This is a genomic window from Novosphingobium sp. BL-S-32, assembly GCF_056857055.1.
The window spans coordinates 1,822,840-1,880,510 of the sequence record NZ_CM166477.1 but is presented as its reverse complement, the minus strand read 5'-3'; the positions used below and the strand labels follow the sequence as shown (position 1 = coordinate 1,880,510).

46 protein-coding genes and 3 pseudogenes (2 of these 49 only partly in view) are annotated in these 57,671 nt (G+C 60.4%); 28 read left to right on the top strand and 21 right to left on the bottom strand.

The features are described from left to right. Window positions 1–135, top strand: the 3' portion of a protein-coding gene (locus tag AC1VVK_RS24645) for a hypothetical protein (protein WP_482905785.1). Its footprint begins 129 nt before the window's first position; the window shows 135 of its 264 coding nt (coding positions 130–264); its start codon lies off the left edge, out of view; the stop codon is at window positions 133–135. 147 nt (window positions 136–282) lie between these two features. Here the strand turns inward: AC1VVK_RS24645 and AC1VVK_RS24640 are convergent, their stop codons facing one another. Beyond that, the gene (locus AC1VVK_RS24640) at window positions 283–1,227 is read right to left on the bottom strand and encodes a TIGR03557 family F420-dependent LLM class oxidoreductase (protein WP_482905784.1); all 945 of its coding nucleotides are present in this window, start codon (window positions 1,225–1,227) and stop codon (window positions 283–285) included. A 475-nt stretch (window positions 1,228–1,702) separates the two neighbouring features. On the opposite strand from AC1VVK_RS24640, the gene AC1VVK_RS24635 reads away from it, so the two are divergent. From AC1VVK_RS24635 to AC1VVK_RS24625, 3 genes and pseudogenes are all read left to right on the top strand, one after another. Continuing rightward, the gene (locus AC1VVK_RS24635) at window positions 1,703–2,554 is read left to right on the top strand and encodes an SDR family oxidoreductase (protein WP_482905783.1); all 852 of its coding nucleotides are present in this window, start codon (window positions 1,703–1,705) and stop codon (window positions 2,552–2,554) included. A gap of 47 nt (window positions 2,555–2,601) precedes the next feature. Continuing rightward, a pseudogene (locus AC1VVK_RS24630) lies at window positions 2,602–2,823 on the top strand (zinc-ribbon domain-containing protein); the annotation flags it as partial. 132 nt (window positions 2,824–2,955) lie between these two features. Continuing rightward, window positions 2,956–3,687, top strand: a complete 732-nt coding sequence (locus AC1VVK_RS24625; protein ID WP_482906772.1) for a putative zinc-binding metallopeptidase — start codon at window positions 2,956–2,958, stop codon at window positions 3,685–3,687. A 149-nt stretch (window positions 3,688–3,836) separates the two neighbouring features. Here AC1VVK_RS24625 and AC1VVK_RS24620 read toward each other — a convergent pair whose 3' ends face one another. Genes AC1VVK_RS24620 through AC1VVK_RS24610 form a run of 3 tightly spaced genes read right to left on the bottom strand, consistent with a single transcriptional unit; the run spans window position 3,837 to window position 7,656 of the window. Continuing rightward, window positions 3,837–6,170 carry a xanthine dehydrogenase family protein molybdopterin-binding subunit gene (locus AC1VVK_RS24620; protein ID WP_482905782.1) on the bottom strand — a complete coding sequence of 778 codons (2,334 nt, stop codon included), beginning with the start codon at window positions 6,168–6,170 and terminating at the stop codon, window positions 3,837–3,839. Further along, window positions 6,167–7,153: an FAD binding domain-containing protein gene (locus AC1VVK_RS24615; RefSeq protein WP_482905781.1), complete on the bottom strand. Its 987-nt coding sequence runs from the start codon at window positions 7,151–7,153 to the stop codon at window positions 6,167–6,169. Before AC1VVK_RS24615 ends, AC1VVK_RS24620 begins: the two co-directional genes overlap by 4 nt. Then, the gene (locus AC1VVK_RS24610; protein ID WP_482905780.1) at window positions 7,150–7,656 is read right to left on the bottom strand and encodes a 2Fe-2S iron-sulfur cluster-binding protein; all 507 of its coding nucleotides are present in this window, start codon (window positions 7,654–7,656) and stop codon (window positions 7,150–7,152) included. Before AC1VVK_RS24610 ends, AC1VVK_RS24615 begins: the two co-directional genes overlap by 4 nt. Window positions 7,657–7,980: 324 nt before the next feature. Between AC1VVK_RS24610 and AC1VVK_RS24605 the strand changes: the two genes are divergently transcribed. Further along, window positions 7,981–8,298: a low affinity iron permease family protein gene (locus AC1VVK_RS24605; RefSeq protein WP_207904976.1), complete on the top strand. Its 318-nt coding sequence runs from the start codon at window positions 7,981–7,983 to the stop codon at window positions 8,296–8,298. A 239-nt stretch (window positions 8,299–8,537) separates the two neighbouring features. Here the strand turns inward: AC1VVK_RS24605 and AC1VVK_RS24600 are convergent, their stop codons facing one another. Beyond that, window positions 8,538–9,893, bottom strand: a complete 1,356-nt coding sequence (locus tag AC1VVK_RS24600; protein WP_482905779.1) for a patatin-like phospholipase family protein — start codon at window positions 9,891–9,893, stop codon at window positions 8,538–8,540. Window positions 9,894–10,450: 557 nt separating this feature from the next. Here AC1VVK_RS24600 and AC1VVK_RS24595 point away from each other — a divergent pair. The 4 genes from AC1VVK_RS24595 (at window position 10,451) to AC1VVK_RS24580 (ending at window position 15,058) form a co-directional block, all read left to right on the top strand. Next, a complete protein-coding gene (locus tag AC1VVK_RS24595; RefSeq protein ID WP_482905778.1) occupies window positions 10,451–11,710 on the top strand; it encodes a DUF763 domain-containing protein in 1,260 nt (419 codons plus the stop codon). Between the two features lie 56 nt (window positions 11,711–11,766). Then, window positions 11,767–12,996, top strand: a complete 1,230-nt coding sequence (locus tag AC1VVK_RS24590) for a mechanosensitive ion channel family protein (RefSeq protein ID WP_482905777.1) — start codon at window positions 11,767–11,769, stop codon at window positions 12,994–12,996. Window positions 12,997–13,325: 329 nt separating this feature from the next. Continuing rightward, window positions 13,326–13,757: a DUF2231 domain-containing protein gene (locus tag AC1VVK_RS24585; RefSeq protein WP_482906771.1), complete on the top strand. Its 432-nt coding sequence runs from the start codon at window positions 13,326–13,328 to the stop codon at window positions 13,755–13,757. Beyond that, window positions 13,754–15,058 (top strand): PQQ-dependent sugar dehydrogenase, encoded by a 1,305-nt coding sequence (locus tag AC1VVK_RS24580; protein WP_482905776.1) that lies wholly within the window; start codon window positions 13,754–13,756, stop codon window positions 15,056–15,058. The genes AC1VVK_RS24585 and AC1VVK_RS24580 overlap by 4 nt, the downstream gene beginning before the upstream one ends. Window positions 15,059–15,824: 766 nt before the next feature. Here the strand turns inward: AC1VVK_RS24580 and AC1VVK_RS24575 are convergent. Both AC1VVK_RS24575 and AC1VVK_RS24570 read right to left on the bottom strand, forming a co-directional pair. Then, window positions 15,825–17,585 carry an SLC13 family permease gene (locus AC1VVK_RS24575; RefSeq protein WP_482905775.1) on the bottom strand — a complete coding sequence of 587 codons (1,761 nt, stop codon included), beginning with the start codon at window positions 17,583–17,585 and terminating at the stop codon, window positions 15,825–15,827. A 388-nt stretch (window positions 17,586–17,973) separates the two neighbouring features. Further along, window positions 17,974–19,152, bottom strand: a complete 1,179-nt coding sequence (locus tag AC1VVK_RS24570; protein ID WP_482905774.1) for a GAF domain-containing sensor histidine kinase — start codon at window positions 19,150–19,152, stop codon at window positions 17,974–17,976. Between the two features lie 370 nt (window positions 19,153–19,522). Between AC1VVK_RS24570 and AC1VVK_RS24565 the strand changes: the two genes are divergently transcribed. From AC1VVK_RS24565 to AC1VVK_RS24555, 3 genes and pseudogenes are all read left to right on the top strand, one after another. Continuing rightward, complete coding sequence (locus AC1VVK_RS24565) at window positions 19,523–19,816, top strand: hypothetical protein (protein ID WP_482905773.1); 294 nt, start codon at window positions 19,523–19,525, stop codon at window positions 19,814–19,816. A gap of 22 nt (window positions 19,817–19,838) precedes the next feature. Next, entirely contained in the window at window positions 19,839–20,456 is a 618-nt protein-coding gene (locus AC1VVK_RS24560; protein WP_482905772.1) for a hypothetical protein, read from the top strand. A 387-nt stretch (window positions 20,457–20,843) separates the two neighbouring features. Beyond that, a pseudogene (locus AC1VVK_RS24555) lies at window positions 20,844–21,188 on the top strand (ATP-binding protein); the annotation flags it as partial. Window positions 21,189–21,412: 224 nt separating this feature from the next. On the opposite strand, the gene AC1VVK_RS24550 reads toward AC1VVK_RS24555, so the two are convergent. The 9 genes from AC1VVK_RS24550 to AC1VVK_RS24510 form a co-directional block, all read right to left on the bottom strand. After that, complete coding sequence (locus AC1VVK_RS24550) at window positions 21,413–21,610, bottom strand: TonB-dependent receptor domain-containing protein (protein WP_482905771.1); 198 nt, start codon at window positions 21,608–21,610, stop codon at window positions 21,413–21,415. A 97-nt stretch (window positions 21,611–21,707) separates the two neighbouring features. Beyond that, window positions 21,708–26,654, bottom strand: coding sequence for a hypothetical protein (locus tag AC1VVK_RS24545; protein WP_482905770.1), 4,947 nt, complete (start codon window positions 26,652–26,654; stop codon window positions 21,708–21,710). Between the two features lie 682 nt (window positions 26,655–27,336). After that, window positions 27,337–28,158: an IS5 family transposase gene (locus AC1VVK_RS24540; protein WP_482905769.1), complete on the bottom strand. Its 822-nt coding sequence runs from the start codon at window positions 28,156–28,158 to the stop codon at window positions 27,337–27,339. 370 nt (window positions 28,159–28,528) lie between these two features. Continuing rightward, on the bottom strand, window positions 28,529–29,788 hold the full coding sequence (locus AC1VVK_RS24535) for a BamA/TamA family outer membrane protein (RefSeq protein WP_482905768.1): 1,260 nt from the start codon (window positions 29,786–29,788) through the stop codon (window positions 28,529–28,531). A gap of 400 nt (window positions 29,789–30,188) precedes the next feature. Continuing rightward, window positions 30,189–30,755 carry a Ros/MucR family transcriptional regulator gene (locus AC1VVK_RS24530; RefSeq protein ID WP_482905767.1) on the bottom strand — a complete coding sequence of 189 codons (567 nt, stop codon included), beginning with the start codon at window positions 30,753–30,755 and terminating at the stop codon, window positions 30,189–30,191. 996 nt (window positions 30,756–31,751) lie between these two features. After that, the gene (locus AC1VVK_RS24525; RefSeq protein ID WP_482905766.1) at window positions 31,752–32,027 is read right to left on the bottom strand and encodes a hypothetical protein; all 276 of its coding nucleotides are present in this window, start codon (window positions 32,025–32,027) and stop codon (window positions 31,752–31,754) included. An 80-nt stretch (window positions 32,028–32,107) separates the two neighbouring features. Then, a complete protein-coding gene (locus AC1VVK_RS24520; RefSeq protein WP_482905765.1) occupies window positions 32,108–32,686 on the bottom strand; it encodes a hypothetical protein in 579 nt (192 codons plus the stop codon). A 42-nt stretch (window positions 32,687–32,728) separates the two neighbouring features. Continuing rightward, complete coding sequence (locus AC1VVK_RS24515) at window positions 32,729–33,301, bottom strand: hypothetical protein (RefSeq protein WP_482905764.1); 573 nt, start codon at window positions 33,299–33,301, stop codon at window positions 32,729–32,731. 287 nt (window positions 33,302–33,588) lie between these two features. After that, a complete protein-coding gene (locus AC1VVK_RS24510) occupies window positions 33,589–34,443 on the bottom strand; it encodes a hypothetical protein (protein ID WP_482905763.1) in 855 nt (284 codons plus the stop codon). 209 nt (window positions 34,444–34,652) lie between these two features. Here AC1VVK_RS24510 and AC1VVK_RS24505 point away from each other — a divergent pair, with 209 nt between their 5' ends. Both AC1VVK_RS24505 and AC1VVK_RS24500 read left to right on the top strand, forming a co-directional pair. Then, window positions 34,653–35,093, top strand: a complete 441-nt coding sequence (locus AC1VVK_RS24505) for a GFA family protein (protein ID WP_482905762.1) — start codon at window positions 34,653–34,655, stop codon at window positions 35,091–35,093. After that, on the top strand, window positions 35,093–35,548 hold the full coding sequence (locus AC1VVK_RS24500; protein ID WP_482905761.1) for a hypothetical protein: 456 nt from the start codon (window positions 35,093–35,095) through the stop codon (window positions 35,546–35,548). The genes AC1VVK_RS24505 and AC1VVK_RS24500 overlap by 1 nt, the downstream gene beginning before the upstream one ends. On the opposite strand, the gene AC1VVK_RS24495 is transcribed toward AC1VVK_RS24500, so the two are convergent. The 3 genes and pseudogenes from AC1VVK_RS24495 to AC1VVK_RS24485 all read right to left on the bottom strand — a co-directional run. Further along, on the bottom strand, window positions 35,545–35,901 hold the full coding sequence (locus AC1VVK_RS24495; protein ID WP_482905760.1) for a transposase: 357 nt from the start codon (window positions 35,899–35,901) through the stop codon (window positions 35,545–35,547). The genes AC1VVK_RS24500 and AC1VVK_RS24495 overlap by 4 nt on opposite strands. 214 nt (window positions 35,902–36,115) lie before the next feature. After that, complete coding sequence (locus AC1VVK_RS24490; RefSeq protein WP_482905759.1) at window positions 36,116–36,838, bottom strand: hypothetical protein; 723 nt, start codon at window positions 36,836–36,838, stop codon at window positions 36,116–36,118. A 550-nt stretch (window positions 36,839–37,388) separates the two neighbouring features. Further along, window positions 37,389–37,745: pseudogene (locus AC1VVK_RS24485) on the bottom strand (transposase); the annotation flags it as partial. A gap of 248 nt (window positions 37,746–37,993) precedes the next feature. Between AC1VVK_RS24485 and AC1VVK_RS24480 the strand changes: the two are divergent. The 3 genes from AC1VVK_RS24480 to AC1VVK_RS24470 are packed head-to-tail and all read left to right on the top strand — an operon-like array spanning window position 37,994 to window position 42,544. Continuing rightward, window positions 37,994–39,193: an efflux RND transporter periplasmic adaptor subunit gene (locus AC1VVK_RS24480; RefSeq protein WP_482905758.1), complete on the top strand. Its 1,200-nt coding sequence runs from the start codon at window positions 37,994–37,996 to the stop codon at window positions 39,191–39,193. Between the two features lie 4 nt (window positions 39,194–39,197). After that, entirely contained in the window at window positions 39,198–41,147 is a 1,950-nt protein-coding gene (locus AC1VVK_RS24475; RefSeq protein WP_482905757.1) for a MacB family efflux pump subunit, read from the top strand. A gap of 5 nt (window positions 41,148–41,152) precedes the next feature. Then, on the top strand, window positions 41,153–42,544 hold the full coding sequence (locus AC1VVK_RS24470; protein ID WP_482905756.1) for an efflux transporter outer membrane subunit: 1,392 nt from the start codon (window positions 41,153–41,155) through the stop codon (window positions 42,542–42,544). A gap of 42 nt (window positions 42,545–42,586) precedes the next feature. Here AC1VVK_RS24470 and AC1VVK_RS24465 read toward each other — a convergent pair whose 3' ends face one another. Both AC1VVK_RS24465 and bglX read right to left on the bottom strand, forming a co-directional pair. Further along, window positions 42,587–43,396, bottom strand: a complete 810-nt coding sequence (locus AC1VVK_RS24465; RefSeq protein ID WP_482905755.1) for a sugar phosphate isomerase/epimerase family protein — start codon at window positions 43,394–43,396, stop codon at window positions 42,587–42,589. A 58-nt stretch (window positions 43,397–43,454) separates the two neighbouring features. Then, complete coding sequence (gene bglX / locus AC1VVK_RS24460; RefSeq protein ID WP_482905754.1) at window positions 43,455–45,749, bottom strand: beta-glucosidase BglX; 2,295 nt, start codon at window positions 45,747–45,749, stop codon at window positions 43,455–43,457. A 229-nt stretch (window positions 45,750–45,978) separates the two neighbouring features. On the opposite strand from bglX, the gene AC1VVK_RS24455 reads away from it, so the two are divergent. The 11 genes from AC1VVK_RS24455 to AC1VVK_RS24405 all read left to right on the top strand — a co-directional run. Next, window positions 45,979–46,491, top strand: a complete 513-nt coding sequence (locus AC1VVK_RS24455) for a c-type cytochrome (protein ID WP_482905753.1) — start codon at window positions 45,979–45,981, stop codon at window positions 46,489–46,491. Window positions 46,492–46,545: 54 nt separating this feature from the next. Then, window positions 46,546–47,004: a c-type cytochrome gene (locus tag AC1VVK_RS24450; RefSeq protein WP_482905752.1), complete on the top strand. Its 459-nt coding sequence runs from the start codon at window positions 46,546–46,548 to the stop codon at window positions 47,002–47,004. A 45-nt stretch (window positions 47,005–47,049) separates the two neighbouring features. Further along, the gene (locus AC1VVK_RS24445; RefSeq protein ID WP_482905751.1) at window positions 47,050–47,343 is read left to right on the top strand and encodes a high-potential iron-sulfur protein; all 294 of its coding nucleotides are present in this window, start codon (window positions 47,050–47,052) and stop codon (window positions 47,341–47,343) included. A 3-nt stretch (window positions 47,344–47,346) separates the two neighbouring features. Next, complete coding sequence (locus tag AC1VVK_RS24440; protein WP_482905750.1) at window positions 47,347–48,009, top strand: cytochrome b/b6 domain-containing protein; 663 nt, start codon at window positions 47,347–47,349, stop codon at window positions 48,007–48,009. A 273-nt stretch (window positions 48,010–48,282) separates the two neighbouring features. Further along, complete coding sequence (locus tag AC1VVK_RS24435) at window positions 48,283–50,031, top strand: hypothetical protein (RefSeq protein ID WP_482905749.1); 1,749 nt, start codon at window positions 48,283–48,285, stop codon at window positions 50,029–50,031. Beyond that, entirely contained in the window at window positions 50,028–51,719 is a 1,692-nt protein-coding gene (locus tag AC1VVK_RS24430; protein ID WP_482905748.1) for a DUF1592 domain-containing protein, read from the top strand. The genes AC1VVK_RS24435 and AC1VVK_RS24430 overlap by 4 nt, the downstream gene beginning before the upstream one ends. Before the next feature lie 77 nt (window positions 51,720–51,796). Then, complete coding sequence (locus AC1VVK_RS24425; RefSeq protein WP_482905747.1) at window positions 51,797–53,083, top strand: DUF1552 domain-containing protein; 1,287 nt, start codon at window positions 51,797–51,799, stop codon at window positions 53,081–53,083. Window positions 53,084–53,273: 190 nt separating this feature from the next. Beyond that, entirely contained in the window at window positions 53,274–55,877 is a 2,604-nt protein-coding gene (locus tag AC1VVK_RS24420; RefSeq protein ID WP_482905746.1) for a TonB-dependent receptor, read from the top strand. Between the two features lie 53 nt (window positions 55,878–55,930). Then, entirely contained in the window at window positions 55,931–56,290 is a 360-nt protein-coding gene (locus tag AC1VVK_RS24415; RefSeq protein WP_482905745.1) for a hypothetical protein, read from the top strand. 75 nt (window positions 56,291–56,365) lie between these two features. After that, complete coding sequence (locus tag AC1VVK_RS24410) at window positions 56,366–57,247, top strand: GntR family transcriptional regulator (RefSeq protein ID WP_482905744.1); 882 nt, start codon at window positions 56,366–56,368, stop codon at window positions 57,245–57,247. Window positions 57,248–57,387: 140 nt separating this feature from the next. Further along, window positions 57,388–57,671: the 5' end (the start) of an IS5 family transposase gene (locus AC1VVK_RS24405; protein WP_482906738.1), read on the top strand. Its footprint extends 799 nt past the window's final position; only the first 284 of its 1,083 coding nucleotides appear in the window; it begins with the start codon at window positions 57,388–57,390; its stop codon lies beyond the right edge, outside the window.

Sequence of the window (57,671 nt, the reverse complement as noted above, 5' to 3'; positions counted from 1 at the left end):
GTGTCTTGGCCCAAGGCAAAGGAGGACCCGCTGCTTATGGGCTGCCTGTTTGCCGGCGTAGCCACATCGATCATTGGGATGTTCTGCCGCTGGCTGACGTACCAGATCGAGAATCGCGCCAAACGCGGAGCCTGAGATCATCACGTTCTCCCGGTTCAGAATTCAGCATTCTTCAAACGGAAGTCGGGATCCGTACCCAGCAGCAGTGTATCTGTCTCATAGCCTCACAAGCGGATGAATCTGCGGTCGCCGATCTAACGAAGCGGAGTCCAGAGTGGCTGACTATCCTTCCAGTTTCGGGCGCAGTCTTTCCTCGAAAAAGCGGATGAACCCGGATTGATCCGGGCCAATGCCCGTCAACACGATGTGATCGAAACCGGCATCGAGCGCTTTCTCGATCGCCTCCAGATGTTTGCCCGCATCGGGGCCGGCCGGGATCCTATCGGCGAGGTCGTCCGGCCGGACGAACTTCGTCGCGGTCTCGAAACCCTCGACGGTCGGTATCTCGCTGTTGACGGACCAGTCGAATGCCGAAAAGCGAAAGCGCTCATGCGCGATCTTTCGTCCCTCGTCCTCGCTGGACGCGTAGGCGAGGGCGACTTCGACGTATTTCGGACCATGCGGAAAGCTGCTCGCAATTGCCCGATCGGGATCCGTCGTCATGATCCCATCGGCCTTGGCCCGGGCAAGTTCGATCGATGCCGGGCCGCTGACGCCCAGAACGATGGGAAGGGGTTTGTTCGGCAGGTCGAAAACCTGCGCGTGATCCACGGTGAAGTAGGCGCCCTGAAAATTGTGCGCGCCCTCCGACCACAGGAGGCGGAAGATATCGATGGCTTCCTCCAGCATGGCGTGCCTCTCCGGGATCGACGGCCAGAGTTCTCCCGTGACATGCTCGTTGAGCCGTTCGCCTGCGCCAATGGCGAGCGAAAAGCGATTGTCGCTCATGACCGCGATGGTTGCGGCCGCCTGAGCTATGATCGCGGGGTGATAGCGGATGATAGGGCAGGTCAATCCGGTTGTGATCCCGACCTTGGACGTCGCGTGCGCGATCGCCCCAAGCACGCTCCACGCGAATGGCGCGTGCCCCTGGTCGAACAGCCACGGGTGGTAGTGGTCGGAAATCGAGACGAAATCGAACCCCGCCTGTTCGGCGGCGAGAGCGTTGGCAACGAGTGCCTTGGGCCCGTGCTCCTCGCTCATCAGCTTATATCCGAAACGCGCCATCGATCGTCTCCAGTAACGTCTGGTTCCAACGCCCCAAGGGACGATAGGTTCGCCAGACCGGTGCTCGATCCTGAACGGCAGGAAGGTCGGCGGCGTCCTGGGGCAAGTTGGCGAACCTTTGACCTGTCAGAGGTCTAATTTACGACTGGTCTCACAGGAGCTAACGCCATTGCTTCAGTTCTCAGCCTTCGTGGGCGTGACAATAACGGCACCATCATCGACCTTGAAGATGGTTCAGAAGTATCCGTTCTGGCGACGCGGCAGGGGAGGTCGTCGCCCGTCTCGACCTCGATCCTCTCGAATTCGTGAGCGGCAAATATGCGGGAGACGATCTCCCGAGGAATCCGACGAGGGCGAATACGGCGACGAGTGAGATCGGTCAGATCGCCGCCAGCTGCTCCGATAGCGGGGCGGAATGACGGAGAGTCCTCAACCAAAGCTGCCCCGCTTCGTTTTCTCGAGGAAGGAGCCGATCATGACCGAGACCGCACCGATGATCCATGAAGATGCCCTGCCGGGGCACGAAAGCAAGCTGGAGCCGCAACCTCAATGGCAGCCGCGTTATCCGGGGTCCTCCCGCCTTGCCGGCAAAGTGGCAATCGTGACCGGAGCGGACAGCGGCATCGGGCGGGCGGTGGCGGCTCTCTTTGCGCGCGAAGGTGCGGATGTCGCAATCGTGTACCTGTTGGAGGACGACGATGCCGAGGAAACCCGGCGCATCGTGGAAGGCGAAGGTCGCCGCGCCATCACGATCCGGGCGGATGTGGGCTCTACCGAAATGTGCGATCATGTTGCCCGGGAGACGATGAAGGCGTTCGGCCGGATCGATGTGCTCGTCAATAATGCCGGCGAACAGCACCCCGACAAGGACGTTACAGACATTTCCGAAGAACAGCTTCGCCGCACATTCCAGACCAATATCTTTGGCATGTTCTTCATGGTGCAGGCGGTTCGGCCACACCTCAAGGCGGGCGCTGCCATTGTCAATTGCACTAGCGTCACGATGTACAAGGGAAGCAAGGAATTGCTCGACTACAGCGCGACCAAAGGGGCGATCACGGCGTTCACGCGTTCGCTTTCGGAAAATCTGGTAGGCGAGGGCATCCGCGTGAATGCCGTTGCGCCTGGTCCGATCTGGACACCGCTCAATCCTTGCGGCGGGGCCAGCGAGAAAAAGCTGGAGCATTTTGGCGAAAGCACACCGATGGGACGGCCCGGACAGCCCAACGAGGTGGCGCCTTCATTCCTGTTCCTGGCTTGCGAGGATGCCAGCTACATGAGCGGGCAGGTGCTCCATCCCAACGGCGGGACTGTGGTCAACGGCTGATTTGTCTGGCCGACCGGCCTGCGAGTACACAAGACTGGGATGATCAGATGCGTGCATTTCCTTGCCCGAATTGCCACCGACTGCTCCATTTCGAGGCGCGGCTCTGTCCTGGGTGCTCTGTCACGCTGGGGTATGATCCCGCCGCGGACACTTTCCGGTTTCTTGCAGACAATGCGACCCAGTGGCGTGATGACGGCGGCGCCTCGGCCGAGGTTGTCGTTTGCGCCAACAACGACGATTTTCAGATCTGCAACTGGCTTGTCGAGAAGGACGAACCGACCGCCCTATGCCGTGCGTGCCGGCATAACCGCACAATTCCCGATCTCGCCGAACCCTCCGTACCCGCGCGATGGGCTAGGATAGAGGAAGCCAAGCGCAGATTGTTCCATACGCTTCTGAAATTGCACCTGCCGCTGGAGACCAAAGTAGCCGGGCAGGCAGGCGGGCGGGGACTGGCCTTCGATTTTCTTTACGATCGCGCAGCCGAAGCTGCGGGAACGCCGCAAATCCTTACCGGCCACGATGGCGGCGTTATCACGCTCAATCTCGTCGAGGCCGACGATGCCGAGCGCGAGCGCATCCGGCACGCGGTGGGCGAACCCTATCGCACGCTTCTGGGCCATTTCCGGCACGAGGTGGGGCATCATTTCTGGTCGCGCTTGATCGGCAATGATCCGGACGAGCTGCAGGCATTCAGGCAGGTATTCGGCGACGAGACAGCCGACTATCAGGCAAGCCTCCAGGCGCACTATGGCAGCGGTAACGGCAAAGTGTGGACCGACGATTTCGTCAGCTATTATGCTACTTCGCACCCTTGGGAGGACTTCGCCGAAACGTTTGCCCATTATCTGCATATCGTCGACGTGCTGGCCACTGCGGGCGGTTTTGGCCTTTCCTTGTCCTCGATCGAGGAATGGGCGGGTTCTTCTCCCTCGTCCCCTGTGCTAGATCCTTACACGGCCGACGCGGCACAGCTCGCCGAAAGAATGGCGCCGCTGTCGTTCAGCATGAATGCCATGAACCGTGCGATGGGACAGCCTGATCTCTATCCGTTCCACCTTTCGCCGTCGATCGTGCGCAAACTGGATTACGCCGCGCGGTTGGTAGCGAAAGCGGCTGTATCGGAAAGGTGAGAATCCATCGACGCCGTGCCGCAGGAGAACAACGCCTCAACCCGCCGGAGGGCAACACATTCCCGGAATGCATTCCGACGGGTTCTTCGCCTCCGAGCCTGAGGCTTTGAAGGCGCGAACGGGTTTCCGGGATTGGCGCAGGCGAAACGTCAAAGCAATTTATCGAGCGTGATCGGCAGATCGCGCACCCGTTTGCCCGTGGCGTTGAAGACCGCATTGGCAATGGCAGCGGCGGTGCCCGTTATCCCGATCTCGCCTATGCCACGGGCGCCCATCGGGGTGTGAGGATCGGCTATGTCATTCCAGATCACGTCGATTTCCGGCACGTCCATGTGCACGGGTACGTGATATTCCGAGAGGCTGGGGTTCATTACCCGTCCGCTGCGCTCGTCGAACTGGGTCTCCTCCATCAGCGCAAGGCCCATGCCCATGATGATGCCGCCGCGAAATTGGCTGGCGGCAGTCTTCGGATTGAGGATGCGCCCGCAGTCGAACGATCCGAGGAAGCGGCTGATGCGCGGCTCGCCCGTCACCGCATTCACGCGCACTTCGCAGAACATCGCGGCATGACTGTGCATCGACCAGTGCATGGTTTCGAGCGGATCGGGCGGGCTCGCCTCGACGGTAAGGCTTTTCTGCCCGGCGCGCCGGAGGATCGAGGCATAGCTTTCCTGGCGATCGGGCGTGTCGTGCTTGCAGAGGCCCCCGTCGCGCCCGGCCACCTCGTCCGGACCGAGCCCTGCGAGAGGGGAATCGTTCCCGGCGATCCGCAGCAGTTCTTTCACCAGCGCGCGGTGCGCTGCGATAACCGAGGCACCGATGGACGCGGTCTGCTGGGATCCTCCCGCCAGTACCACGCCGGGAAGAGTGGAATCGCCATAGTTGAACGCAACCGCATCGAGGGGGAGGCCCAGACGTTCGGCCGCGACTTGCGTTTGGGCGGTCGCAGTGCCCATGCCCATTTCGTGTGCAGCGATATCCACCGTGGCGTGGCCCTCGTCGGTCAGCGTGATCCGCGCGGCGCCGCCGGGCATGCGGTAATACGGATAAGTGCCGGTGGCGCAGCCCATGCCGATCAGCCATTCCCCGTCGCGGTGAGCTGCGGGGCGCGGACTGCGCAAGTGCCAGCCGAAGCGCTCGGCGCCGGCGCGCCAGCTCTCGGACAAGTGGCGCGAGGAGAAGGGCAGGCCGGAGAGGGGATCCTTCTCCGGCTCGTTGCGCAGGCGCAGTTCAATGGGATCCATGCCGAGCGCTTCGGCAAGTTCATCCATGGCGCTCTCCAGCGCAAAGGTGCCGACGGATTCTCCCGGCGCGCGCATGAAGGTGTTGGCCAGCATGTCCAGTTCCACGGTCTGCACATCGAGCAGCATGGTCTCGGCGGCGTAGGCGCTTCGCGTGGGCATGATAAAGGGTTCGGGAAGGACGTTGTGCCTGGTCTTGGCGGTGGTTCCCGTATGGATCAACGCCTCGAGTTGGCCTTCGCGGCTGGCGCCAAGGGCGACACGTTGCTCCGTCAGCGATCGCCCGCCGACCAGCCGGTAGACACCCTCTCGCGAGAGCACGAGGCGGACCGGGCGTCCCGCCAATTTTGCCGCAGCAGCGGCGAGGATCTGATGCTGCCACAGACACTTGCCCCCGAAGCCGCCGCCAACGAAGGGTGACGTGACGACGACCTGGTCCTCCTCTATCCCGAACATGCGCGCAATCGACCAGGCGGTGTGGGCGACGAGTTGGGAAGCGTCGTGAATGCGCAGTGTGTCGCCGTCCCAGGCGACGGTTGCAGCGTGAAGCTCGATGGCGTTGTGATTGTGGCGCGGCGTTCGATAGGTGGAGTCGATCCGCACTTCCGCTGCGGCGAGGGCGGTCTCGGCATCGCCGCTGGCATTGTGGAGCGGCTGCCCCATGAACAGGCCGGGCGCAGTGCCCTGCGCCATGGCCTGCGCGAAGCTGGTGGTGGGGGGCTCTTGCGCATACGTCGCGCGGACAAGCGAAGCGGCATGATCGGCCTGCTCCTGCGTCTCGGCCAGAACGACGGCGATGGGCTGGCCGTTCCAGTGCACCCGGTCATCCTGCATCACCGGCAGATCGTCCCCGCCGGCCGCCTTGGCAGCCGACATGAACACCGGCGGCGGGGTCAGGCGCGGGGCATTGAGATGCGTCATCACTGCGACCACGCCGGGCGCCGCTTCTGCCTCGGCAGTATCCAAAGCAGTGACGCGACCGCGCGCGATCGTGGCGTAGGAAAGCGCGCCGTAGACCATGCCTTCGAATGAGAATTCGGCCGCGAACCGTGCATTGCCCGTTACCTTGAGCGGGCCGTCGATACGTGAGACGGGCTGGCCGACGTGGCCATGGCGATGCTGGATCAGCGGGTCGGGCTTGCCGCCGGGAACCCAGCTGTCGGGCGCCAGCGCAACGGCCTTGGCCATCATTCCCTGCATTGCGCCCTGGGCCGCTTGCTTGGCGTCTTTTGCGATGCTCATGCCTGCTCTCCCGCCAGTTCGCTCAACACGGCTGCGATCGTGCGACGCGCCAGTTCGATCTTGAAACGGTTGCCCGGCAGCGGCTGGGCTGCGGACAGTTCCGCATCTGCTGCGGCGAGAAAGACGGCCGGTTCCGGCGGTTTGCCGCGTATCAGTGCTTCAGCCTCGTGGGCGCGCCACGGTTTGTGCGCTACCCCGCCCAGTGCGAGACGGACATCGGTGACGATGCCGTCCTGCACGTCCAGCGCCGCAGCGACCGAGATCAGTGCAAAGGCATAGCTCGAGCGGTCGCGCACCTTACGGTAAGTGGAGTGCCGGGCAATGGAGAGCGGGGGCAGGACCAGGGCGGTGATGAGTTCGCCGGGCTCCAGGCATGTGTCTATTTGCGGAAGATCGCCTGGCAGGCGGTGGAGCTCGTCGAAGGGGAGACTGCGAGCGCCGTGCACGCTTTCCACATTCACGGCCGCGTCGAGCGCCGCAAGCGCCACGCACATATCGGACGGATGGACAGCCACGCAGCAGGGGGATGCGCCGAGAATTGCGTGGTAGCGGTTGAAGCCGTCGATGGCATCGCAGCCCTCGCCGGGCTGGCGCTTGTTACAGCGGGACCCGCCGTTGTCGTAGAAATAGGCACAGCGCGTGCGCTGGAGCAGGTTGCCGCCGACCGTTGCCATATTGCGGATCTGCGCGCTGGCGCCCCCGACGATGGCGCGCGAGAGCATGGGATAGCGGGTGCGGATCAGTGGATGCTCGGCAACCGCGGTATTGCGCGCAGCGGCACCGATCACGAGCCCGCCATTGGCGCTTTCACCGATATCGGCGGGCATGCCGGTGACGTCGACGAGAGCAGTGGGGCGCTCGACTGTTTCGCGCATGAGGTCGACCAGATTGGTCCCGCCGCCGAGGAAGCGGGACCCGGCAGTCTGCGCTCGCTGCACGGCCTCGCTGACATCGGCGGCGCGGGCATAGCGAAACGGGCTCATGGCTCCAGTTCCGCGAACGTCTCGACAATGGCCTCGACGATGCCGTTGTGCGCGCCGCAGCGGCAGAGATTGCCGCTCATCCGCTCACGCAGTTCATCGTGGGTGAGCGCGATGACGGGGGCGGCAAGGTCCCGCGTGACATGACTGGGTACGCCGCGCCGCAGTTCCTCGGCCATGCCGATGGCAGAGCAGATCTGCCCTGGTGTGCAATAGCCGCATTGGAAGCCGTCATGTTCGATGAAGGCCGCTTGCAGGGGATGGAGCCCCTCATCCGTAGCAAGGCCCTCAACCGTAGTTATCGCCCGCCCTTCGTACTGCACCGCCAGGGCGAGGCAGGACAGAATGCGTTCGCCGTCGGCGAGGACTGTGCACGCCCCGCATGCGCCCTGGTTGCAGCCCTTCTTGGTGCCCGGCAGGTGAAGATGCTCGCGCAGCAAGTCGAGCAGTGACACGCGTGGGTCGTCGGGCAGGGAAACTATCGTACCGTTGACGGCGATGGTCATCGCAGTGCCTCCGTAATATCGGCAACCGGTTATTGTCTGCGCCTGGCGCAGTGCCATCCACCCAACGTCACGGATGACGCTTGGTGCCTGAGCAGTGGAGCTTCTTCGACATTGGGCCGCTCGAGGCCAATTCCGAACGCGGCATTCGTCTGAGCTAATCTTCCAATGATTCTCGTTATTTGACAGTCGCCTTTTCACGCCGGCGCCATCTGCATCGCAGCAAAAAATAGGCTTGCTGGATTTCGCCGATCAAAATCACACGAAAGCGGCATCTATTGTCTAATGAATGTCTTTTCTTTGGGATCTACAAGCAGGGAGGTCCGCGTGAATTATGTCCGATCGACGCTCACGCGCTGCGGCGTTCTCATGGCGCGCCCCGCGGCGTTTCTCATTCTAGCCGTCTACTGCGCTGCATGGGCCATTTTTGAGCCGAAGACATTGGACTGGCATGGCTATGCGACGCTCGCCACATGGCTGATGACACTGTTTATCCAACGCGCCGAGCACCGCGACACACAGGCCATCCATGCCAAACTCGATGAGTTGTTGAGGCATGATCCCAATGCACGGACATCACTGGAACACGAGGATGAAGCTGAGCCGGAAGTCATTGAACGCCACAGACAGGAAGATCAAACCTGATCCCTGACCGGCAGGGCCATGCCCTTTGCTCGCCATGCAGTTTTGCAAGGAATTTCAACGAGAAGCGGGCTCAAATTCATGCCGGAACGAAATACTTCGGCCTTACCCGTTTTCCCGGTTTCTCGTGCGTCGCAAACTCGCCGCAACGTTTACACAAAAGGCCCACCGGATCGCCTCGGAAAGCCCGGGCGGCGACCGCCCCGCGCCGCCTGATAGACATGTCGCCGCTCAGTCTGACATCATGGGGCCAATCCCGCGTCCGGCTGCGCCGGCCGCTTCAGGCAGCCGCTGGCCTGGCCCGCACGAGCCTCGCCGATGGCATAAAGTGCGCGCATATTGTCGCGATCGAACAGCGGGGCCTTGGTATCGATTTCGGTAGGCACCAGTGCACAGAGATGAAACGGTATGCCGCGTTCCCGTGCAAAGGCCTTTAGCTCGTCGGCATTGTTTCGATCGAGCTGGCCGAGAACCGTCCCCAAGGCATGCGACATGATGGTCAAGGTTCTGGGCTTCACCATCTCGAAATCGGGCTCGAGGACGCCGTTGTATATGAGGAAGATCGCGGCATTGGATCGCGGGGCGGCCGGGTTGGCCGCGATCAAGCCTGTCGGCAGCGTGAAGAAACCGCCGATGGCGCCGCCGTCGACGTGCATCTCGCTGATCCGGCGACCGCGGATGGTCGTGCTGATCAGTACTGGCGGGAAAGCGCCGGGAATGCTTGCCGAAGCGAGCAGGACACGCCGAAACAGCGCGGCACGTTCGGGTTCATTACTCGCAGCGATAGCGCCCATGTCCCAGATCGTGCCCTGCTGAGCGTCGAGCTGCGTGGTCATGACCAGCAGACGCCGCCCCCGCCGATGCTCGGCAGCTATCCGGTCGAGCAGGGCGGGGGTGACATAGCGGGCGATCAACGCGGCGAGCGGCCGGCTGTCGAGCAGGCTCGGACCGCCGAGAAGGCCGCCCAGAACTCGCTTGCGGTAAATGTCCTTGCTGCTGATATTGGTGTAGATCGCCGTGAGCGTGGAATCTTCCGCAGATCCCAGAAACGCGAAAGGCGCGATCAACGCCCCGGTGCTGACCCCGGTGACGATATCGAATTCGGGGCGGGATCCCGTCCGGGACCAACCGGTCAGGAGGCCGGCACCGAACGCCCCCTTATCCGAGCCGCCCGAAAGCGCCAGCAGCGTTGCAGGCGCCGCGAGCCCGCTCGCCGCGCGATCCTGACGCAAGGTCTCGCCCCACCGGCTATAAGCGGCGTCATCGCCTTTGGCCCAAAAGCGGACGGGCTGTGCCTGCACGGCCGAGGTCTGCGCCAGATCGCCCAGACTGTAAGGCGTTCTGGGCGGCATGGTCGCACAAGCAGCCAATATCGAGCTCATCAGTATTGCCGCGAGCAGACTTGAAAAGCTCATACGTCGATTGGCCAGCGTGAGACCGGCAGCCATGCGCTTTGGCTGAGATCCTGCACTGCGATGAGAAAGTGAAAGCCGATCAGGAGAAGGAGCCACGAAGCCAGTCTCTCCGAGCACGCGTCGAAGACAGTTTACCGTCCATAGGAATGCGACCCCACGAGAGATTTCCAGATCTGCCTCCATTCAATCAGCGCGATATTCCAGAACGCTCTCCTCGCGCATCGGTGGCGGATCGATAATCAGGCACGTGCTTTTTTGCGGCTGCGATTACTGAAGCTGTGCCGGCACATCCCTCTGGAACGCGAAAACGATGGCGGCGTTAGCTTTCAAAGGAGGGGTGAGGAAGTTGGCAGGACCGTGGAACGAGCATCATTCCCAAAGCGCCTCGCGCGGCGTCAGGCCAAAATCCCGGCGGTGCTGCCGGGCGCTTTGTCGGCAACGGCCCGCCCATGAAGCGTCTAGGCTCGGCCGGGCTCGGCGATTCTGGAGACTGGGCGCTGAACTCAATTGCGAAGTCGAACAACAGACGAGCGCTGACACCTCGGAACCACCCAAGCAGGTGGGTTGAAAGTGACTGGAGTCCGGTCTGACCAAAACCTGGTCCACCGGAGCGGTGCATCTGTTCACATTATGTTCGCACCGTGCTAAACCGGTTCCATGGAAGCTGCCACTGATCACCCAGCCACTGGGAAGGAGAACCCGGGCCCGCGGGATCCCTCGGCGCGCGCCGGGATTCGCCGATGAGCAGGAGAGCTGGCAGTGCAGATCTCCCCCTCCATGGCGGACGGGTGCCGGCGTGGCTCAGTGAGCGCATGGCCAAGCTCGGTGCGGTGATTACGCAGGCCATTGTCGTCGAATATGGCCGCGATGAGTTCCTGCGGCGGTTGTCCCATCCCTTCTGGTTTCAATCGCTGGGTGCGGTCATGGGAATGGACTGGCACTCGTCGGGCGTCACCACGAGCGTGCTCGGCGCGCTGAAGCGAGGATTGGCTCCCCTATCGGGAGATCTTGGGCTGCATGTCTGCGGCGGACGGGGCAGGCACAGCCGCAAAACGCCGGCCGAGCTTCTGCAGGTGGGAGAGCGCACCGGCCTTGACGGCGCTGCCCTGTCCCGCACCAGCCGCCTTGTTGCCAAAGTCGACAGCGCGGCAGTTCAGGACGGCTTCGATCTCTATCTGCACGGCTTTATCGTTGCGAACGACGGGCGCTGGGTCGTGATCCAGCAGGGCATGAACGATAGCCGGCGGCACGCCCGGCGCTATCACTGGCTCAGCGAGGGTATCGAGGACTTTGTCGATGCGCCGCACACTGCGATCGAAGGGCGGAGCCAGGGGGAAATCGTCAACCTGACCGACCGGCGCGCGGCAGGCTCGCGCAGCGGTCAGCTTGATTTGCTGGGAACCGCAGGCCCCGATGGTATCTTGAGGGAACTGCGCCGTATCACGCCGCAAGCCCCACCTGAGCAAGGCATGCTGCCTCATCTGGTCATGCCGGATCACCACGAGGTCCGTCCGGAAAACATCATCGAGAAGCGCCTGCACGGTGCCCTGGCTGCGGCCGCGGAAATGGGACCCAAGGATTTCTCGCAGCTCCTCCTCGTCCCGGGCGTGGGCGCGCGTACCGTTCGCGCGCTGGCCATGGTTGCAGAAGTCGTGCACGGCGCGCCGTGCCGGTTTAGCGATCCGGCTCGCTTCTCGATGGCACTCGGAGGCAAGGACCGGCATCCATTTCCCGTGCCGACCAAAGTCTACGATCATACGATCGCAGTCATGAAGTCCGCTGTGCGCAAGGCCAAATTGGGCCAGAGCGAGGAACTGGCAGCGATCAGGCGGCTCGACGAACAGGCTCGCGCGCTCGAAGCGGTGGCGAGAGGCCCCTCGTTCGATACCTTCATCGCAGAGGAAATGGCCCGTTCGCACGAATATGGCGGACGGAGCGTCTTTGGTTGGGAACCGGCTTCCGGCCAAAGCACGCAAGCCAGATTACGCGCCAAGCGCTAGCGCGGGCCACGAATGCCTGGCTGGATCATTGCAAAGTCTAACGAGCTTCACCGTCCTTGCTCGAGTTTGTCGCAAATCAGGGCGGTAGGGAACAATCCGGCGTGTTTCCGTTTGGTTGGAGGATGAACGAAAACTCATCGACCGTTTCGCACACGGCTCTCGCAGCGCCCGGTGCAATTCATCAGAGCCTCGATCAGCAAGCAAGAACACTCTTCGCCGAGGCATCTGGGTGGGTTCAGGCCCATTCATTCCATATTGCTCTGGCAATCGGACTTGGCGTGGCCGCCTATGCGCTGCTCAGTCTCGTGCGGCGATGGGGCGTGAAACTCTGCCGGCGAGAGGCGGGAAGCGCGAGTTGGTACGGAATTGTCGCCAGCGCTCTTGCCCAGACCAGCCAGGCCTTCATGATCCTTCTCTCGGCCCGGCTTGTCGTGGCCTATTCCGATGCGCCGCCCCTCCTGGCCGCCACGATACGGACGCTTTTTACAATCGTCGTCGTTTTTCAAAGCGCCCTGTGGCTACGAGAGATCGTATTTGGCGCGATCGAGCATCGCACCCGTGACCAATCCCACGGCGGCAAGGCTCTGGTCAGTGCGCTCGGCATCATCCGATTGCTGGTCACGATCGCACTTTTCGCTGTCGCGGTTGTTCTCGTGCTCGGAAATCTGGGCGTCAACGTAACCGGCTTGATAGCGGGCCTGGGCGTCGGCGGCATCGCCATCGGTCTTGCCGCGCAGGGCATTTTCGCAGACCTGTTTGCGGCGCTTGCGATTCTCTTCGATCGCCCGTTCCGAATTGGCGACAGTATCGCCTATGACGACGGCGCCGGGACCGTTGAGGAAATCGGGCTCAAGTCCACCCGCGTGCGGGGAGCTGCCGGTGAAGAGCGGATTATCGCCAACAAGAAGCTGCTGGATTTTGAGATCCTCAACACAACCCGCCGTCTTCACAACCGCTTCAAGTTCGATTTCTGCCTTGGCTATGCGACTCCGCCGGAACTCATCCTGCAACTTCCGGCAATACTGAAGGAGGTCGTGGAAAGCGAAGGTCACACTCTCATCCACGGCGGTCTCAATGGATTTGCCGCCAAGGGGCTCAGCTACGATGTGGAGTTCGAATCGAAGGGAACCGACTTTGAGGCAGATGCCCGCGACCGCCTCGCGGCCGCGATCCTGGCGTGCTTTCGCCACCATGAAATCAGTTTGGCCTATCCACCCGAGGTCAATCTGCGAGCGGCGGACAAGAGTGCCCCGCCTGCCAGCCTGAGGGCGCAAGCCCGACACTAGGCTCACCTCGGGCCGCCCTCTGGCCGCATCTGCTCGAGTATTTCAAACGGGAAGACAGCGAAGGTGGATGATTTGGAAGCGCTCGAGCCCGAATTGATCGGGCTTGGACGACCTGAAAGTTTTCCAGGGCAAAATGGATGGTCCGACAAGGGCGGACATTCATTAACAATCTTGCGTCATGCGGTGACGTAAGCCTCTGGGACATCCCATTCTTTGCTGTAATACGACAAGGCAAGAAACAAAAAGGCGCGCCGGGCATTGGGAATAGCAAGACTTCATCTCCGAACGGGAGAGCCAATTTGCCCAATCCCCAGTCATTTGGCCGGAACATGCGCCAGACGCGCACGGCGCTTAATCCGCTCCAGGCGGTTTTGCTGGCATTTCCGGTCGCCCTCTTTCCTACCGCGTTGCTCACCGACATTGCCTATCTCGAAACGGCAGAAATCCAGTGGAGCAACTTTTCCGCGTGGCTGATAACCGCAGTCCTGATGATCGGGGCCTTTGCATTGCTCTGGGCCCTCATCGCCGCGTTGAGGAAGGGACCGCCTCAGTCTCGAAGGCACTATCGTTTGCACGCATTACTGCTCGCTCTCGCGTGGCTAGCGGGCCTCATCAACGCCTTCCAGCACAGCCATGACGGATGGGCGTCTGTAGGAACGCTCGGGCTCGTGCTTTCCGTGATCAGCGCCGTTCTTGCGCTGGCGGCAGGATGGCTCGCCTATTCGGGTGCTAGGATCGAGAGGATGGAGACGGCTCCATGAATCTTCGCGGTTTTGCCTTCTGCACGACAGGACTCTTGCTCGTTCTCGCATCCTGCGGGAGGAGCGAATCCAATCTCGACCAGACAGGTTCCCAGCCCGATCTGCCGAAGCAGCACCAAACACTCCTGCCGCCGATGAACATCGCGACACCGGCAGGATGGGGACGTGAAGCGCCCCAGGCGCCTGCCGGCTTTACGGTGACGGCCTTTGCGACGGATCTGAAGGTTCCGCGTCAGATCCTGGTGCTCCCGAATGGCGATGTTCTGGTGGCCGAGGGGATGGGAGGCGCCGATGCGCCCAAGTCGCGTCCCAAGGATTTTATCGCAGGCTATATAAAATCGCTCGGAAAGACGTCGGTGAAGGGCGGTAACCGCGTAACTCTGCTGCGCGATACGAACCACGACGGCCGACCTGACTTGCGCACGGAGTTCGCGACGGGGCTCAATGCTCCCTATGGTCTCGCCTATGTCGACGGAAATATCTATGTCGCGAACCAGGACGCGGTAATCCGGTTTCCTTATCAAGACGGCATGACCCAGGCGGCGGCACCGGGCCAGGAACTGGTGAAGTTGCCCTCTCGCATCAACCATCACTGGACGAAAGCGATGACCGTCTCGGCCGATGGATCGAAACTGTACGTGGGAATAGGATCCAACAGCAATATCGGCGAACGCGGCCTGAACGTTGAACAGGACCGCGCGGAAATATGGGAGATCGATCGCCAGACCGGAGCCCATCGGACTTATGCGCAAGGCGTGCGCAATCCGACGGCGCTTGCGATCAACCCCGCCAGTGCGCAGCTCTGGGCCGTGGCCAACGAACGCGATGAACTGGGACCGCAACTCGTGCCCGACTACCTCACTTCGGTGCGCGACGGGGCTTTCTATGGTTGGCCCTACAGCTATTGGGGACAGAACGTCGATCCGCGCGTCTATCCCCAACGACCCGATCTCGTCAGCAAGGCGAAACGCCCCGATTATGCGCTCGGCTCGCACGTCGCGACATTGGGCCTGACATTCGTGGCGCAGGGCGGATTGGGTGGCCCATATGGTGAGGGCGCGTTCGTCGGCGAGCATGGCAGTTGGAACCGTCAGGACCTGGCCGGCTACAAGGTTGTCTGGATTCCCTTTGCGGGCGGACGGCCGTCGGGCAAACCACAGGATTTCCTGACCGGATTCATAAAGGACGGCCACGCCCGGGGCCGGCCTGTCGGCGTAGCCTATGATCCGGTCCGCCATGCGCTGCTGGTCGCTGATGATCTTTCCAACACCGTCTGGCGAGTGGCTCCGGCGAACCGTTAGCAGAGAATTCGAAGCACGGCGGGAAGGGTCGGTTGGTTGCTGGCCCTCGAAGTCCGGCGCGAGAGTGGCTGATCGTGTGCCTTCGAACGGCACCCCTCCAAAAAACCAGGTCGACCACCCTTGGTCGAACCGGTGTCGGAATCGGCCACAAGAAAACCTCGAAGCGTTTGCTGGCGGTCCTGAACGGAGGAGGTCTGGTTCCGCAGGGCGTCCTGACAGCGTGCAGGTGGGAGGCGTGAGCCCGTAAGCCCATCCCGGCGAATGCCGGGCAATGACTGCCGACTGGAACGGCTTCCCGCTGCTGGCGGTTATTTGCCTGGACAGCATCACTGCCAAAGGAGGCCGAAATGACGAATGATGGGTCGCGACCGAAGAACCGGGAAGTGGAGGATGAGATGATCCGTCCGCCGGCAAAAGAGGGCGAGCCCCCAAAATCCGCAACGGATGCGAAAGGGAAGGGATCGGCATCAAAGGGCAAATCGCAGGGGGGCTCCCCCCCGGGGCAAATCAGGGAGGTCGATCAGGATAACGCCGATGTGCCCGACAGCTAGTCCGCGATCCTCATTGGAGCGCCTGCCGCATTTCGGTCAAGGGAATGAACAGCGATCCCAAAACCGGGATGCGCTCTAAAGAGCCCTGAAGGACGGGTACTCCGCAGGGAAAGCCGGTTTATCCTAATCGTGGTTCGCCTCTTTCTTCTCCGGATGCGCCATGATGACATGATGAGGCGAGTTCGGCGCGATGGTCGCAGGTAGGGCGAACGTCCTCATACGGGCCAAAACGACATAATGAGCGGCGGTCCTGCGAGAAGAACGAGAAGAGACAGCGGCGCACCCAAACGCGCATAATCTGTAAATCGATAGCCTCCGGGCCCCATGACAAGGGTATTGCACTGATGACCGATCGGCGTCAGGAAATCGCACCCTGCGCCAATTGCCGTAGCCATCAGAAACGCGTCCGGTCGATATCCCAGATCATGGGCAAACACGGCCGCGATTGGTGCCATCACGAGAACCGTCGCGGCATTGTTGAGGAAGGGCGTCACTGCCATCGAAATCAGGAGCACCATCGCCACGGCTCCCCACGACGGCAGATGCGAAGCCAATCGGGCCAATTCGACCGCGAGTACGTTTGAAGCTCCGGTGGTCTGAAGCGTTTCGCTGACGGGGATGAGCGCACCCAGCATGATGAGGATTGGCCATTCGATCGCCTTGTAAGCATCCTCGGCTGGCAAAGCTCCGGTGATGAGGACAACACCGGCTCCGGCGAAAAACGCGAATGCGACCGGCACGAGCCCGGAGGCGGTCGCGATCATGGCGCTGGCGAGGATGACGATGGCGAGCCACCCCTTGCGCTCGCGTCCCAGGCGGATCGGTCGCTGCGCCAAGGCCAGCATTCCAAGTTGGGAAAGCTGGCTCGGCATTGCGTCGAGATCGCCCTGCAGCACGACGATATCGCCGGCCTGTATTTTCACTCCGCTTGGCTTGTTTTTGAGGCGCGAGCCTTCACGAGAGATCGCGATGAGCCTTAGGCCCATACGCTCCTTCAGCATCAGCCGGCCGGCATTGGACCCAACCAGGACGGATCCGGCGGTGACAACGGCTTCGATAACGCCAGTCTGATTGTCCGAGTGATCCGAAGCATCGGGTTCGTGGAGTATGAGGCCCGCGCCCGCGATCGCGCGTTCCAGAGCATCGGGATCGCCCATCAGGATCAGGATGTCATTTTCCTCGATCACCGTATCGGGCAACACCTCGGCGCGAAGCCCATGCCGCAAGACCGCCGTCACTTCGACAGAACCTTCCTGGCTGTCGACGAAAGACCCGACCGTATCTCCGATGATCGATGCCTGCGCCGTCACTGTCGCCTCGGTCGTGTAAGCCGAGATATTGAGCGCCTCTCCCATGGTGACAGGCGCCTGACGTTCCGGCAGCAGCCGTTTGCCGAACTGCAGGAAGACGAGACCGATAACGAGCAATCCAAGCCCCGTTGGCAGGTAGTCGAACATGCGGAAGGGCTGGCCCGTCATCTCTTCCCGCACGCGGCTGACGATAATGTTCGGCGAGGTTCCCACCATGGTCGTCAGGCCGCCCAGGAGCGAAGCGAAAGCCATGGGCATGAAAAACCGGGATGGATTGGTTTCACTCCGCTTTGCCAATTGCGAGGCGGCGGGCATCAGTATTGCAAGAGCGCCGATATTCTTGATCAGCCCTGAGGCCGCACCGACAAGCGCAGTCAAGGCGAAGAGCTGTGAGCCGGGTCGGCGCAAGCGGTCCGCCAGCCCGTCCACCGCCAGTTCCACCAATCCGGAGCGCTGGACCGCCGCCGACAATACGAGCGCGGAGGCGACGATAATGACGATGTCGTCGGAAAAACCGGCAAATGCCTTGTCAGGTGCCACGAGCCCGAGCGCAACGCTGGCGAGAAGGGCAATCACTGCAGTGACGTCAAACCGGAAGCGGCCCCAGATGAACAACGCCATCATACCGCAGAGAAGGCCAACCGAAAGCCATTGCTGAAGATTCATCACACCCCGCGCAGATTATTCTCGTCCAGCGAAAATGGCCCGCATCGATATTTGTTCGCTTCAAGCCCATCATTCTTTTTTGGCAGCGGGACGTGAGGTTGCCGTTCAAAACGCAGGTATGCATCAAAAATGCGAAGGGCCGCCAAAGGCGGCCCTTCCATTGTCAATCACGCAGATGGCTCAGCCGAGCCGGACCTCCGCAGCGGAGGCCATGCTCAAATGTGCCTTTTGCGGCATGCGACAATGAGACATCAGACCACCTCCTTTCCGTTGTTGAACGATGTTCTCGAGGTAATGCGCGATCCGCGCCGTTCAAGCCCCATGGAATGGCCCGCCCCCGGATGTATGGCGCGGGCGGCGGTTGCCAATCCATTGTCTCGCCGTAACGTTAGACGGCCGAGGGCATTGACAGCTCAAAAGTAGTCCCGCCAGCGCCTGATAGGACCTGCATCGTTCCTCCGTGGGCTTTGGCAATCTCGCTGGTGATGAAGAGGCCGAGCCCAAGTCCGGGCCTTGCTTCGCTGCCCTGCGAGCGTGTGAAAGGCTCGAAGAGCCTTGGCAGGAGTGCCGGCGCGATCGGAGCTCCGGCATTGGTGACGGAAAGGCTGAACCGGCCGTGGGCGCTCTTTGCCCGAACCTCGATCGGTTCCAGAGGAGCCCCGTGGGTAAGAGCATTGCCGACGAGGTTCGAAAGCAGCTGCATGATCCGGTCCACGTCGCAGGTAACGGGTTCGCCCAACTCCAGCTCGACGTTGATCCTCGCGTCGGGATGGACCACCTGAAGTTCCGAAACGATCTCCCGGATCGGGGTTTCGAGGGTGTATACCGTCTGCAGATTGAGCGCGAGACCGCTTCCCAGCCTGCCGCGCGCAAAATCCAGCAGATCCTCGATAAGGACCTCGATCCGGCGCGTACTTTGTCCCATTCTGTCGATGATCAATGAGGCCTTCGGTGGAAGGTCCTGTTTGGCAAGCAGTTTCGTACCGGAGATGATCGCGGCAAGTGGGTTGCGCAGGTCATGTCCAAGAATGGCAATAGAGCGCTCGCGGATTGTGGCCGATCGGTCCGCATCGGCAAGTTCCTCTTGCTGGCGGCGCAGGTCATCCTGCAAGTCCAGCTGCAATCCGATCAATGTGGCGAAATTTTCGAAGGTAGCCACGATGCCGGGAACGGACAATTTGGCTGGAAGCGGATCCAATGCACACAGGGTCCCGAAAAAACTGCCATCGCGTTTGAAGATCGGGAGCGAGATATAGCTCTCAAAGCCATATTGGCGCGGGGTGTGGTGCTCGTGAAACACGGCATCTGTCGACACCTGATCGATGATGACACCGGTGCGGGATTCCCGAATTTCGTCGCAGATCGTAGTCTTGAGGTCGAGCGCACCGCCCACTTCCAGTCCGAACGCGATTTCGTCTCTGACGGCGCAGGCCGTCCAGCTCGTCTCGGTTACCTTCGCCACCGCAGCGAAGCGCAAGCCGGTAATCCGGCAGGCGATCTCAAGGATTGAGGGAACCGCGTCGATGCGACCGACTGCATCGATATCCCTTGAGATTGCATCCGTCATCCGTTTCGACCTAGTCCCTGAAAATCGTCAGTAAAAATGACAGATGATCCTCGATTCGACGGCGTGGTCCGGTGAGTTTTATCGAACCGATGTTTGATCTCGCTTCCAAGGTTCATCAGAGCGACGTCGATTTCGACTGCTGGTGGCACGGTTTCTAGCGCACGTCGATGGTCCGGACCTCGTTTTTTGATTGGTGGGCCGGGTCTTCGTTCCAACCAGTCTGAGCACTGAAGCGTTCTCGCCGGATCGCAACAGCGCACCTTCTTGACTCTATGTGGCTTTGGCGGCCCGGATGACCTCGCATCCAACGGGCGACATTTCGGCAACCAGAAAACGCCGAACACGTTAGTGCAGGAGAGGAGAAGATCTCATGAAAGTAGCTCTTGTTGCGGCCTGCGCCGCGGTTCTCGTCGCGTCTGGTGCAGGCGCTCAATCCCACAATCCCGCCGTCAAGGATCCGACGGTGGAAACGACAAAGGCCACTGCGAAGGGACACAATTCCTTCACCGAGGACCAGGCGCGCGGGCGCATTGAAAAGGCCGGTTACACGAACGTCGGCAAGCTCCTGAAGAACGAGAACGGCGTGTGGCAGGGCAAGGCCCTCAAGGATGGAAAGCCGGTGATGGTTGCTCTCGACTACAAGGGCAACGTGACCGTCCACTGACCAGTATTCGCGGAGAAAAATAATGACCAAGACCATAACGCGTCTATTTGACAACTATTCGGATGCCGCAGAGGCAATTCGCGAACTCGAAAGAATCGGCGTTCCGCGCGGTGATATCAGCTTGATCGCCAACGATCCTCATGCCAAGCATGCCGGTGTGCATGAAGGTGTGAACGAGGACGGGGAAGTCACCGCAGGAACCTCTGCCGGCGCCGTGTTGGGCGGCGCGGGCGGATTGCTCGCCGGGCTCGGTATGCTGGCGATTCCGGGCCTCGGCCCGATCGTGGCGGCAGGATGGCTTGCCGCAACGGCGGTCGGTGCCGGCGTGGGTGCCGTCGGCGGTGCGGCGGCCGGCGGCATTGTCGGCGCTCTCAAGCATGCCGGTCATTCGGACGAAGAGGCCCAGGTCTATTCCGAAGGCGTCCGGCGCGGCGGTGTCCTGCTGAGCGCCAAGGTCAACGATGCCGAGGTCGAGCGCGCAAATGCGGCTATCGACGCCGTGCCGTCGGTCGATATCGCAGCGCGTGGCGCAAGCTATCGTGAGGCGGGATGGACCCGCTTCGACGAGACCGCTCCGGCCTATTCCGCCGAGGAAATCGAACGGGATCGCGCGATCTACGGACTGCCACCGCGCTATTGATCAAACGTGACGCTCGATATCCGAGCGGGAACGTCCCTGCAGGCCGCTTGCTTTGGGGAGAAAGCAAGCGGCCTGCAACGGTTTCAGGCGGTCTGACGCCCGCGAAACCAGAATCCTCAAGGAATGCGGGTCTCCAGCGACGCTCGAATCGCACGCTGTGGCCTAATGGCGATGTGGTCCGGATAGCTGCCGCTCACGCTGGGCCGCTTGCCGACCAAGACAATCCGTTCCTTACAGGCTGTCTGAATAGCGGCTCTGGCCGCTAGGAGACTGCCAGCTTCGGAGACGGGTTGCGGAGATAGCTGACACTCACGCAGAGTCGACTGCCAATCCAACCCGACAATTTGACGGACAATCTAATCACCAAATGCGGTCAGCCCGCTTCCCTACAATGGCTTGCCGCGGCTGATCGACGAACTCACCCTGGCCAAGGGTGACGGCCGTATCGCCGCCCGCATGAAAAGCCTTGCCCGGGTCGATCTGCTGATCCTGGACGATTGGGGGCTTCAGCCGCTCGACGGCAACGCCCGGCACCACCTCCTCGAAATCCTCGAAGACCGCTACGGTCAGCGCTCCACGCTGGTCACCAGCCAGCTTCCGGTGGCCCGCTGGCATCAGACCATAAACGATCCGACCTACGCCGATGCGATCCTGGACCGCCTCGTTCACAATGCACATCGGCTCGAACTCGAGGGGGAATCCATGCGTCGACCCGCAGCTGCAGCCGCTTGACCAAGGCGCCAACATAGGTGACATCCACGACCAACGATCAGGCGCTTCAACTGCGCGATCAGATCGGAACGCTGCGCGGCATCAAATCGGAATGCCTGCGCGCGATGGTCGGAATCCGCACACATGACAGTGTCACACCAAACGCGGCGCGCCAGGATCACGGCACCTGCCGCGTTGCGAATGGCAACGGTATTGATGAAATAGACGTCCTGGCCGTCGACGCGTTACGGATAATTTTTGAACTTCTGGTGGTAGGCGGTGAGGTTCGCTCGCAACCTGCCGTCCATCAGAATGCTTTTGACGCCGATTTCATACGATTGGGACGATTCTGCCTGAAGGTGCCATTGGCGTTCTGACTTCAGGGTGACTCGGCCAGCTAGGGAAAGGGGCGCTAACGTGTGATCGCCACGCGACGCCGCCAAGGATGATGGGAGAAATCGCCAGCACCACGGGAATCGTGAATGCGTTCACAGCAGCCTTAAGTATTCCATCAGTTGCTCTCTCGAACCAATTGGGAGCTCACGTCATTTTGCGGCTGGGAAGCATGGTGGCGATCATCGCCGGTCCCGCGCCGAGCAGAACCGGAAGGACGGTCGCAAGACTTTCTCCAGCGACAAGCGCCAACACGGCAAGCAAGAGGATCGTCGCTGGCAAAACGTAGGTGAGTGGAACTGCTATCCTATCCCAACCGCTCTTGGTCTGCTTTCGCCAAAGGTCGAGCGCTTCTGGCTTCTCGGTCTGCTTCACGAACGCAGCAAAGCTGCGATTTACGAGGCAAGGTGCGGGATTGAGCGTCACAAGTCCGCGGCGAATGAGCGAACGGATCGCCAGCGCCTCTTTGATATTGATGACGCGGCCGCGCGCGAGATTGTCGAGGATGACGCGTTCGGCAAGCGATGATGCTACCCAGATGTGCTGGTAATGCTCGATGAGCATCCCGCGCAAGTAGTCCACCGCCGCGCTATCAGTTTCAGGCCTTACGGAACACGCCCAGCGTACCACCGGGTTGAAATAGATCTTGTGGTATGCGGTCTGTGAAATGGGATAGGAGTTCAAATTAAGCTTGTTCCAATCCGCCTTGGTCGGCACATCGTCGGGATCCAGCAGAGAATCGATTACCGCTCCCGGCAGCTTCTGCACTTCGCCAATCAGCGCTAGAATACCATCGGCCTGTTCCTCGTCAGGCTTCGAAAAAACAGCCGGATCCAGGCCGTAGGGTTCGACGTTATTATTCATGAGATCCTCCCTGACTTTGTCGCGAGAGGTAGCCGACCAATCGAACTTGCCCTGCACTGGAAGGCTGTAGGTCTTGAAGTCCTCGAACAGGCGGCTCCAGCGCATCTGTTCTGTCAGGGAAAGTCCTTCGCGCAATTCGGCAGCATCGCGCTCCTGTGCCGACTTGCCATCGTGCTCGAGCATCACAACTTGTTCGCGTTCGTAGGCCTGCAGGATGCGATCAAGGGGAGAAAGATCGGTCATGACCACCAGATGGCCGCCGGTGGCGGACTCCCGATCCGAGGTTTGTACTTTGAATTTTTCGCGCCAGACCCTTTCAGCTTCAGCCGAAAGCGTCTCGAGTGCGGCAAGTGCAACCACGCGAAGCGCCGGATCCTTGAGTGCAATGTCCAGTCCCGTAACCACTACCGAGAGGCCGTTCTTCAAGCGATCGAGCTGATCCTGGAGACGCTGGCTGTCCACTACGGCCGCCAACGCATTGAGCCCATTTTCTCTCGCTGCGGTCTCGGAACTTGGAAGCGTGGTGTCGAGCGCAAGGTCGAACCCATCCGCGTTCCCTATGAGATCGTAGACGAGGGCCACCGGTCCATTCAACACAACCGCTCGAGCCGGCAACCGAGGCCGCCGCTCTCTCTCTTGGTCCGGGTTGTCCACGGGCTCCGAATTTACACGCGCATTGGAAGAAGCATTGGCCCGCCCGCTCGCAGGTGTTGCGACGGCCTCGCGAGGAACCTTGCCCCTGAACAGACCAACGATGACAGTCCGGGCAGATTTCAACAGCAGAGCCGCCCGAGCCGGCAACTGAGGCCGCCGCTCACTCTCTTGGTCCGGGTTGTCAACGGGCTGCGGATTTGCAAGCGCACTCGGGCAAGCATAGCTCCGCCAGATTGCAGGTGTTGCCACGGCCTCTAGCGGAACCCCGAACCCGAACAGACCAACTACAACAGCCCGGGCAGACTTCCACAGCAGCACAAGAGCAGCAGCAAAACCGAGCAAGCACCCCGGAACCCCTGGCCACCAAAAGAGATCCGACCTTTCGAGATCGGCAAGCGACCATCCAGCCACCCTGACGAGCGCAATCCTGCCGTCAGCGCCCACGCAATAGCGCGCCTCGTCCTGTCCCTTGGCGTCGCAACGGAAAATCGCAGGAAGGGGCCCCACGCCAAGCCAGCGATGGAGCAGGAGAGACGCCCACTGCGGATCATCCAGCGTGCGATTAGCGCCGCTATAAGCAAGGCCCGGTAAACCGTACCATTTCTTGCTCGGATCTACGCATTGCTGCGGCGAGCCTTGGCTGGTTTGGGCTTCGGTTCCGAATACACCAGTCATGCCGTAAGCACGGCCGATGGCCAATAGTGCTTGCCGGTTCTGCACCCAGGCCTGTCCCAAGTGATTTACTTCACCGCCGGCATTTTCCCGAATTTCGGTCCCACGAGAATCGACGTAGGCCGCACACATCGGTACAACACCGATGGCCAGCATCATGCCCATCAGGAAGAGCTGAAATCCACGCTCGTCGTCGCGCTTGAGCACTTCGCGAGTTTCATCGTACTTGTGGTCTTTCCTGTCTCTCCCTAGCCAGTACCAAGCCAGGAATGTTGCCAGTACCGGCAGACCCACAACGACTAGCGCGTTCAAGCCAGGGACATTGATTATCTGGCCGAGAGTCTCTTCGGAAACAGCCAAGATGCCCACGAAAAGCAACACCACGACCGACATCCCCGTCAGGCAGAGACCAGCTTCCCGCGTTTTCTTGCCGCTTCCCGGATGTGGCCATAGCCAAATCCAGAAGCGCGCCCCGAAAACGACGCTCAAGAGGATGACCGCAATGGCCAGCGTCGCTGCAGGAAAGATCCACAGAGCCGCAGCCCAACCGATCCTGTTGGCCATGCGCTGGTCGATGGCGCTCACCTCGCGGTAGACCAGCAGCACCCATGGGGTGCCGGGCAGCCCCACTGCAGCGAAGTTCTGCTTCATGCCGCCAAAGGCGGCGGTGAATTCGAACAGCTCGGGTGGGGTTCTGCCGATGGGCGTGTAGCGCGAGCGTGCTGCTAGGCCGGTAATCAATCCACGAGCCGTGGTCGATTCCATCGTCTGACCCAGTTTGAACGTGTCGATCTGGTGCGCTGCGCTGCCAAACAAATATGGCAGCTCCGGATCGCCACCATTGACCACGACGTAGCGCACGCCCGCCGGCAAGACCGTTGAAAGGAAGGTGCGCAGGACGAACGCCTGCGTAATTACGCCGCGCCTGGGTCCCTTCTCAATTGTCCCGCGCGCACAAGTTTTATGCTGTCCCTTCGCAAATTGCGCGTTTGGGTTGAGAGTAAATGCATTGGTGACGATCACTTTCCCGATACCGTCATTCTGCGAACGCACGGCATCGACGACATAGCGCGGTGAGATATCCAGTCCATTCAACACGATCGGCCGTTCGGGTCCATCGGTCTCATTGGCAAGAGCTCTCATAAAGTAGCGACGCGTACTCACGAGGTTGCGCGTCCCGGTGTTGCAGCGCCAAGCTAATGGTGAGAAACCGGGAAAGGCGCTGCCGCGTTCACCGAAGACCCAGATCGAATCGCGTTTGGGCCAGTCCAAAGTGGGAAAATTCGAGGTCGTCTGTAGCGGCAATTGCAGAAGCCCATCGCTGCCCTGGTTGCCGTTGGAATAGTTGGCATCCACATCAGAACCGTCGGCGTACTGGCAGGGATGTGGCAGTTCGATTGCCGTTCCGGCTAGCGGAATCTTGCCCTTGACGCACTGGATTGGCGCGAGATCAAATGGCTGCTTCAACCCGTCGCCTAATTCATTGCCAAACTGGTTTGCCATCTGGCTGGCTGTCGTTGCAAGTTCAGCTTTGGCACGTGCGTGCAATGCGAGCCCATCGAACATCGCCAGCCCCAGCAGGGTGACCAAAGCCACAGCACCCAGCAATCCAAAGACTACCGTTCCAACTTCCAGTGAGGACAGGTCTCCCGCGGTCCCAAGAAAACGAAGCTTGGCAATCGGCACGAGCAAGATCGCCAACATAACCACCATCACGAAAAGCGTAACAACGTCGGGAGCAAGTGCAAAGGCGCGGGCATTGAGCGCGTGCTTGGGGACAAGGCCAATCAGCAGGCACCCGTTCGGGGGAGTAAGAGCCGCTGAACCAGGTACAGTGGCAGCCGGCGTGCCTCCATCTTGCGCCGACTTTCCCTCCGTCGCCGCTTTGGCCTGGTTGGCTGCATCGTTCGGCACCGCACAGTGCGTCATCTCAGCACCCTCGTGCAAATTGATCGGGCGAAAGTAGGCCACATAGCTTTCGCCTGCGACGACAACATCAAGCGGCTTGGCAGCACGCTGGGCTTCTACCACGGCACGACGCTCGCGACTGTCAATCTCGGCCTGGGTGAGAGCGTTCTGCTTCGAGGCGACCATCAGCGCCTGCGAAACGATCTGTCGGCTCTCCTCCTTCAATGGGACAACATCCTTGATGTCGGTCACCGGCAGACCGGAATTACCGAACGCAGCAAGCATGCGGCCGTTGGGATCAACCAGCAGAATGTCCTGAAACGTGGGCGCATTAGTGGTTATGTTGGCAATCGCCTCAAGCGGGATAGCCATGCCATATTTGAAGCGCGGGCACGGCCCCTTGGCGACTCTAGCCGCATTGGGAAACAGGGGGTTCAGAACGGAGCGCTTGGCGCCATTGTTGATTGCCACGCCGGGATCAAGTGCCCTCACAAGGTCAGTATAGTCGCCGTTCGGAGGCGGCTTGACCTGACTGGAAGCCTGCGCGAGCTCCATGTCCCACTGCCATAACTCAGGCAATGCCAACGCACCTTGAATCTTTAGTCTCCTGCCGTCGTCAACCGACACCTGTGCCGGTTGCGGGGCGCAATTGCTTGCCTGGGAAGAGCCGTCAGCGCCGTTCCCGCTGCCCTTGCCGCCCGATTCCAAGCGATAGTTTACGAAGAGTGTGCCGGCATCCGGACTATCAAGCCGCGCTCCGGCCTGCCACTGGCCAGATTCCCCCTCGACCGGGTCGGGCCGTTCGAGGCGGTCGCGCAGAAGATTACCCCGCGCGATGCTTACCGCTGTTTCTGTCCAGCCCTCAAATGATCGGCCGACAATATCGAGCTCCCGATAGTTGTCCCGATCCTCGGCCTCGTGCCAACTATTCCCCCGTATAAGTGTCACCGCAACGAGGAGGATACCTAACCCAACTAGCACCAGCGCAATCACCATCAGCAACCGCTTGCCCCGGCTTACTGCAGGTACTGAGCCTAGCATTGCACCGGCTCCTCACAATGAGTGGCACCGCTTGGCGTGTGATGCGGCCGAATTCGTTTCAGTAGTGTCGACGAATACCCCACTGCCACCTCTGTCAAATATTTGACGACGACAGGCAATCACTATTTTATAATATATGTAAATAACAACCATAACCCAAGTCTTCGTTAATGAAAATCAAAAATTCCATCGGGAAATATACGCGTCACTTTTAAGTATATTCCCTCGGCGGGAATAACCGGCTCTACGACGAACCCTGCAGTTAAAACTGGAAACTCAGCGTAAACACGATGCGTGCAATTGAGTGTCCAATTGGATCGCCTAAAAGTAGGTCTCGGTGCGTGGTGGGGTTGCGCTAAACGAGACCTCGGCATAGCCTCTACCGACATGGAAAAATCCACTCTGAAGGAGTGCCGCCAGGTTGGTGCCGGGCGTGAATTTCAAAGGGCTTGGTGGGTAAATATCGTTTTGAATTGATGGCTTAGCCGATTGCGGCACGCAGGCCGCATAAAATACGGATTGTGCTGAAAAACTTCGCGTACAGCCAGGAGGAGGCAGCCGATCACTCCACGGAAAATTCAGCACTCACATCAACATCGCTGTCTTAGTATCTGATTCAAAATTATCCGGCATGATTTCATGATCTTGCGATGCGGCGGGTAAAGAGCTGGATCGACGCGATAAAGAGCCATGCGATTGCAGACGCGATGGTCTGCTCGCAGTCTTTTGCGAGCCGGCGGTTTCGGCTGATCCATGCGAGGGTCCGTTCGACGACCCATCTCCGAGGCAGCACCTCGAAGCCCTTGGCGGTGTCGGATCGCTTGACGATCGCAATGCTCCACTTGCCGATGCGGCGCAGTGCGTCCTTGAGCTTGGTTCCGGCATAGCCTCCATCAGCGAACACATGGCGTAGCCAAGGGAAGCGGCCGACGATTTCGGCGAGCACCAGCGGCGCGCCATCGCGATCCTGGATGTCGGCGGTGTGGATCACGGCGTGGACGAGATTGCCTTCGGTGTCGGTCAGGATGTGCCGCTTGCGCCCGTTGACCTTCTTGCCGGCGTCATACCCCCGTGGCCCGCCGCTTTGCGTGGTTTTCGTGCTCTGGCTGTCGATCACGCCAGCGCTGGGCGACGCCTCGCGGCTCTGCGCCTCGCGCGCCACCATCAGCAAGGTGTGGTTGATCGTCAGCCACAGGCCGTTGTCGCGCCAGAGGTAGAACCAGTGCCGCACAGTCGAAACCGGAGGAAAGCACGGCGGCAACATCCGCCATGGCAGGCCGCCATGCAGCAGATACAGGATCGCCTCGACAGTCCGCTGGATCGGCCACTTGCGAGGCCGCCCGACATGCGATGCGGGAGGAAGCAGCGGCTCTAGAACCGCCCACTCGGCATCGATCATATCGCTTGGCAAAGCTAGCCCGCTTCGCGCATGTAGGGCGCGAGTGGTGTCGGTCCACATCGTTGAATCCACGGTAGTTTTTGGCGAAACCCCTGAATCAACGACGGGTTCAGCCCTCAAGCTAACCTGCTGATACCACTCAACTTAGTTTTCGATCAGACACTTAGGGAAGAACCTAATCTGTCAGGCGGAGGCGAAAACGCGCCGAATTGAGCCATATTCCCCCCACTCACAGCGTATTACGGGTTGATGACCTGAGCCGAACCGGAAGTTGCGGCATGCCTTGCCTCCTTACATCAGGACCTTCGGTTCCGATGAGGTCGGCCCAGTATTCACCATTCTTTTGGTGCATGCTCACTCCTTGAAGAAGGTGCATGAATCAGAGACGCCGGTTTGTTGTTCACACGGCGTGTGAAAGCCGCACTACGCCCTAGTCCATTCCCAGTGCCCAAGCATGCCCGAACTGAAGATAGACGACCGCACCGTTTGGCCCGTAGGCGGCATCTACTCCTGCATCAAACCCCAGTTTTCGCGCAAGGCGATAGCGAAAACCACCTCCGCCAGCCCAGATCGCGCCGGAATCCTTGAAGATCTTGCGCGTCCCCGCATCGGTCGCACCAACCCCGCCAAAGGCAACCAGGTACCATCGTGGGCTGAGACGCCATGTCGTTTCCAGTTCCGAACTCAATACGTTCATGCCTTGAAATTCGACCGCCTGGACGCCGCGCAGGGTGATATATGGCGCAAAATAGGCGGGAAAATTCCCGCGAATGGCCTTGAGATCGAATTTGAAGCCGAGACCAAGTCGGGGTGAGATTTTCTCGAAGGCATAGGTTGCGAAGTTATAGACCTCATAGTCGCGATCGCTACCGAATGCGCTGCGATTGAACTTGCCCTCCAGATAGATATTCATCCCCTTGGTGGGCGTAAGCGAATTGTCGCGACTGTCGAAATGCACTCCGAGACCGAGCGCGCCTGTGCGGAGCGTATTATTGAAATCTCTCGCAAAATCCTCGGGTAATCCGGCGATATCGAGCCTCGAGCTAAGCTTTCGAAAGTCGATAATCGGTCCGATTGAGAAGCGCTCATCGTCGAGATGCCAGAGCGCCGAACCTAGGATGCCATAATCATAGTGATTGGTATATTGGACACCCTGCGGCGCGAACACCGGAAAAGCATCCAGTGTGATGTTCGCATGCCCGATGCCAATCTTATAATTCAGGCGCCCGTCGAATGCATATCCGTTTCTGAAGAAGGCATAGCCATCTGACCCGTTTCCGGTCTTGAAGGCTGCCACGACAGTCTTGGTTATCTGACGCGGCCGTTCCGGATTGCTGGAAAGAAATGCTGCCGCCAATCCAAACCCGCCATCGACAGCCGGCTCGCTGATGATGATCGGAACCGGTATAAAGCCGCCCTTGCCGAGAAACTTCGAGAAATCGAACCCGTGATCATCATCGTCGATGAATCGATGGAAGAAGCCTTTCTTGATTGGCTCGGCCCGTGCTTCAGACGAAGGCCCCTCCACCGGCTGGGGAAGCGCTTCAGGTGGCGGCTCGATCGTGTCGGCAAAGACAACCGATGTGTGCGACGAAGTATCCTGCGCGTGCGTAGTGCGCGGGAGCGTCGACGCCAATGTGACGATCGAAATCGTAGCCAGATATGCGAGATTGCATGGGGGTGCCGCCATATAAGCCCTGCCTAGCTCGGTGCTATTTGGTAGATTTATAAATGGCCAAGAGATCACTATAGGGACACGTCCCTTGATCCAGATAATTCTATCCTATGCCGCGAGCACGGGAAACGACTTTTCGCGAGCGCGCCGCCTGCCTTTTTCGAACCATTCAAGAACGTGGACGGACAAGGGGATAGCCGCGGCCATGCCGGCGCGGCCCGGCGATCCCAAGGCGATTGATCTATCGGCTTTCGGCCAGTGTCGCGGCGGGACGGCGCCGGGTATGAGGCCCTGCAGGACAGTGCGCCCTGCGAGCAGGACGGGGCCGCGACGCCTACGGCGAACCGCTGAGTGGCAGAGGCGGTTAAGCCCCTGCCATTCGCGTGTGCTCACCGATCTCGCAAACTTTGCCCGATCAGGCCGCTTCGGAAGTCTTTTTGCTTGTAGCTTTCCGCCTGGCCTTGGGGCTGGCAACCGCTTTGGCGGCCCTTCCGCTTGCGGCCTCGACAATCTCCGGGTCGGCGGTATTCGACGGCGGAACTTTCGTTGCAGATGCCTTGGCATGAGCAGTCCCACCTGACTTTCCCGTGACTGGTTTCTTTCGCCCGAGGCCGGTCCGGATCGCCAGTTCGGTGCGCTTTGCGGCATAGTCTGACGAAACCATGGGATAGTCGGGAGGTAGCTTCCAGCGCGCGCGGTACTCTTCCGCAGAGAGAGCATGCTGGCTGCGAAGGTGCCGTTTCAGCGTCTTCTGTTTTGCTCCGCACTCGAGGCAGGTGATCCCATCGGGCTTGACGGAGGCGCGAATCGAAACGGCAGGTGTGCGTTCCGGTGCGACAGGTTCCGGCTCCTTCCCCAGCGAAGCGAGCGTATGGTAGATTGCCGAAATCAGCTGGGGAAGTTCGAAAGTCGAAATGATGTTGTTGCCGACGTGCGCGGAAACGATGTCTGAAGTCAGATCGAGAATTCTGTCGTCCGTCACTTTAACCTCTCCCCCTATTTTACCCGGTTGAACTTATGCGTGTTCTTTGGCGGACATGTAAAGTCGGCAATTTCATACCTTCCGGTGCATGGCTCCGATCATAGTGAGCGGGGCGAGGCTGCGGTCCAGGAAGGAGCTTGGGGGGACAGTGCACACCCCAGCCACGTGCGAATAGCTGGGGTGTGCACCTGCCCGCGTCGCGAAGGCTCCGGGGGGCGGATGAGCTTCAATGGTCATGCGATTAGCATTTTTGAGCAACGATCGTCGCAGACCAACGCGAGCGCAGGATCTATAACACGCCTCGTTAATGCGTAAATATAGAATCTGAGCGAATTTCACTATTAATTTAAGATGCGTAAACGTTCCTGTCACAAGTTCGGCGAGAATATCGTATTCAATTTTATTACACCTATTGAATCTTCATGGAATCCTCGAAATCGAGGCCTTGAAGGAGTACTCTCCTCCATCACTCGCCCGCACATAGTATTGCTGTCCAAGCATAGGGTATGCGACTCCTTGCCGGCGTGCGTGGCAGGCGACTTCCAAAGGGTGAGGGTGTGCCAGGTAAGGACCGGTACGCCGAGGGCCCTCGAGACGTTCCAGCCCATCGCGGCGTTTCCGAGTACAGAACTGCCGCTCCCCTGTAATGGTTACGACATTGATATTGCTCGTTTATGCATGCATCCCGACGATACAGATTAACACTACTTTGGCAGAAGTGTGTTGGGAGGTCTGGTGAGGGCGCGGGTTTCGGATCAGGCGCGCGCGGCGCGTTGCGGGCCGCATGGGCAGGCAAGGTGGATCGTCGCGGAGCGTGGCAGCGCCGCGGCCTATGACGGATCCGGTCGGCTTGTCGCGTTCGCGCTGACGACAGGCCGTCCTGCATGGTCAAACTATGCATCGTTCGAAGCCTCGGGCAACGACATCCGCTTTCGCACGAAAGATCGCGGAACGATGTCCTGCACGATGGCGGCGGCTCGCGGCGCTTCTTGATCTTCAAAGCCTCGCCCGGCTTGCCCAGCGGCCCACGGCCAGCACGATCGCCACATTGAGCATCATGCCGACGACGATGACGGCAATCGCCCCGACAATGCCCGGATCGCCAAGGTGCGGAAGCAGCAGAGTCCAGGGCAGCGCCAGAAGCAGCACGAACACGCCGCTCAACGGATCCTCGGCAACACCGAGCCATCCGTGAGCGGAAGCGGGGATCAGCAGAAACGCACCAATGCAAAGCAACACGTAGAGAGCCGAGATACTGATCGCCCATTTCATTGCCTGTCACCCGCTGCCGGTTGGAAGGGATAATTGACCGGACCATCGGCAATTCACGCCGCGATCCGGTCACGATGCGGTCAGTGCTTGCCGAGTTCGTCCCACTGTTCGACCCGGCCTTCGGCACGCCCGGTGCAGGAGACCTTGCGTCCGTAATTGTCCGAGAGGATTACTTCCCAGAAGCCCGGGCGCAGCGCGCTTACCGTGCCCAGTTTGCCGTTCGGGCCGAATGCGTCCTGGCAGGCCTTGATGGCTGCCGCGCGGCCATTGGATTGTCCGCCACCACCAGCGCCGGGCTGACAGCGGTAACGGTCGGCCTCGGAGACATCGGGCGCACTGCAGTCGAATCCTTGAGCCGTATTTGCGGTGCCGCTCTTGGCGCTCTTGCCGCATTGCTGCGGTGTCGCCGTGTCTATCCGAGCGACCCGGCCATTGCCGATCGAAACCGCCGCGCACGTGCGGCTCGAACCGTTCCACCAGAACTGCGTGCCTTGCGTCCGGGCGAGTTCATAGCCGCGATTGGACATCTCGTTGTCCAGCGAACTGCCGCGCATGCCCACTAGATCGGCGAGGGCGGAGGGCGGTTTGGCCTGTGCCAGTCCCACCACGCCGACGGCCAGCGCCAATCCGCCCATCACCATGTACCTGCTCTTACCCATCGGAATTCTCCTGCTGGAAACGATGCGAGTAGTCTTTGTCGGTCAGCGACACTTCGGCGAGGTGCCGATATCGGCGATGTTGGCAACGCGGCCGTCGGCAACGCCCATCTGAAGGCATTGCGGGGTCTGCCGGTTGTACCAGATCGAGTAGGCGGTGTTGCCGCTTTTCAGCCCGTCCACATTGGCAAAGCCCCGGCGGCGCATCTCGTCATCGGCAGACGAGCCCCGCGCGCCTTGCAAATCCCCGACATTGACTGACGGGCTGTAGCCCGCTCCACTACGGTCGTAATCTCGGTAGCTGGTCTCTCTTCCGCGTTGGCGCACGCCGGCCTGATACCCTTCCGAATAGGCATCGGACTTGTCGTAATTGTGGTAGCTCTGTGCATAGAGGCCATCGCGGTAGCCGCGCTCGTAAATGGTATCGCGCTCGTCGTCGTAGTGCTTGCCGTCGTCATGATCGTGGGACTTGTGGCTGAGCGCAATCGCGCCGAGCAGCGCAACGGCGGCTGCTCCCGCCACGATCGCTCCGGTATTGTTTCCGCCCGAAGCCTTCTGGTTGCAGTCTGTCGGCGGCGTTCCTACGATCGAATCGAAACGTCCGTCGACTGTCGCCACGGTGACGCATTGCTTTGACGAGCTCTTCCACCAGTTGCTCCAGGTGCGGTCATCCCCCTTGCTGGTATTGATATGGACGTAGCCGCCCCTTCCAGTGCCTGTTCGCCCCCGAGGGCGCGGCTGCCGACGAGATCGGCAATGTCCGATGGGGCTTGCGCCAGTGCTTCGGCCGGAAGGACCAAAGAGGTCAGAAGGTAGGCAACCCGTACTCCTGTGCTCGTCATTCACTTGCCTCCGTCGGATAGCCGCCGTGTCGCACCGGCATGGGAAAGTCGTGACAGGGGTGCTCAGTCTCCCGTGATGACGACATCCGGCACTTCGTACCGTTCATCGCCGATCGAGATGAGGTTGAGGTCTGCATTCCGGCTGATTTTGAGGAGGGCCTTGGCCGAACCATCCGCCTGGTTGGCATCGAAGCCCACAGCTTTGCCTGCAGCATCGAAGAAGATGGCGCGGCTACCGCCTCCGGGCCAGAATACGGTCAATATCGCGGTTCGATCTGCCGCGCGCGATACGCCGAATTTGCAATCCGTCGTTGGCTGGCCGGCATGACGTGCGCACGGCAGCCCGCCCGTGGCATTGAATGCCGTTCCGGCCACCAGAGCGTCGCCTGCACGGCCAGATGCGGTGCTCTGGCTGCTTTGATCGCCAGGGACTGAAATCAGCGAGAACCCGCTTACCTGGGCAACGACCTTGCCGCCTGTGGCCGTGATAGCCTTGACGGCTGCGGCGTCCGATCCGCCGGGGCAGGCGACAAGAGCCGCCGTATCGTCGAGGAATTCGGCCGTGGCCGGAGATTCACCCACTCTTCGACAAGGATCGCCCTTCGCGGGATATCCCTGGTCGATCGCTCGGAGCGAAACCGGCCACGCGGGCGCCCTGACCGATCCCAAAGTTCCGGTGACCTGTTCGGACGGTGGACCGCTGCGGTCATTACAACCGCACGCGACGCCCACGAGGAAGCACACTGCAAGGATTCGGTAAAATCGCACCATAGCCGACCTCAAGTGCCGAGCGGTTTGACCAATTGTACACACAAAATCAAAGCATTGATGTCGGCAACTTCTCACTTTTGATTCAATTGTCCAAACGCTTTTGAAAATTTTCTTGGGTTCGATGTGCGGCGTATGGGTATTTACCATATTGCCTTACCGGACCGGCGGCTTTCTGAAAGCGTATTAATCTCGCTGGATGCCATGAATGGGCGTGTTGCCAACTGACAGTTTAGCCGCAGTGCAGTAAATTCTGGTCCGTCTAGGCAACTTGCCAATCCTTGTTTGGGGTCTGCCCCGATAAATAGATGTAGGGATTTCCGATAGGCTCGGTCATCAATTGCTTGGAGATCCCTGTCATGCCCGATATTAGAGGGAGTTGCCTTTGCGGCGGCGTCAAATACGCAATTAGCGGGCCAATCTTGGGCGCCGCAAACTGCCATTGCACGATGTGTCGTAAGCAGCATGGCGCCGCATTTCGCTCGAGGGCCCGAGTCAAGGCAACCGACTTCCGTTGGATCGAGGGCGAAAGTCTCGTCAAATTCTACGAATCATCTCCTGGCACCCGCAGAGGGTTTTGTCGGGAATGCGGCTCACCGATCGTGAACCATGTTGACACGAACGCGGTGTCCGGCGGCTTCAATCCTGCCGGAGAGACTTCAATGCTTGGAATTCAATTGGGAGGCCTAGACGACGACCCTGGCTTGTCACCGACAGTGCATGTCTTTGTGGCCGACAAGGCTCCTTGGTTCACCATTACGGACGACTTGCCTCAATTTGCACGGATGCCCGATCACTAGTGACATTGAGCAAGTCGGCCAGCAGCGCCAGCTTTGGCGATAACACCCTTAGTGGAATGGAACTGTTGCAGGTCTGCTTTTTCATTCGTTCTCGCGTTACATTGCTGCGGGCGGTGCATATCCGATCGACCGAACTGTTCGCGGCTAGATTGCTGGATCGGCGGGTATTGGGATCTGCGGTCGATCTGATGAACGGCCGAGATGGTGCGCTGATCGGACTTGCTCGGCATTCCATCCTTCGAAGAGGAGAATTCTCGACGTCAATTTGGATTGGAGGCCCATCAAATTACAGTCGAGATCCATCGTTGCTGGGCGCAATGACGGGGGCGCCAGGGCGCCAACTCATTGCGCGCCGCATCACAGGCGCATCAGATGATCTTGATGGCGGCGAGATAGTTGTCAGCGAGTCTATCGTATCGTGTGGGAATGCTGCGGAACTGCTTGATTTTGTTTAAGAAGAGTTCGAGAACACGCAGGCGGTAGAGCCAGGACGAAAACCCAAAGCGCTGTCTTCGGTTGGAACGGTTGGGATGTTGGCCCAGATATTCCTAACGGCTGCTGCATTGCGGATTGGGGTGCTGTCATAGCCCTTGTCGCTGAGTAGGGTGGCGCATTCGTGGATGCTCTTCATCAACACTTCTGCTTGGCAAGCATCGTGAGCCTGTCCTCCGGTCAGTCGCAGGTCGACAGGACGTCCATCAGCGTCGACAGGAGCGCGGAGTTTGGTCGTAAGGGCGCCGTTGGAACGTCCCGCACCATGATCACGGGTCCCCACTTTTTGCCTGTCGCGCCATGTCGGTGGACACATATACAGGTGGATTTGACCATCCCCCCAACATCCACGACGTAGGCGCGGTCAAGACTACCCGCTATAAGCCGCCTTCGCAGACATCCCGACAATGAACCTGAGACCGCTTTGCAGCTTGGCACTCGGCGCCGCGAAGGTCGGCTTTGTTGGCGATGGCCGCGCTATGCGGAGTGTTTGCCGATTGTCGGCCATATCGTTGTAAGTGCAAGAGAACTTAGCTTCTGGAAACGCTAAAGGCACCCGATCGGATTTCTTCTGCGCCAATCAATTTCAGTATCTCGGCGGCAGCCGCCAAGTGACCTCCTCGCAGGCTTTGGTATTCCGGCGAAGTTAAAGGTAACTGAGGTTCTCTCCATCCACTTTCTTCAGGCCAAAAATGCACCATGGCCCATGCCAGTTGTATTTCTGGTAAGATATCGGGCTTACTGAGGATATGTTCTGCGATTAAGCGCGGGATCGACATAGCAATTTGCTTCTGATGATTTCGGCGCGCCTCCTCATCGATACGTGGGGGGCTGTAAACTGCATAGCCTACATCCCGAAATAGATGTTCGAGAGCGGTGCGACAATCCAACGCCGTCGGTGTGCCATTGTGATCGCAGTCCTGCCAAACCTCGCCATAGCGGCGAAGTACGGAGAGCATCCAGGCACCATTGCTGTCGCTGCTGAACTCCACCATGTTGCCGCTGGGTTCATGGACGAACTGATTATCCCAAACGAATTGCCAGAAACCTCTCGCAAACGAGTCGCCGCCAACGATATCGAGCAATTGCGGTGAGCTTGCCAGATCGCTAAGCATGAGAGAAACAGGCCGCACGTGAAGCGGCTGATCGTCTTCGAGGCGATGTAGCCTGCGAAGTTCCCGCTCCTCCGATGCAATTTCGGCATCCGTGGGCAGATCGAGTGGAAAAAGGCTCCCCAACGGAGAGATGGTCACGCCAGTGGGCTCTATCGACGCGTTAGCAACCCACCCACGCCCCTCCGGCGTAGGATAGAACCACGTTCGATCTAGCGCATTGGCCGGGCTCGTTCGACCGCATCTACATGACGCTTAAGGGGTGGGCGCTTCTGTCGGCGGGTTCCAGATGAAGCTGGGATAGAAGTAGTCGAGTTTACAATCCCCAAAGCTGCGCGCCAGTCGAAAACGCACTGTGCAGCGGTCCACGCTAACTTGAAGATCATCGCGGAAGGAAACTGTTGCGCCGCCGTCGCCGTTATTCCGCCAATGCGCGGGTATTGGACCGCCCCACTCCGCCAAACCAATCTCACTCCTTTCGGCGCCTTTACATCCGGTGCGGGTCGGTACGATCTGGCGTGGCCTGGCAGGGCGATACCCGGCCCAATCGCTAAAGCGCCAGATATTGGGGCCATCCGGTTCGACGGTTTCGAACTGGCGCGGCAGCCAGACGAACCACAGCCCCGGCGACACCCGAACCCATCGCAGCGGAATACAGTCTCCCCACGCGAGGCGCGGGGTCCAATTTGGGGCGGTAATCCTTGATGCAGAACGTCACCCCATTCTCGTCGAAGGCGATGAGGCGGCGGTTCGAGATGGCGACGCGGTGGGTATAGCGCGCCAGATATGCGAGCACCGCTTCGGGACCGGCGAAGGGCGGCTTGGCGTAGACGACCCAGAGTTTCTTGCGGACAGGGGCGACGTGGCGCTGGAAGGCGGGCGGATCGGCGAGACGGGCCAAAGATCCGAAGAAGCCGAGCCGCCCGGCGCGATGGAGTTCGGCAAGGCGGTCGAGGAACAGGCGCCGGAACAATTTGCCAAGTACACGCATGGGTAGAAGGAAGGCGGGCCGAGAAGTGATCCAGCGTTTGCCATCGTGTGCGATGCCGCAGCGATTGGGCAGTAGCAGCTTAGAGGGCTTTGAATTTGCCTGCTCCGTCTTCAATCGAAAATTTTGGGACGTTCCGATCTCGCCTATTTTCGAAGAGGGCGTATGCACATTAAAACACTGTAAAGGCTGAAGTAATGGTTCATAATGGCCGAGTTTTTTCAAAATGTCCGGCCAGGTGCGCCAGGTTGACCCGGCTAGAAAAAATTTAATTCCATATCCTCTATTTGCAGGGCATATAGCGGGTCATGTTAAGCAAGCGCCGTCTTTTGATTGGCGGCATCCTCGTGGGTGTCGCCATCCTTGTTCTCCTTGCCTGGAAATTTCTCTCAGGCCCCGCCGGTCCGATCGTCGCTACTACGAGAGTAGCGCGCGGCACGATGGAGCGGACTGTCGAGGCGACCGGCACGCTCGAGCCAAAGGAACTCGTGAGCGTCGGCGCGCAGGTTTCCGGGCGATTGGAGGAGCTCAAAGTGGCGGTCGGCGACACCGTTCACCAGGGCGATCTCATCGGTCTGATCGATCCGCGTACCCAGACCAATAGCCTGGCGACGGCGAAGGCCGATCTCGCCAACATGCAGGCCCAGCTCGCCGGGGCCAAGGCTACACTTGCCAAAGCGCAGCTGGCATTCCGCCGGCAGCAGGCGCTCGGTGTCGGCGAGGCCACTTCGCAGGCCGATTACGAGGCGGCCCGAGCGGAGCTTCAATCGGCGCAAGCAAGCTATGATGCGCTTGTAGCGCAGATTCGGTCTGCCAGTGTCAATGTAGACACGGCGCAAGTCCAGCTCGGCTATACCAAGATCACCGCTCCCATGGACGGCGTTATCGTCGCGGTCGTCACCAAGCAGGGGCAGACGGTCAACGCCAACCAGTCGGCTCCGACCATCGTCATTCTCGCCAAGCTCGACGTCATGACCGTGAAGGCGGAAGTGTCGGAGGCCGACGTGATCAACGTGCGTCCGAGCCTGCCGGTCTACTTCACAATCCTCGGCGATCCGGACAAGCGCTACGAGGCGAAGCTTCGCCTCATCGAGCCGGCGCCGGAATCCATCGTAAACGAGGTCAACTCCACGTCGACCAGTTCGTCGAGCAGCAGCACGTCGGCGTCGGCGATCTACTACAACGCCCTTTTCGAAGTCCCGAATGAGGATCTGCGGCTACGTGCGTTGATGACTGCCAAGGTCAGCATTGTTCTTGCAAGACGCGCCAATGCGCTGATGATCCCTTCCACCGCGCTGGGGGCCCAAAGTGGCGCCGGGATCTATTCAGTTCGCGTGAAGGGTGACGATGGGAAAATCGCCGCCCGGAAGGTCCGTATCGGCGTGGACAACAATGTGAACGCCGAGGTTCTATCGGGTCTGAGGGAAGGCGAAGAGGTCGTGATTGGTGAGGCTAGCACAGCCGCCAAGTCCGCCAGACAGGGGCCGATGGGCCCGCCGCCGGGCTGATCCGATGACTGGCGCCCCGCTCATTTCCCTCTCGCATGTCCGGCGCGAGTACCCGTCTGGCGACGGCTTCTTTGCCGCGCTCAAGGATATCGACCTCACCATCGAGGCCGGAGAAATGGTCGCCATTGTCGGCCAGTCGGGTTCGGGCAAGTCGACCTTGATGAACATTCTCGGTTGCCTCGACCGGCCCACTTCGGGGTCTTACAAGGTCGATGGCCGCGACACGGCGGGTCTGGAACCCGACGAACTGGCGGCGCTGCGCCGGGAGCATTTCGGCTTCATTTTCCAGCGCTACCACTTGCTCACGGACCTGACCGCGCTCGGCAATGTCGAGGTTCCCGCAGTTTACGCCGGGCGGGCGCGCGGCGAGCGTGCAGAGCGGGCCCATGAGATTCTTGCGCGCCTTGGTCTTGCCGAGCGAACGGGACACCGACCCGGGCATTTGTCGGGCGGTCAGCAGCAACGCGTTTCTATCGCGCGTGCGCTGATGAACGGCGGCGATGTCATTTTCGCGGACGAGCCGACTGGCGCGCTGGACTCGGCGAGCGGGATCGAGGTCATGGCGATCCTTGGCGAATTGCATGCCGAGGGGCATACGATCATCATTGTCACCCATGACATGAAGGTCGCCGAGCATGCCGACCGCGTTATCGAGATACGCGACGGCGAAATCATCGACGATCGCCGTATCCGTGAAACGGGAATTCGGCCGCCGGTGCACAAGTTTCCGCCTACGGCTGGCGGCTTCCAGCAACTCATGGATCGGTTTCGCGAAGCGTTCCGCATGGCCTTATTGGCGATGTCGGCGCACAAGCTGCGAACTTTTCTGACGATGCTGGGCATTATCATCGGGATCGCTTCGGTTGTCTCGGTCGTGGCACTGGGCAATGGCGCGCAGCAGAAGATCATTGCCGACATCGGCAGCCTCGGCACTAGCACTCTGACGATATATCCCGGCAAGAGCTTCGGCGACATGCGTTCGGCGAAGATCCAGACGCTGAGGGACACCGATGCCGAAGCGCTTGCACAGCTGCCCTATGCCGACAGCGTCACGCCAAGCGTTTCGACCAGCGTAACCGCGCGGTACCGCAATGTGGCGGCGACCGCGCAAGTGAGCGGAGTGGGCGCGGACTACTTCCGCGTCCGGGGATTGAAGCTGGTTTCGGGGAGCCTGTTCGATGCGCAGAGCGTGCGCGACCTGGCCCAGGATGTGGTGATCGACGAGAACTCGCGCGATACCTTGTTCCCCAATGGCGAAGATCCTCTCGGAAAAGTCATCCTGCTCGGGAAAGTGCCCGCGCGCATAGTGGGTGTGGTCGGAACACAGCAGCAGGGCTTTGGCGGCAGCGACACGCTGACGGCATACGTGCCCTATACCACCGCGATGAGCCGCATGCTTGGTCAGACATATCTCTCCAGCATTACCGTGCGCATCAGCGACAATACATCGACCGCTGCAGCAGAGGCGGCCGTGACGCAGCTTTTGACGAGGCGCCACGGCACGACGGACTTCTTCATCAGCAATTCCGACGATATTCGCCAGACGATCACCAATGCGACGAATACGCTGACGCTAGTCGTTGCCGCAATCGCGCTGATCTCGCTGCTTGTCGGCGGTATCGGGGTGATGAACATCATGCTGGTATCGGTTACCGAACGGACCGCCGAGATCGGCGTGCGCATGGCAGTTGGCGCGCGGCAGTCGGACATCATGCAGCAATTCCTGATCGAGGCGATCCTGGTTTGCCTGACGGGAGGACTGATCGGCGTGCTGCTTTCGCTTTCCGTCGGCGTCGCGGTGTCGCTTTTCCCGATCAACTTTCGCATGGCCTATTCGCCGGCATCGATGATCGGGGCGTTTACGTGTTGCACCTTGATCGGACTGGTCTTCGGCTTCGTTCCCGCACGTCGCGCTGCCCGGTTGGACCCGGTCGACGCCCTTTCGAGAGACTGACCATCGTGCCTGAACTGACCAAGACCCGTGTAGCCGGTGTTGTTGCTGCGCTCTCCCTCGGGCTCGCGGCTGGGGGCTGTGCGTCCGCCGTGCGCTCGACCTATCATCAGCCGAGCCTGCCGGTGGAGGCAGGCTGGGACCGACCTGCCGAGGGCCCGGACCGCCCCGTCGGGGCCTTGTGGTGGAACGAGTTTCGCGATCCCGCACTTTCGGCCTTGGTCGAACAGGTGCTCGCGGCGAACGCGGATCTCGCGGCGGCAGGCCTGCGGCTAAAGAAAGCCCATCTTTCAGCAGAAGAGGCCCGTCAGGGGCTGTTTCCCAGCGGTACGGCGAGCCTTTCCACCAATGCCACCAAGGGGCTCGTCGGTGGATCGCAATGGAACAGGAGCAGCGCTGCCTCGCTTGGTGTTTCCTGGGAACTAGACTTGTTCGGCCGGTTGGACGCGGCTGCCGATGCGGCAAGATGGGAAGAACAAGCGAGCGCGAAGGACCTTGCCGAAACGCGCCTCTCGCTGATCAGCACCACTGCCCAAGCCTGGTGGCAGCTTGGGCTCGCCAATGAGCAGATCGCCATTGGCGAGGAAAGTCTATCCTACGTGCGCCGTGCACTGGAGCTTGTGCAGCGTCAGTACGATGCGGGGGCAGTATCGCGCCTCGATCTGCGCGATGCCGAACAATCGGTTGCCGCGCAGGAATCCTCGCAAACCCAGCTCGTCCAGGCGCGAACCGAGGCGCTCAAGGCGCTGGCCGCACTGCTCGACCGCCAGTCCTATGATGGTGAGGAACTGAAGGCGCTTCCCCGACAACCTCTGCCGGAAGTGGCTGCCGGTGTGCCGGCCACACTGCTTGGCAGGCGCCCGGATCTGGCTGCCGCCGAGCTTCGGCTGCGCGAAACGCTGGCGTCCAGTGACGCGACGGTCGCCAGCTATTATCCGAGCCTCAGTCTGACCGGCACGCTTGGAACCGCCAGTTCCTCGCTTCTTCAATTCTTCAACAATCCCGTGGCAGGTCTCGGCGCTGCGTTGTCGTTGCCGGAGCTGAATCCGGTGAAGGTGCGCCTTGCGACCGGCATAGCCCGCGCCGATTACGATATAGCCGTGCAGGACTTTCGCCAGACATTCTACAACGCGTTGCGTGATACGCAGACGGTGCTCTCGGCCCGTGAGCAATATGTCAGGCAATCCGGATTCGCCGACGCCAATTACACAGCGGCCCGCGACGCGGAGCACCTCTATGAACGGCAATACCGTGCAGGTGCGATTCCGTTGCGCGGTTGGCTTGACGCCCAGGAACGCTTGCGGACAGCGCGCACAAGCCTCATCCAGAACCGCTACAACCAGCTCGTAACCCAGGTGCAGGTCTACCAGGCGCTCGGGGGCGACCTCCCCGCGGCATGACCCCATCGATTGCGGTGCTCGATGGGGTGAAAGCCAGCCGGTCTAGCCGAGAAGGGCGCGGACACGAGCGAAAGCGTGTCCCAGGGCCTCCTCGAACTGCTCATCCGTCTCCATTTGCGATTGCATCGGGATTTCGAGGCCGATCGGAATCTCCTTGGGCAATGCGGCCACGAGGCTTGGCAAGGGCAACTCTCCGTCACCGGGAGCCAGCCGCTCGAAGCTTGCCTCTGCCAGATAATCGATGCCGGTGGGACGCAGGGGAACATCGCATAGTTGGGCATAGGCGATCATAGCGGGATTGATGGCCCGCAGCGTTTCAACGTCACTTCCCGACCTGAAAAAGTGCATCGCATCGATGACCAGACCGATATCGTCAGCCCCGCTGTCCTTGATAGCGGTCACTGCCGAGGCGAGGTCATTGACCGCATGGGGCGGTGCAAATTCCAGCACGGCTCTCATCCGGCGCTCTCGGGCCATTTCGGACAGGAGCGCCAACTGGTCGAGCGCGCGCGGCATATCCCGGTCCATGACGACGGTACTCGCCATTTTTGCGCCAAGTTCAGCCAGAATATCGAGGTCTTCCGCTTTATCGAGAACATCGCTTCCCGGTCTGATGACGAAGCCTTCCGCCAACGAGACAGAGATACCATGTGCCTTTAACTGGGCAGCGGTATCGCGGCGAAGAACTGGATCATCGCGAAGCGACCATTGCGGAAAACGTTCGAGCTTCCACGGCACGTGCTGAATGCCTAGCGAAACATAAGAACATCCGAAATGGGCAGCGAGCGCTATGTGCTGGGTCGGGAGCATGCCGAAAATCGTTTGAGAATCGATTCCTAGCGCGTGCGTCATTCTTGAATTCCTGTAACAATCTGGATTGTGATGGGGCAAGCGAGCGCCTGAGTACCCGTTATCGTTCGACGACGAAGTTGGCGGAGAAGGGGGCTGTAGAGTCGGTTCCGATTGCGACATCGAAGGCACCCTCATCGACGACCCAGTCTCTTGCTGCCGCGTTCCAGTAGCGAAGCTGGGATGGGGCGATTTCAAAAGATACCGTCTTCGTCTCGCCAGCCTCAAGCCGAATCCGTTGGAAACCCTTCAGTTCCCGCACCGGACGGGCCGACGTACCGCTGCGCTGATGCAGATATAGCTGCACCACCTCGTCGCCTGCTCGCGCGCCCGAATTCGTCACCTCAACCGAGGCTTTTAGCGAACCATCGGGCTTGATGGCAGACTTGTCGATCTGCACAGGCTTGTAGCTGAACGTGGTGTAGCTGAGCCCGAAACCGAAGGGATACAGCGGACTGCTTGGCTCGTCCCAATACCGCCGCTCAATTCCTTTGGGATCGTGGGTGGTCAGATGGGCATAAAAAGAGGGTATTTGGCCGACGCTGCGGGGCCAGGTAAAGGGCAGCTTGCCTCCCGGCACGGCGTCACCAAACAGAAGGCGGGCAAGCGCCGTTCCTCCCTGCGATCCCGGGTACCACATCTCCAGGATCGCTGGCGGAAGGTTGCCCTTGAGACTCAGCGGGCGACCGTTCATGAGCACGACGACGACGGGCTTTCCAGTCGCAAGCACACTGTCGAGCAAGTCCTGCTGCCGGCCCGGCAATTCCAGCGACGAACGCGATCCCATCTCGCCGATCATGTTCTGGCCTTCTCCCAGAACCACCACCGAAACATCGCTTGAACGAGCCAGCGCGGTTGCCTCGGCGATACCGCTGTCGTCATCAGTGGGGGCTGGGCGCGAGTACTGGCGGTCCATCATTTCGATGGGCGATCCGATCAGGCGCCGCGGCATCGTCACGCCCGGAGCGTAGCGGACCTCGATCCGCTTTGCGGAGCTCTGGGACAGTCCATCGGAAAGACTTTGCAGGACCGGCTCATTTTCCGCGAAGACCCAAGGCCCCGCAGGATCTCTGGAAGATCCACCGAGCGGGCCGATTACCGCGACTGATCGCACCTTCTCCCGGTCGAGCGGCAGGAGACCATTCTCGTTACGCAGCAGTACGGCCGAGCGTTCGGCCGCACGCGCGGCGAGATCGAGGTTTTCCTTACTGGCGAGTCCTTCGATCGCGGCTTTCTCATCGACGTAAGGGTGGTCGAACAGTCCAAGGCGGAACTTGACCGCAAGGACACGTGCGACCGCCTCATCCAATCGCTTTCCGGTGATTCGGCCGGCTGCCAAGGATGCGGGAAGTTCCTGAAAATTGGAAAGTCCGGTTGCCATTTCCATGTCGGTCCCAGCGTTGAGTGCGCGCTCGGCCGCATCAGAGCGATCGCGCGCGAAGCCGTGCACGAGCAGATTTCTGACCGCCTGGTTGTCGCTCACCACCCAGCCCCGGAAGCCAAGCTGACCGCGCAGCACGTCTGTCAGCAGCCAATGGTTCCCCGCTGCCGGAATGCCGTTGAGCGGCATGTAGGCGGCCATCACATTTCCAGCGCCTGCCTCAACAGCAGCGCGAAACGGGGGCAAATATACGTTCCACAAGTCGGCATCGGAGATATTGGCCTCATCGTAGTCACGGCCTCCTGCGCCTGCACCGTAGCCCGCGAAATGCTTGGCCCCGGCGACAACGCGCCCGGCTGTTCCAAGCTGAGGGCCTTGCAGTCCGCGAACTTGCGCACGCGCGATTGCACTGGCCAACCAGGGGTCTTCGCCCGGTCCTTCGACTATCCGACCCCAACGCGGATCGCGGGTTACGTCAAGCATCGGGCCGAACACCCAGCCGATCCCCACTCCGCGCGCTTCCTTGGCGGCAGCGGCCTCAGACTGTTCGATGAGGTCGGGGTCCCAGGATGCGGCGAGGCCAATCGGTACCGGGAAAACAGTCTTCAACCCATGAAGGACGTCGTAACCAAACAGGATCGGAATTTTGAGCCGCGAATTTTCCATCGCAAGCCTTTGCAGGCGATTGATCTCGGCAGGCTTGCTGACGAAGAATATCGATCCAACGCCGTCTCGGGCACGGGCGTCGTGATCCGGAGCATTCGCGATGTTCATCGCGGCGGCCGTCAGCAATTGTCCCGCCTTCTCCTGAGGGGTCATCTGCGCGAGCAGGCGGCGAACGCGCGCGTCGATCTGCCTTTGGTCATTGGCAGCGACGTTTTGCTTTTGGGCATCGTCAGCCGATGCCGGAACGCTTCCCGATGCGGCCAAGAGCCATGAAATTGCCAGCCACGATACCCTTTTCCCCACGCGCATCTCTGTCTCCCGGGCAGCCCTGCAAAGGATCCGCCGCGATCGCGGCGACCTTTAGACTATCCTCTTATTGCCGGAATTGCCTCTCTGCATCCACATAGCGCTGTGCGATCGCGTGATGCAAACATAAAGAGGGCACTTTAAATATTGATGTGTGGGCGATGGTTATGTATGCTCGCCAGCAACGCTTCGTGGGAGAAGCGGTGAAAGAACAAGACGGGATGGGGCGGCAATGGCCAAATGGGGTCTGAGGATTTGCGCGTGCACAGCGCTGATTGCGATGGTCGGCTTCTCCGGGCGAGACGTCGGTGTCGCCGAGGCGCAGTCGCCCGAGGCGGCGCCCGTGCCTGCACCTGGAAGCGCCGAGGCGGAAGGCATCATTTTCGAACGCCAGCAAATCATGAAGCAGCTGGACGAAGATGCCGATACGCTGGGCCGGATCGTGGCCGGTGAACTGCCTGCCGACAAACTAGCGGCAACGTCGAAGTCCATTGCAGATGGAGCGCGCGATTCGCTCGCCGCATTCCGCCAGAAGGTGCCGGGCGGCAGGGCCAAACCGGAGGTCTGGTCGAACTATCCCGACTTCATGGCGCGCATGGAAGCGTTCGCGAAAAAATCCGACGAAATGGCGCGCGTGGCGGGGACCGGAAACATGGCGGCGACGATCTCGATCATGGGCGAGGCGCTGCCCTGCAAGCAATGCCACGACGTCTACCGCGAAAAGGCCCGCCAGCCCGCCTCATAAGGCAACTTTCCCGATGCCGCCTTGCGCGTCGGACCATTTGCTTAGGAACAGATCATGCTTCGTTCAGTACGTATTGGGCTCGTGGCGGCCGCATTGACATTGGGAGGGGCTGCCGTCCTGGCAAAACCTGCCGATCTCGTGGCAACAAGGACTGCGGGCTACAAGTCACTCGGCGCGGCGTTCAAGACGGTCAACGACCGACTGCGGTCGGGAGACGTGCGCGCGCCGGAATTTGCAGCCGCTGTTGCCCGAATTCAGACAGTGTCGCGCGAACAGTACAAATGGTTTCCCGCCGGATCGGGGCGTAGTGCCGGAGTGAAGACGGCCGCGCGGCCTGAAATCTGGAGCAACGCGCAGCAATTTCGCGGCGCGCAGGACGCCTTTGCCCGGCAGGCCGACGCATTCGCAAAAGCTTCCGCCACGGGCGATGCCGGGCTCATTCGGGGAGAGGCACGGAAACTGGGCGCGACCTGCAAGGGCTGCCACGACAACTTCCGTCAAGAAGACAACTGATACTCCGCCGATGGCAAAAACGGCCATTGTTCTGAGGATTTCCGTATGAAAAATCGCCGTCAAATTTTGGGCACTCTGGGCTTCGCCGGAGCTGCCGTCGTCCTCTCGTCGCGGGCCTGGGCAGAGGATGCCTGCTATGATCCGGCATCGCTTTCACTCAGCCAGCGCAATGCCCGCCGGTCGCTAGGCTATGTGGAGCCGTCGACCGATCCGGCCAAGCATTGCGGACTGTGCAGCTATTTCACCGCCAGCGCCAAGAATTGCGGCAATTGCCAGCTTCTTCTCGGTGCGCCTGTCAGCGGGGCCGGCGTTTGCGGCTCCTTTGCGGCGAAGGGCTAGACGATGCGCGCGCGAGCGACCGTGAAGATTTGGGACGGACCGACACGCCTCGTGCATTGGACGATCGTCATCCTGTTCTGCCTTTCCTGGTGGAGCGCGGAGACACGCAGGATAGATATCCATCTGTGGTCGGGCGCAGGGTTTCTCGCGCTGCTGTCATTCCGACTGATCTGGGGCTTCCTGGGTTCAAGCACTGCACGTTTCAGCCAGTTCGTGCGTACGCCGCACGGTGTCATTCGCTACCTTCGCTCCCGCGACAACGGTCCTGCCTCGGTCGGTCACAATCCCCTGGGGGCATACAGTGTGATCGCGATGCTCGCAGTGCTGGTCGCGCAAGTCACAAGCGGGCTGTTCTCTACCGATATCGACGGTATCGATTCAGGTCCGCTATCCTATCTCGTGAGTTTCGATACGAGCAGGACTGCCGCTGCCATTCACGGTTACGCCTTTAACGTCGCGAGAATTTTCATCGCGCTGCATATCCTTGCCATCGGCTACTATCTTCTGCTGAAGCGGCGCAATCTGATCGCGCCGATGATCACCGGCAAGACGGCCGGCGAGAAGGGCGGTGCAGCCGCAATGATGCCTGCAAGTTCCTTGCGGCTGGTACTTTCAATCATAGCGGCGGCCGCGGTCGCTTACCTGATAGCACTGCGCCAAAATTGACGCGCGCAAAGTAATCTTCACTCGACCGGGGCGGTACGCAGTGTGCGAACCGACCATTTTGGCGGGGGCAGACCCGCGTTGCCTGCGGATAAGCCGCTAGTTCGATGACACTTCTGCACGCCTTTTGAGGCGCCATTTCGGCGCGCCTGAAAAATTCAATCCGATTTCAAATAGAGCGCTCTCTTATGTTGACCTTCACGCAATTGAGCGTAAGTTCATGAACATAAAGAGCGCCGAATCAAAATAAGAGAGCACTCTAGGAGAGGACTGAAAGTGGAAGGTCCCACGTTACGGGCAACCGTCAAACACACGATCAAGGCTTCCGGCCGGCCGATGATTGCGGTCGCCGCATCGCTGGCAGCGTTCGGAATTTCCGTTCCCGCCGAGGCTTATGTAGGCGATAGCTTTCTCAGCATTCCGGGTGTCTCCGGTGCCTGGAAGGGCAAGCCGTACAAGGGTTGGATTCGTGCCGAATCCAACGAGTGGGCGGGGCGTCTGCGCCGTCTCAGCAGCGGATCGGCCAATCCCCTGGCCGGTGACAAGCTCTTCTTCGGTGGACCCAACGCACCCAAGCCCGGCAATTTCGGCAAGCTTGTCGTGACACTGTCCAAGACCAACCCGGACTACAACCGACTGATGGCGCTGTGCACGTCCAAGGCGTCGTTTGCCGAGGTGGACTACGCAGAATCGTCCGACCGGGCCCGTCCGATCATGGAATTGGGCGCGCGGCCCAAGGGCTTCCCCGAATACTGGCACTACAAGCTGAAAGACGTCGCGGTTGCGGACTGTCCGGTTGCCGACGGTGCCGAGCAGCAGGCCTTCGTCCTCGCGTTCAAGGACATTGCCTGGTTGAACTACGATGCAGACAAGCCGCTTGGTAACAAGATCGAGCCGACGGCAGCCGACATTCCGAAGGTGTACCCGACCGACCCGTCCCCCAAGAAGGGCGTGAAATGGTACGTCATCACCTGGATCGCGCCTGCGGCCGACACCGGGGACAAGGAATGTCCCACTCTTAATTCCAAGCCCACCGAAGCGGATGTCGTGCGCTATTACAGCCCGGAGGATACAGCCGCGCTCAGGAAGCAGAACGGCGAGAAGGGCATCAGTTACGGTCAGCAGACCGAGGGCCGCGGGCCCGGGAAACTGAATGCGGTTCTCATGCCGGGGATCGTACCCGATCCCGGTCTGATCGAACCGAAATCGGATGTGGCCGAAGGCATTGACCTTGACGGAGACAATGGCACCGGCGCGCCGCCCAAGGGCATCAAAAAGCACAAGAATTATACTTCTCCGGATGGCCGGACCGGCATCGACAACCAGTACTACGCGATCTCAGGGTGCGTGGCGGGCTTCCGCGGCAAGAGCGGTTATCGCAACCAGACCTCGAATGCGCGCCGTGCCGACGGCAATATCACGACGCTGATCGAAGTCAGCGGAATCGATGACGAGCGTAACGACAGTCAGGTCGAAGTTGCGATCATCTACAGTCGCGACAAGCCGATGCGCGACACCGCTGGCAAGGTATTCATCCCGAACTATACGTTCCGTCCGACAGATGATCCGAACTTTACGCTCTTCAACATAAGAGTGAAGGGGCGCATCCGTGACGGTGTCGTCACGACCGATACGATACCCAAGCTCGATGCCAATCTCGGGCAGGATCCGTTGCTGGAACTGTTCAAAGCCCAGATCAGGCTTGAGCCACAGCCCGACGGATCGATGAAGGGCATTATCGGCGGCTATCGCGACTGGCGCCGCATCGCCGAAGGCAATGGCAGCGGTTATTCGGAAGGGCTGTTCGGCTACCAGGCCCCCGCGGTCTACTACGCCCTGCAGCGCGAGGCCGATGGCTTGCAAAATCCGATAACCGGCGAATTCGACGGCATCTCTGTCGCTTACGAAATCGATACTGTGCCCGCATTCATGACACGGGAATCCCCGTCGGACATGGCGCTGGCGGACAAGGCGCTGGCTGGAGAAGCCAAGGCGCATTCATCGAATAAGGGAGACGTGCGGTGAGCCTTTCAGGCGGTGCGCGCCGATGGACATTCAGCACCTTGGTATTCGGCGCCGCGACGATCGCGGCGGTGACGCTCGCGGTTGGCGTGGGCGCTGACGAAACGCCCCGGCCTGCCGCCGCGGAGCCGATTTCGACGGGTGGTCCGGCAACTTTCAGGCGTCTGACGGAAGACGAATACAAGCAATCGATCGCCCAGATCTTCTCGGCCGATATAACGATCCCCGGCCGCTTCGAGCCTTCGGTCCGGGAGGATGGCCTGCTTGCGATTGGCTCCTCGAAAGTCGTGGTGACACCGGCGGGCCTGGAGCAATACGTCATTCGCGCCCGGGAAATTTCCGCGCAGGTGCTGACACCTGACAACCGGGTCAAATTCGTCAATTGCGCGCCGGCCTCTGCCTCGCAGTTCGACGCTGGGTGCGCGACGTCGTTCTTGAGCAAATATGGCCGGCTGCTGTTTCGCAGGCCATTGACGCAAAGCGAACTCGCCGCCGCGGTCGATCTGTCCGAGCGGACGACAAAGACAGCTGGAGACTTTTGGCAGGGACTGGGCGCGGGCCTGTCATCATTGCTGATGTCGCCGGCATTCGTGTTCCGCATGGAGGTGACTGAGCCCGATCCTGCCCGGCCGGGCGCGGACCGCCTCGATGCCTATTCGTTGGCCAGCCGCATCAGCTTCCTCCTCTGGGATTCGCCGCCGGACGAAGCACTTCTGACGGCTGCGGCAAACGGTGATTTGCACACGCCGCAGGGCCTGCAAGCACAAGTCGACCGGATGCTGGCTGCGCCGCAACTCAAGCGCGGTGTGCGAGCCTTCTTCCAGGACATGCTCGCCTATGACCAGTTCGACGGTCTGTCCAAGGATCCCAGTCTCTATCCGATCTTCAATCCGCAGTTGAGGGACGACGCGAAGGAGCAGAGCCTGCGCACGATCACCGGCCTGCTGCTGGATGACAAAGGCGATTACCGGGACATCTTCACGACGAAGAAGACCTATCTGTCCCGCTCGCTCGGCGCCCTTTACGGTGTACGCGTCGATTATCGCGGGTTCGGGGACTGGATGCCCTACAGCTTTCCCGACAACGACCCGCGCGCGGGCGTCCTGACGCTGGCAGCGTTCCTGATGCTGGATCCTTCGCATGAAGGCCGCAGCTCGCCGACCATTCGCGGCAAGACGGTACGCGAAAACATGCTTTGCGAAATGGTCCCGCCGCCTCCGGCCAATGTCAATTTCGATCTGGTGCAGGATGTGAATGACCCGGTTCACAAAACTGCCCGCGAGAGATTGACGGCGCATCAGGACAATCCGGCCTGCGCAGGGTGCCACCGCATCACTGACCCCATCGGCCTATCGCTGGAGAACTACAATCCGGTCGGCAGCTACCGGGCGCAGGAAAACGGCGTAACGATCGATGCCAGCGGTACGTTCGAGGGCAAGCCCTATAAGAACGGGCTCGAGCTCACCAAGCTGCTGAGAGACAGCCCAGCGGTCACGAGCTGCGTTACGCAGCGGGTGTTTGAATATGGCGTCGGCCGCAAGATCGCGTCCGGCGAGGAGCCTTGGCTCGAATATGCGGTCAAGCAGTTCGGCGAGGATGGCTACAAGTTCCCGGCCCTGCTGAGGCGGATTGCCACCAGCCAGGCCTTCCAGGCGGCTTCCGCCCCCTCTGTTGCGCTCAACTCGAAGTAGGAAACAGGAGAACGACGATGTTGGACCTGTCCAGACGGAATATTCTAAGAGGCATTCTGCGCGGCTCGGCGATCACGGTGGCCCTGCCTCTCCTCGACCTGTTCCTTGACGGGAGCGGCGAGGCGCTCGCCGCTGGAGCGCCCATTCCCACCCGTTTCGGAACGTGGTTCTGGGGCTGCGGCGTCAATGCAAAGCGCTTCTTTCCCGATGCCACGGGAAGCGACTTCACCTTCAAGGACGAAACGCACGCGCTGACGCCGTTCAAGGCGAAGACCACGATCTTTTCCGGATTCAACGTCATTCTCGATGGGCAGCCCAATCTGACGCACTGGTCGGGGATCATGGGGGCTCTGGGCGGGACGACGCCGTCCAAGGGCGGTAACGGCGTCGGTACGGCCGTTGCGCCGACGCTAGACTGCCTGATTGCGGATCACATTTCTGCAGGCACCCGGTTCAAGTCGTTGCAGATGGCCTGCACGGGTCAATCGAGCGTCAGCTATTCGATGCGCGCGGGAAACACCGTCAATCCGAGCGATATCGATCCTGTCACCGTTTACAAGCGGCTGTTCGGAGCGGACTTCCAGGACCCGAACTCGGGCAAGTTCACGCCCGATACCAAGTTGATGGTCGAGCAGAGCGTCCTGTCCTCCGTGAAGGACGGGCGCGATGACCTGATGAAGAAAGTCGGCGCGTCCGATCGGGCCCGTCTCGATGAATACTTCACATCGATACGTGAAGTAGAACAGCAATTGGCTGTCCAGTTGCAGCCGCCCGCGCCTGCCGAGGCGTGCCGCGTGCCCAAGATGCCGGCGGCTCTAGAGCCTGGCACGACGTGGGAAGCTGCGACGCAGATGCATGACCAGCTGACTGATCTATTGGTGATGGCGCTGGCCTGCAATCAAACCCGGGTGTTCCACGTTGCCCTCTCGGCGGCGGTATCGAACCTGCGAAGGGCAGGGCAGTCCGTGGCGCTTCATGAACTGACGCATGAGGAGCCGATCGACGACAAACTCGGCTACCAGATCCAGGCGACATACTTCCTTGAGCGTAGCATGGAGGTTTTCGCGAGCCTGCTGGGCAAGCTCGACGCGGTCAAGGAAGGAAACGGGACGTTGCTGGATCACTCGCTGATCCTGGCTCTCTCGGAGAGCAATCTTGCCAAGCTCCACACGTTGGAATCGCTGCCGATGGTCGTTGCCGGATCGGCTGGCGGCAAATGGCGCGCAGGCCAGCACGTGAACGGCAAGGGAGACACCACGTCGCGCGTCGGGCTGACGCTTCAGCAAGTCATGGGCCTGCCTGTCGGAAACTGGGGAACCGGACCAAACGCGACGTCGAAATCGATTTCGGAGGTAATCGTCTGAAACGGGATCGCCGCGCGGTTGCGGCGTTCCGCTCGCAGGATTGAAGGGCCGGCTCGGGGAAGGGCCGGCAAGCGATAAAGAAAAACTGGAATTTGGAGGGAAAGAAGCTGCGAAGCCACCTGGTTTCGTGGGGCAATGGGTCATGCCGTCCGAACGGGGCGCTGACCGCAAAACGCACAGGGGAGGGGTTATGAAGAGAGCAGTAGTGTTGCTGTGTGGTTCGGCGCTGTGGAGCGGAACCATGGTTGTTCCGGCTCGAGCGCAGTCACAGGCGCCCGCACCAGCGCAGGATCAGGCCGAGCCGGCGAAGGCTGCGCGTGAAAATGCCCGCGAAGAGGACATCAAGGAGAACATCCAGGAGATCATCGTCACGGCCCGCCGCAAGGAAGAGCTTATTCAGGACGTGCCGCAGGCTATTCAGGCCGTAACTGGCGCTACAATGGAAAAGCTCAATCTCTTCAGCTTTGACGATCTCAGCAAGGTTGCAGCGGGCGTCCAGCTCAATCGGGCAGGCAATCTCACCACCATTCGCGGGGTGAGCTTCAATCCGACCGCGCAGACGAATCCGACTGTCGCGATGTACATCAACGATGCGCCGGTTCAGCCGACGATCGTGTTCCAGTCGATGTTCGACACCGAACAATTCGAAATTCTGCGAGGCCCGCAAGGCACGATGCGCGGCCAATCGGCGCCGACGGGCGCAATCACGATCACGACCCGCAAGCCCAATCTCTATCGCCATGGCGCCAGCGCGATGGCGACCTTTACTGATCGCGATGGCCGCACCTTCCAGGGATCGGCGAACATCCCGATCATTGAGGGCGTACTGGGCATTCGTTTCGCGGGCATTCTCGATCACACCAACAACGGCGGTATCAAGAGCGTCAACAATCCCGAGGATCCCTACGCCAACAACAACGCCTTCCGTGCGAGCCTGCGGTTCGAGCCGGCCGACAACCTCAGTGTCAACTTCATGTACCAGAAGAGGTGGCTGAAGAGCCTGTCCTACGGCAGTGCCGTTTACGGGAGCGGGGCACCAGGAGGAACTTTCAGGGCTTCGGGCTATGCGCTTCCCTATGTTCAGCCCGTAGGTGTGAATGGTCCGGTGCTGGAAATTGGCGATCGCCGTGCCGTTGCCGAAAACGGTGATTTTGGCGAAAGCACCCAGGACGTCGCGACCGGGCAAATCGAATATGTGCTGGCCGGCCAGAAGCTCTCCTATGTTGGGGCCTGGTCGAACAACGATACGCAGGTCAGCCGCAACTTTGCCGACACACCAAACCTCGTTGCCGGCGACTGGCCGGGCCGGAGCCTCGACGCCACACTGACCCGCTGGACGCACGAACTGCGCCTGTCTTCGGACGAGCGACTGCTTGATGGCCATCTCGAATATGTGGTCGGCGTGTTCCACGAGAACGAACACACCGTCAATGTGGGCAACAACGGCGTCACGTTCCAGTCGGGCGCCTTCGGGTCTCCTCTCGGAGCACCGATCGCCCAGTCGCCCAATCTCGATTTCTCGACCACCAGTCTCTACAATAGCGACACCAAGCTGAAAGAATGGTCGTATTTCGGGACACTGACGGTCCACATCGACGACAAGACCGAGCTTTCGGGTGGAATCCGGTTCATCAATGAGAACAAGGACGGCCTGCGCACCAATTCGCAGAGCGCAGGTTACCGCGCCGAAGCGTCCTGCGTGACGCCGGGGGGCATTCGCGGCCGGACTTATACCAATGTCTGCGACGTGCCTGTCGCGGCGCGCGTTACAGGAACGATACCCGATGTCTGGAAAAAGTCGCCGACCGTCTACAGCGCCTCTCTGTCGCGGCACTGGACGAGCGACGTCGTCACTTACTTCAACTACGGCAGTTCCTGGCGCCCCGGCCCCACGCAGGGCAACCTCATAAACGGCGCCAATGATCCGACTCTGACGTCGCTGACGAACCTCAAGGACGAGACGACCAATTCCTACGAACTGGGTGTGAAGACCTCCTGGCTCGATCGGCGCCTCAACCTCAATCTGGCTGTCTATCATCAGGACTACAAGAACTACGTCTACTCGGTCCTGACCGGCATCCCCTACTTGGCCAATACCGGCGTTCCGGGCACTTCGCCCTCGGTCACGCTTGCCGTGCCGATGAATTCAAATATCGATGCCAAGGTCGATGGTGTCGATTTCGACTTCAACTTTGCCGCGACCAAGAACTGGACGATCAGTGGCGGCGCGAGCTGGGCGAACGGTCGTTTCAAGGACCAGCTCATTCCGTGCTGGGACGGCAACTTCGATGGCGTTCCGGACAGTGATACGAGCATTCTGCTGCCGGGCTTCCTGCTGCCGCCGGGCACGCCGACAGGCGTCCAGCGTTTCCAGAGCCGGGGAATCTCGATTGCGGAATGCCGGGTCAGCGGCCGGTCGGCACTGCAACCCAAGTGGAATGCGACGCTCCGCACGGAATACTCGTACCCCATTTCAAACGGCACGGACGCATTCGTCAGCGGTCTGCTGACCTACACGCCCAAGAATCCGTACGCGAATTCGACTTATACCGTGCCTGATTATGCGCTGGCCAATCTCAACCTCGGCATCAGGAATTATGAGCAGGGCTGGGAGGTGCAGGTATTTGCCCGCAATCTCTTCGATACGCGCACGGTCACCGACAAGGGCGTCTCGGCTCTCACCGCCACGCCCGATGTAAGCAGCACATTCGGTGTCTCCGGTTATCGGTCCATCGCATATCTCCCGCCCCGCGAAATCGGAATCACCCTCCGCTACGCATTCGGATCGCGGTGAGATCCTTCGACGTAAATTGATTTTGCATAAAACATTGAGTTGGAGTCCGGATCATGAAGAAATCAATTAATTCACTGTCATCGCTTGCGCTGCTGTCTTGCGTCTGTGGGGTTATGGTACCCGTAGCCGCCGTTGCCGCACAAACGCCCGCACCTGCGCAGTCTGCACCGGTCAAGCCGGTCTACTCGACCGGCAAGACCCAGCTGGCGACCCTGCTTGCCGATCCGGCAGCAAAGGCCATTCTACAAAAGCATATTCCGGATCTGCTGAATGGGCAGAACATGGAACAGGCTTCGGGCATGACACTTCGGGAAATCCAGGATGCCGTGAAGGCCTATGCGCCTGACGTGCTGTCCGACAAAGTGCTTGCCGAAATCGACAAGGATCTCGCCGCGCTGCCCGCAAAGCAGTGAAGACCAGGGCAATGGCGCGAAGTCTACCTCGCAGGCGGAGTTGATATGGCGATACTTCGCCCCGAGGAAGATGCCATGCGGATCGCGTCCGAGTTTGGGCGCGATCCACCTGCGGAAATGGTCGGCGTTTCCGATTTCGAGTGGTTCGACACTTCTCGCGATGGACTCAACGGGAAAGTCCGGCTTATTGCAGGAGCCATGAGCTCAAAACTGCCGTCCTCGCAGATCGATATTGCTGCCGCCCGACTCCGCGCTCTTGCTATGGCAACGCCTGAGGGCGAGCTGCTTGGCAGCGAGGACGAGGTTATCGGCTCGCTCGGCGTTTCGCGCATTACCGCCCGGCAGGCTGCGCGTCTCCTTGAGCGAGAGGGCGTGCTGACCGTCAAGCGGGGAAAGCACGGCGGATATTTCGCTGCGCGCCCGAGCGGCGACATGATCGAAACGGTCGTCTGCTCCTACATGAATACACTCGGCCTCAGCACGAAGCATACCGGCATGGTGGCGACATCGCTGTGGATCGAGGCTCTGCGCGAAGCTGCTGGCGCCGACCGGGAACAAGCTGCGGCCATGGTGGCAGAGATTGCGCCGCTGTTCGAAGATCTCGACCCCGAAGCCACACTCGAGGAAGTGTCGAAGCTGGAGCAACGGATGCGAGCAGCCGTGTTCAAGCTGATCGACGGGGCCTACATCGACCTCATCTTCCGCATCAACGCCGCCTTCGCACGTCAACGCCTGACGGGCTGGACCGAGCAGCTCGACGCCCCGACGCATCGCCGTTTCGTCCAAAAATGGAAAGCCGCCAAGCTCATGGAGCTTGAAGGAATAGCGGATGGAAACGTCCTGCAGGCTGTGACAGCTGCGATGCATGAACGCAGCCTTTGGGTCGGCCGCGGTGGCGGCAAATGGAAGGATGAGCCCGCCGGGGATCGGGCCATCGCCGAGAACAGCCTGCGCTGACCTCAAGGGAGGGACCGAACGCGGCGTGCGCTTGGTCCAGGTTCCCGGCCGGGCAAGGATACAGTTGGACACCTCGAAAAACCGCTGGCGCCTAGCGGCTTGAGCTGATTCACTGCCTTTGCACGACGGTGGAGGCGATGATGGCGGGGCAGTCGAGTTTCTTCGATCTTTCGGACCGATACGAGGCGTTGAGCGCGGCAGGCGATCCACTTGAACGGCTTGCGACTGTCGTCGACTTCGAGGTTTTCCGCGGTCCGTTGGTAGCAGCACTGCGGCGGAGTGTCCGCGGCAAGGGCGGCAGGCCGCCGTTCGATCCGGTCCTCATGTTCAAGATCCTGGTGCTGCAGGCGCTCTACTCGCTGTCCGACGAGGCCACCGAGTTCCAGATTAAGGATCGCTTGTCGTTCCAGCGCTTCCTAGGGCT

Bases quoted from the DNA above. Each gene is read 5' to 3' on its own strand.
- AC1VVK_RS24640 (WP_482905784.1), bottom strand. From the start codon at position 1,227: ATGGCGCGTTTCGGATATAAGCTGATGAGCGAGGAGCACGGGCCCAAG.
- AC1VVK_RS24635 (WP_482905783.1), top strand. From the start codon at position 1,703: ATGACCGAGACCGCACCGATGATCCATGAAGATGCCCTGCCGGGGCAC.
- AC1VVK_RS24620 (WP_482905782.1), bottom strand. From the start codon at position 6,170: ATGAGCATCGCAAAAGACGCCAAGCAAGCGGCCCAGGGCGCAATGCAG.
- AC1VVK_RS24615 (WP_482905781.1), bottom strand. From the start codon at position 7,153: ATGAGCCCGTTTCGCTATGCCCGCGCCGCCGATGTCAGCGAGGCCGTG.
- AC1VVK_RS24610 (WP_482905780.1), bottom strand. From the start codon at position 7,656: ATGACCATCGCCGTCAACGGTACGATAGTTTCCCTGCCCGACGACCCA.
- AC1VVK_RS24600 (WP_482905779.1), bottom strand. From the start codon at position 9,893: ATGGAGGCAGATCTGGAAATCTCTCGTGGGGTCGCATTCCTATGGACG.
- AC1VVK_RS24595 (WP_482905778.1), top strand. From the start codon at position 10,451: ATGAGCAGGAGAGCTGGCAGTGCAGATCTCCCCCTCCATGGCGGACGG.
- AC1VVK_RS24585 (WP_482906771.1), top strand. From the start codon at position 13,326: ATGCGCCAGACGCGCACGGCGCTTAATCCGCTCCAGGCGGTTTTGCTG.
- AC1VVK_RS24580 (WP_482905776.1), top strand. From the start codon at position 13,754: ATGAATCTTCGCGGTTTTGCCTTCTGCACGACAGGACTCTTGCTCGTT.
- AC1VVK_RS24575 (WP_482905775.1), bottom strand. From the start codon at position 17,585: ATGAATCTTCAGCAATGGCTTTCGGTTGGCCTTCTCTGCGGTATGATG.
- AC1VVK_RS24570 (WP_482905774.1), bottom strand. From the start codon at position 19,152: ATGACGGATGCAATCTCAAGGGATATCGATGCAGTCGGTCGCATCGAC.
- AC1VVK_RS24565 (WP_482905773.1), top strand. From the start codon at position 19,523: ATGAAAGTAGCTCTTGTTGCGGCCTGCGCCGCGGTTCTCGTCGCGTCT.
- AC1VVK_RS24560 (WP_482905772.1), top strand. From the start codon at position 19,839: ATGACCAAGACCATAACGCGTCTATTTGACAACTATTCGGATGCCGCA.
- AC1VVK_RS24545 (WP_482905770.1), bottom strand. From the start codon at position 26,654: ATGGTGATTGCGCTGGTGCTAGTTGGGTTAGGTATCCTCCTCGTTGCG.
- AC1VVK_RS24540 (WP_482905769.1), bottom strand. From the start codon at position 28,158: ATGTGGACCGACACCACTCGCGCCCTACATGCGCGAAGCGGGCTAGCT.
- AC1VVK_RS24535 (WP_482905768.1), bottom strand. From the start codon at position 29,788: ATGGCGGCACCCCCATGCAATCTCGCATATCTGGCTACGATTTCGATC.
- AC1VVK_RS24525 (WP_482905766.1), bottom strand. From the start codon at position 32,027: ATGAAATGGGCGATCAGTATCTCGGCTCTCTACGTGTTGCTTTGCATT.
- AC1VVK_RS24520 (WP_482905765.1), bottom strand. From the start codon at position 32,686: ATGGGTAAGAGCAGGTACATGGTGATGGGCGGATTGGCGCTGGCCGTC.
- AC1VVK_RS24510 (WP_482905763.1), bottom strand. From the start codon at position 34,443: ATGGTAAATACCCATACGCCGCACATCGAACCCAAGAAAATTTTCAAA.
- AC1VVK_RS24505 (WP_482905762.1), top strand. From the start codon at position 34,653: ATGCCCGATATTAGAGGGAGTTGCCTTTGCGGCGGCGTCAAATACGCA.
- AC1VVK_RS24495 (WP_482905760.1), bottom strand. From the start codon at position 35,901: ATGTGTCCACCGACATGGCGCGACAGGCAAAAAGTGGGGACCCGTGAT.
- AC1VVK_RS24480 (WP_482905758.1), top strand. From the start codon at position 37,994: ATGTTAAGCAAGCGCCGTCTTTTGATTGGCGGCATCCTCGTGGGTGTC.
- AC1VVK_RS24475 (WP_482905757.1), top strand. From the start codon at position 39,198: ATGACTGGCGCCCCGCTCATTTCCCTCTCGCATGTCCGGCGCGAGTAC.
- AC1VVK_RS24465 (WP_482905755.1), bottom strand. From the start codon at position 43,396: ATGACGCACGCGCTAGGAATCGATTCTCAAACGATTTTCGGCATGCTC.
- bglX (WP_482905754.1), bottom strand. From the start codon at position 45,749: ATGCGCGTGGGGAAAAGGGTATCGTGGCTGGCAATTTCATGGCTCTTG.
- AC1VVK_RS24455 (WP_482905753.1), top strand. From the start codon at position 45,979: ATGGCCAAATGGGGTCTGAGGATTTGCGCGTGCACAGCGCTGATTGCG.
- AC1VVK_RS24450 (WP_482905752.1), top strand. From the start codon at position 46,546: ATGCTTCGTTCAGTACGTATTGGGCTCGTGGCGGCCGCATTGACATTG.
- AC1VVK_RS24445 (WP_482905751.1), top strand. From the start codon at position 47,050: ATGAAAAATCGCCGTCAAATTTTGGGCACTCTGGGCTTCGCCGGAGCT.
- AC1VVK_RS24440 (WP_482905750.1), top strand. From the start codon at position 47,347: ATGCGCGCGCGAGCGACCGTGAAGATTTGGGACGGACCGACACGCCTC.
- AC1VVK_RS24420 (WP_482905746.1), top strand. From the start codon at position 53,274: ATGAAGAGAGCAGTAGTGTTGCTGTGTGGTTCGGCGCTGTGGAGCGGA.
- AC1VVK_RS24415 (WP_482905745.1), top strand. From the start codon at position 55,931: ATGAAGAAATCAATTAATTCACTGTCATCGCTTGCGCTGCTGTCTTGC.
- AC1VVK_RS24410 (WP_482905744.1), top strand. From the start codon at position 56,366: ATGCGGATCGCGTCCGAGTTTGGGCGCGATCCACCTGCGGAAATGGTC.